Raw genomic sequence first — 56,757 nt, forward strand, 5'->3', positions numbered from 1 at the left:
TATTGTGAGCGACTCCCTTGTTTTATTACATGAAAAAAAGTAAAGAGTACTTAGGGGATTGTTTTTCATTTGAAAACAAAATAATACCAATATTGGATAACTATAGTATTAAAAAAAGACAATTAAATATCAAAAATAGATAATTTATAGAACAAAAATAGTGTAGAGATAAAATCTAAAAACCTTTAAAATACTGACAACTAAAATTGAAGGAATTCAAATGAGTAGAAAGATAACAAAAATCTTAATAGCCAATCGTGGTGAAATTGCACTACGTATTATCAGAGCATGTAAAGAGTTGGATATTACGAGTGTAGTGATACACTCTGATGCTGACAGTGAAGGCTCATGGGTACAGAAAGCAGATAAGAGTGTCCTGTTAGAGGGACATCCTGTGCAAGTCTATCTGGATTATGAGAATATTATCAAGGTGGCTAAAGAGTTAAAGTGTAGTGCTATCCATCCAGGGTATGGTTTTTTGTCTGAAAGTGCTGACTTTGCAAGAGCCTGTGATGAGAACGGTATTATTTTTATTGGACCCAAGGCTGAACACATTGAACTTTTTGGGGACAAGATCACTTCCAAAAATGCCATGAAAGAGATAGGTGTACCTGTACTTGAAGGTACTACTACTCCTATAACAGATAAAAAAGAAGCAGAAAAGATCTCTCAAGAGATAGGTTTCCCGGTTATCATTAAAGCGGCATTTGGTGGTGGTGGTCGAGGAATGCGTGTCGTGCATGAGGCCAAACAATTCGATTCACTCTTTGATGCAGCAACAAGTGAGGCCAAAAAGTTCTTTGGAAACGGTGATGTATTCATAGAAAAATTTGTAAGCAATCCTCGACATATTGAAGTTCAGGTCATTGCAGATAAGTATGGGAATGTGGTGCATTTGGGTGAACGAGACTGTTCCATTCAGAGACGTCACCAGAAAGTGATCGAGATCGCACCTTCTCCAAGCCTCAACGAAGCTACGAGAAAAGAGCTCTATCGTATCGCTATCAGAGCTATGAACCGTTTAGGCTATGAGAACGTAGGGACGATCGAATTTTTGCTAGACGAAAACGATAATATCTACTTTATCGAAATGAATACACGTCTTCAGGTTGAACACCCGGTCACAGAGATCATCACTGGTGTGGATATCGTACAACGAATGATCCAAATTGCAGAAGGGGACAAACTTCATTTTTTACAAGAAGAGATCGTCTTTAGAGGATATGCTATTGAGTTCAGGATCAATGCAGAAGACCCACTCAACAATTTCATGCCATCATTTGGAACGATCGAAAAGTACTTAACACCGGGTGGACCAGGAGTAAGGCTTGATACAAGTGTATACGGCGGATACTCTATACCTACTAATTATGATTCAATGATAGGAAAACTTATCGTATGGGCATTAGACTGGGAAGGTGTAGTGAAAAAAGCCAAAAGAGCGTTGGATGAATACTACATAGAAGGTCTTACAACCAACATTCCATTCCATAAAGAGATAGTGTGTGATGAGAGTTTCCAAAAAGGTATCTTTGATACAGGATTTTTAGACAAACGTGTAGAGCAATATGCACTGCTTAATGCCATCGCACCAACGGAAGATAAACGTATCAGTTCATTTTTCTCAAAATTGATGCAAAAAGGTTTAACCTCGAAAAAAGGTGATTTTATCTAGTTACATTTAGTTACAATTAATTTATATTATTTACTACGTGTTCTTCACCTAATAAATAAAAATGTCATACTTTGTATTGTTTTTACACAACTATAAAGTATGATGCATGTTGAACCTAGGGCATGATTGTAAGATAGCTTGGGCATATTAAGATACTTACTATATGATTATTTAAGAGTTTTTTGATCAGAAGATTCGTTGAATTATAAAGGGTATGTATGAAACTCAATGATATTGTTGTGAATTATGTAAAAAAAATCATTAAAGAAGATCGAAAAAATATTTTTCATTTAGTCTATTACTCTATCATAGATGCTATTCTTGTCTTATCTATTCCTCTCGCATCCGCAATTATCATCAACAGTGTATTGGCACATGCTTCACTCTCTGTAGTGATCTTGGGATCAGTAGTCCTTGTGTTATTTCTATTTATTACCATTTTACAATTGCTTAAAGGCTATATTGTCGAAAAGTTTCAACAGAAAGTTTTTCTTCAAGAAGGTATAGAAGTGGCGACAAAAGCATTACATCTGAAGCACGAAGATCATAATGACGAAATGAAACATAGAAAATTAATGAACTACTTTTTTGATATCACTTCGATCCAAAAGTTTTTTCCACTTCTTTTGCTTGATGGCTTGGGACTGATAATCAAGATCGTTGTGAGTCTTCTTTTGTTACTTGCATTTGATCCGGTACTATTTGCTGCAGGTGCACTCTTTTTCTCTATCTATATCATTCTGTTGTTTCTACTTGGTCATAATGCAGCTAAAAGAGCATTGGAGCGTTCAGATGCAAAACACAGTACCATCTATTTTTTGCAGTATATCAATGAAGAGAAGGGCAGTGAAAAAGAAACGCTGACAAAGTTCAACACCAGTTTAAGTCAGTATGTAGATGCCAGGAAAAAGTTATTTCAGATCATTATCAGACAATTGGGATTTACTTATTTTGCAGAAGGGTTCATTTTTAGTATGTTCTTGGTCATAGGAGGTTATCTTGTAATCAATGGAAGTTTGCCTTTGGGGGAATTTGTTGCCGCTGAAATTATTGTGACCTCTATTACGTATGCATTAAAAGGATTTGCAAAACAGCTTGATTATATTTACGATATGATCGAAGGACTCTATAAAGTCAATAAGTTATCAGTAGGTCTCGAGGATAAGAGCGATGGATAGATTTGAATTTGATGCATTGAAACTTACTGAGACTCATCCTTTTGTGAATCGTATTGGGCGTTTTACTTTTTTTCTGATACTTTTTTTCATAGCCATTCTTTTTCTACCCTGGAGACAAACTGTTCAGGGGGAAGGTACATTGATCGCGTATGACCCCACCCAGAGAATACAGTCTATCTCTGCACCTATCGATGGTTTTATTGATACTTTTTATGTTTCAGAGAACGAACATGTACGCAAGGGGATGAAACTCTTCAATATGATCGATCCTGATAAAGACTATAGAACACGTGTATATAAAATGAAAGAGGATTTCGAACAGCAGCATCAGAATATAGAAAATGAACTCATTGTACTCAAACAAAAAGATACCAGTCTTCTGAATCAGAAAAGAATACGCATGGAGCTCTATGATAAACGTTATATTCAGGCAGAGGAACAGTTGAAAAGTCTACAGCTCAAATATCAGGCAGAAAAGAAAAACTATGAAGTTTTATTCAACCATTTTACCAGGATTAAACAACTCTATCTTCAAAAAATAGAATCAAAAAAGAATTATGAGAAAAGTGAGAACCAATATATCAATGCGAAAACAAAATTAGAGAAGATTGAAATTGATATCGAGGTGCAAAAGCGTCATTTATCGATCATTCAACAGGAAAAACAACACTTTTTGGAAGAAATTGAAAATCAGATAAGAACACTTGAAAACAATATGTTAGGGGTGGAAACACGTTTAAATATTTTGAAAAGAGACTATGAAAAACATTTGACAGAGATCGCCAGATATGAAACATCATCAGTAGTTTCAAAAAAAGATGGTTTTGTCATGCGTATCTTGGAAAATGATAAGAATACCTATATTAAAAAAGGGCAACCGATCTTACGTTTTTCTCCCGATGTCAATACCAGTGCACTTTTGTTAAAGGTTTCGGATTTCAATATGCCTTTAATCAAAGAGGGACTTCCGGTAAGGATCAGATTTCATGGATGGCCTGTGTTGCATATTCCCGGATGGCCGGTGATAAGATTTGGTACCTTTGGAGGCATTATCAAGAAAGTAGATCCAATATTACATGAGAAAGGTGCTTACTATGCCTATGTGGTTGAAGATCCGAATGAACCATGGCCTTCTCATGAAAAACTTCGTGTGGGTACAGATGCAATGGCATGGGTTGCTTTGTCACGTGTACCGATCTGGTATGAACTTTGGCGCTTAATGAATGCATTTCCTGCAAATATGGTCACACCGGAGCAAAAATAATGAAAAAAACACTTTTAAGATACGCTGTGGGTGTGTGTATCTTTTCTCATGAAGCTTTTTCTCAAGAGATCTTTACCGTGGATCATATGAAACACTATCTCACAGAAGAAAACCCCTATATTTACACGGCAGTGGGGCGACAATATATTGATGCAGCCCGTATTCAATCAGCAGAGGGAGGCTTTGATACGAAACTCTCTGTAGCGTATGACCAAAAAGAGTATCCGATAAGTACAGGTGAATTTTCTGATATCTCTTTTAGCAAACCGACAGAAAACGGTACAGAATTTATTGTAGGGTATAGGAGAGCTGAAGGCATTCAAGAGTATAACAATATCAAAACAGGTAGTGAAGGGGAATTGCGTGTGGGAGTGAAAGTACCCGTATTTTCACTATTGAACGACATGAATGAACGAAAATATACACTTGAAGCTGCGAAAATAAATGCGACTAGATCGGCTTTTGAATCACAAAACAATTTAAGAAATCTCTATACGCATATCGTTACTTCGTATTATCAACTTCTCTACTATAGTGAAGTACTAAAGCTTGAGAAAAAACTGCTGCATAAAGCGACCAAAAGAAATCGTTTTATTGAGAAAAGAGTCAGCTCAGGAGATCTTGCTGATGTTGCAATACTCGAATCAAAACAGCAGATCATTAATCGTGAACAAAGAGTTCTCACAACAAAAAACAATTATAGTCAGGCCTTACAGCTCTTTTTAAATTATCTGAACCTCTCTAAAAAAGAGTTTGAACTGAGATATGTTCTCCCTTCATTAAAAATGCTGAAGAGTGAAAAAATACTTTTTCAAAATGCGATCACTCAAGCATTAACACATAGACCGGATATCAAAGCGTTGGACTCCCAACGCACTAAACTGGACCTGGATACAACCTATAACAGTGTATCCGCGTATCCCAAGTTAAATCTTTTTGCTTATGGTGTTCATGATATTCAATATGGAGAGGGTATCAAAGTTGGATTACAATTTGATATACCATTAGAAAGACGCTCTTATAAGGGAAAGATGATCGAGATACAAAAAGGTATGAGTCAAATTGAAGAAGAGAAACATAGATTACTGTTAGAATTGAAAACAAATCTCAGTAATCTCATGTATTCATTAGATATTATCAATCAAAATATAGAATTTGGGGAGAAAGAAACAAAGATCGTTGAGACACTTGAAGAAGCCGAAAATAAAAAATATGAAGTAGGTTCAAGTGACCTTTTTCAGATCAATCAACGTGAAATAAGAACATTGGAAGTAAAGAAAAAGCAATTGGAATACTACCTCAATGCCTTGGTGATACAACAGGAGATAAAAAAAGAGATGGGAGAGTCCATGACACTTTAAAAGTGTGATCTGTTGATATACATTCTAGATATTGGGCAGATCACTCTTCATCTCTTCTAAATATTAGTATACCTTTTCTTTTATATAATCTTAAGTTATTTATAATACAATATCAGGAAATATATCAAAGGAAACAGTATGGATATCAATAAATGGAGAGCCACATGTAGACCTGTGAGAATTGTGGTAGGATCGGCACTTATCGGTTATGGTGTATACTCAGGAAATGCTTGGTTCTATCTTGGTGTAATCCCACTTATTGCAGGACTTAGCAACTTTTGTCCGGCATGTATCGCCACTCAAAAGTGTGATATATCAGAAAAATAAAATAGATGGGGTGGATCCTCATCTCTTTTACACTTACTTTTAACGCTATTCCTTTAGCACTCTCTTCATAATTCAACCGTTCATATATTTAATAAAGTATAATTTCACAATACAACGCTTCAAAGGTACAGGCTATGGATACACTCACACAATATTTAAATGATCATCCTCATGATGAACTGCATCCTTCAGAGATAGCGAATATTCTTAAAGATCTCAATGAAAAAAGTTTTCGTGAAGCATTACAGGCCATACCTAGAGAGCTTATTGCAGATGTTGCATTGGAACTTCCGGATAGATATTTTGAAGATATTGTTGAGTCTTTTACCACAAAAGAAATTGCAGATTCGGTCGCTGAACTGGAAAGTGATGACCAGACAGACTTTATGCAAGAGCTTGAAGAGGTCGATTCAAGTATGGCTAAAGCAGTATTTAGCCAGTTGGATGAAGATGACCAGGCAGATATTTTAAAGCTTAAGCAGTATGATGATGATATCGCGGGTGCGTATATGCAAGTAGAGGTATATACGGCCAATTTGCATGATACGGTACATGATGTGATCAGACAATTTGCGAAACTAAGACGTAATGATGAACTTGAGAATGTGAATTATCTTTTTGTCACGGATGAAAAGCATCACTTGCGTTATGGTATAGGTTTGGACCATCTTCTGGTCTTTAATTTTGATCAGACACTAGAAGAGAATATTAACGAAAACCCTGAAAAATATAAACCTGTTATGGGATACGATTCTGACGATATCAGTGATATCGTACAGAAGTTTCAGGAGTATGACCTGTCATCGATGCCTATTATTGATGAGAATGGTATGCTTCTTGGGCGTATTACTTCAGATGATATCTATGACATTATCAATGAACAGGCGACAGATCAAATGTACCATTTGGCAGGGGTGAATGACGATGCAGAAGAAGATGAAGATATCTTTAAAGCAGGTAAATCACGTGCTGTATGGTTGGGGGTGAATCTGATCACAGCTATTACTGCTTCTTTGGTCATAGGCCTTTTTGAAGATACACTTCAGAGCATTGTCGCTTTGGCTATTTTGATGCCTATCGTAGCTTCTATGGGTGGCAATGCAGGGACGCAAAGTCTTACGGTTGTTGTACGTCAACTCGCGCTTGGTGACATTGCACAGCATGATGCATTTCGTACGATAAAGAAAGAAGTCATACTCTCTCTTGCAAATGGTTTCCTTTTTGCTATAATCATGGGTATAATAGCCTCAATATGGTTTGATAAAGGGATGCTTGGTATCGTGATCGCACTCTCTATGGTCATCAATCTATTGAGTGCAGGTTTCTTTGGTGCTATGGTGCCATTGTTACTCAAAAAAATGGAAGTTGATCCAGCCATTGGAAGTACTGTGGTACTTACAACGGTGACGGATGTTGTAGGCTTCTTTTCGTTCTTAGGTCTAGCGACCTTGATATTATTATAAAGGTATTTTTGTATACATGGATTTGTTAATTCTTTATTTCACTTTAGCAGTGATGATATCCTTCATCTGTTCAATTTTAGAATCTGTTTTACTCTCTGTCAACATGGCATACGTTTCAGTGCTTGAAAAAGATCGTCCTATCGCAGGAAGACTTTTAAGAGGACATAAAATTAATATCAACAAATCTTTATCTTCTATTTTAATTCTCAATACGATTGCCAATACTTTGGGTGCAGCTGCTGTGGGGGCACAGGCTGAAAGTATTTATGGAGTGGGTGCGGTATTTTATGTATCTATTGCCTTGACATTTGCTATTCTTTTTTTGTCTGAGATCATTCCCAAAACCATAGGTGCAGTGTACTGGAAAGCTTTATCACCTGTGGCAGCATATGTGATTCATTTTTTCATTTGGATAACGTACCCTATTATCATTTTAACACTCTTTGTAACCAATCGTATAAGTAGAGGTGTCGATACAACCAGTTTGACGAAAGAAGAACTTTTACAGAGTACTTTGCATAGTGAAGATGAGGGACTTCTTAAAGAGCAGGAATCGGATGTGATCGAAAATATTCTTCTTCTTGATAAGATAAAGATCAAAGATATATTAACGCCTAGAACAGTTGTTTTTGCTTTAGATGGAAATAGAAGTATTAAAGATATTGTTGAGAGTGAACCAGCGATATTTAAATTCTCAAGAGTACCTGTCTACGATGAGAGCATTGAAAATATTACCGGTATAGTAATGACTAAAAAGATCTTTAAACAAGGTCTAAAAGATGATACTGTAGCGTTAAGTACGATACAAAAAGACATTTTTAAGATCTCAGAAAACTTGCCTGTATCTAAGGCACTTGATCTGTTTATTAAGAAAAAAGAGCATATGTTTCTCGTCCTTGATAACTATGACCAGACTGAAGGAATTGTGACACTTGAAGATTGTGTTGAGACGATACTCGGGGTAGAAATCGTTGATGAGAGTGACAGTGATGCTGATATGAGAGAAGTTGCAAAACAGAAGATGCGTCTAAAGCGTAGGTTAGAGAGTATTTCTAACGAAGAAGAGTAAGGCTTGTTTTGTCATTAGCAACACTTGGATTATCTTCAGAGATATTAAAAGCACTGAATGAGAAAGGCTATGAGTCTGCTACGCCTATCCAAAAAGCACTGATCCCTGCTATGTTCACGGGTCGGGACATTATGGCCGGTGCACAGACGGGTACAGGAAAGACAGCAGGTTTTTCTCTACCTATACTCCAGGAACTCAGTAAACATTTTGTTGAAGGACAACACTACCCTAAAGCCGTTATTTTGGTACCTACACGTGAACTTGCCAAACAGGTACATGCAAGTATAGAAGCGTATGGAAAGTACCTTCCTTTAAAAAGTATAGTGCTCTATGGCGGAGCAAACTTAACTTCACAGGCGAATAGACTAAAAGCAGGGATAGATATTATCGTCGCTACAAGCGGACGTCTCTTGGAACATATAGGGCAAAAAAATATCAATCTTGAAAGTGTTGCATACTTAGTCTTAGATGAGGCAGATACGATTCTGGATATGGGCTTTGTGCATGAGGTGGGTAAGATACTTCAGCATCTCCCGGATAAACGGCAGAATGTACTTATCTCGGCAACACTTTCAGGATCTGTCAAAAGACTGGCAGAGCAGATACTCCAAAAACCCAAGCTGATAGAAGTGGACAGTATGGGAACTTCTGCACAGTCTGTAGAACAGATCGTCTACCCTGTCGAGAAAGAGAAAAAAACTGAGCTACTCTCCTACCTTATAGGTTCACGAAATTATAAGCAGGTACTTGTCTTCACCCGTAAAAAAGAAGTCGCAGATGAAGTAAGTAAAGAGTTGAATCTTTCAGGGCTTATAACAGCAGTGATCCACGGTGGTAAAACATCAGGTGAAAGATCCAGAGCATTAGAAGGCTTTAAAGAAGGAAAAGTACGGGTACTAGTTGCAACCGACATCGCAGCTCGAGGACTTGATATACCTGCCTTAGGTGTCGTCATGAATTATGATATTCCCCACGTTACAGGAGACTACATACACCGTATAGGACGTACGGGAAGGGCAGGGGCAAAAGGATTGGCCATTACGCTCATATCTCCTCTGGAAATGGTAGCTCTTAAAGATGTGGAGCGTCTTATGGGCAAGCGTATTCCTCAAGAAAAACTGGAAGGATATGCCCCCAAAGAGATAGCGAAACAAAAAGGTGCTCGTAAAAATCCCAATGAATATAAAAAGACAGATGGGGCTTTTGGAAAAAAGAAAACCAAGACAGCGACTGCACCTAAAAGTAAAAAACGTAAAACAACAAAGCGTGACGGGTATAAAACTTTTGATGCCGTGAAACCAAAGATGGATAAGAAGGATAAAAAACGCGGGAGAGGCAGGAAATAATTTCCTGTCAAGTGGGTTTTACCAGGTGGCAAACCACTATTTAAGCTCTCACATCATTTAAAAATGCCAAAGTTAGTGTATTTTTACCTTCGATGCGTTTTTTCTTGATAGTGAGTTTTACGCTGTGGAAAAGAAAAAGTTCACCTGCGTAATTGATGCCCAATATAAAAGTATATTCTCCAAAAATAAATTTTTTCAACCCTTTTGCTTCAGGTTTTTGGGTAGGATTCTTGATATAAAAACAGACTTCATTGGGAAAGTCGCTTGTACGTTTATCGTCATCGTTCAAAACTACTTCACCCAACTCAGACGTTACTTGAACAGAGAGCTTCGAATCGAGCTCATGTGCTCTTATCGTATAATCACCAAATGTAAATAGCATTCATATATCCTTGTTTATTAGATGAAATATTATATCTTTTATTAGATGATTTTATATATATTTTTGTATAAATAATGCGCAAATCAAGGATATGATGTAACCTTCTGAAATCTCTTTCCTTATTCTACGCAGTTCATATTTCCTTCAAGGAAAATTTCCCGATCTCTTCCAGAAATGTAGTAGCATAGGAGCCCTTAGGAAGATAAAACTCAATGGTAAGTTTTTGCGTATCACTGTCATACTGTGTTTCTACATCTTTAGGCCATATCCATGCGAAACGTCTGTCCCCTTTCAGACTGTTCAAGTCGGTATCATCATAGGCTTCTTCTAGATGGTAGGCATCACTTTTGGCCCTTGGTACATTGGCACCACACAACAGTCCAGTAGGGGAGATCTTCTTTTGTTCGAAGGCTTGAGCACTTTGTTGCAACTCTTTGACGTAGTCACTTTTTCCATAGGGATAAGGCATGATGATATCACCGATAAAGAGTTTGAAAAATTGAGGCTGTTTGGCCAAGACTTTGACCAGATCCAGTGGGTATTGGAGTTTTTTTGCCGCTTCTTCTACTTTATTGTCCCTAATGATGGCAGAGAGCTTTACTCTTGAAGCCAGCCATTTATTGTAAAGGTAGCTCTGGTAAGCGGAGACAAGCAGTTTTTCTTTACTACCTTTCAGACGTTTCCCTGAATGTGCTATCTCTTTGCCCTGTAGGTAGGAACGGCTGTCTTCACCGAAACGCTGGTACCCATAATAGTTGGGTATGCCATCCACTTGCATTTTTTTTGCCGTGGTATTGAAAAACTTTGCTTCATTTTCAGCGATATCATGCAAGACAATGGAAAAACGGTTGCCTTTAAGGTGTCCTATCTTGATAGGTGCTTTGTTGTAGGTACGTTCCAGTATCTCGATCTTCTCTGTGGTAAGGTTTTTGTTCAGTTCTTTTTCGTACTTTTTGGGAAGAGAAATGTATTGTATGGTGGTGGCATTTTTGTCTTTAAGCCCTGCATAACCGATATCACGCTCTTGAAGACCGGTTGCCTTAGCAAGGACTGTAACCAGTTTCCATGTGCTCATATCGGTTTTCTTGATCTTGAGTATGAGAAAATTTCCAGTACCGGTAAAAGTGTAAAGAGGTATCTCCTCAACAAAAAATCGTTCGACAGTCTGTTTAAAGTCAAACTTGAGAGGTGTATGGTTATAGGCGTAGGTTTTTATATGATTCATGACGAGATTATAGCGAAATAATGCACCGTTTTGGATTCTTTGTTCCTATATGTAAGTCATGGTTAGCCACATTTCCCCGGAGCACACTTCATACCGTTAAACTGTCCTGTCAATGTACCATCGGTACTTCCTTCATGCATTTTCTTCATTCTCTCTTTCATCATTTGTGGATGTGCAATGAAGTTGTAGCCTTTATAAAGGGTAATTCCTCCATAGAGAATGACTAGCAGAGCTGCAAGCTTCATCATGGTACCACGTAGGGATCCTTTTTGCAGGATCTTTGTGAGGAAGCCTAAAAAGAAAAGCGCGGGGATGGTAGCCAATCCAAAGGTTGCCATGACCAAAGCACCTGAAACAGGATCAGCAGTACTTGCCGCAAAAATAGCAAAAGAGTAGACAAGCCCACAAGGGATGATACCATTGAGCAACCCTAAAAGGTAAAAGCTTAGATACGATTTATCTGACATCAGTTTTCTGAAGCTGTTTTGATACCAGGTATATTTTGAAACGGACCATTCTGCGGAATTGAGAAATTTAAGGTTACCTATGAGAGAAAGGCCTGCAAGTATCATCAGTATACCGGTGATGAGAAAAAGTATCCCTTTGGTGGTAGGTGTAAAAGCGACCACTTGCCCCACATAACCAAATATAGCGCCTAAAATAGCATAGGTGGTTACACGTCCAAAGTTGTAAGCCAAGTGTGCAGAAGTCTGTTGCAGATAACTTGTTTTTTGATCTATTTTTGTAGAAGAATATGCAACTACGATCCCGCCACACATTCCAATACAATGTCCAACGCTTCCTAAAAAAGCGGTTGTTAAGATAATAATTAAATCTATATTGCCCATTGAGACAGCCTCTTTTGTAAATAGTAATAAAACTATAGTATTATTTTGTTAAAATAGTGTTAATAAATCATAAGGGCCGTATTGTGTTTAAATTTTTAAAACGTAATATCATGAAAATGTTCAGAGAATTACTTGTATACCATCATAGTTCTTTAGAATATAGAGCAAAGATCCTTACCCTTATGGTCTCGGCGAATGGTGAGATCTGTGAATGTGAAAAACAAAAACTCAAAGAGATAGCACATAGCATCTATAGTGATGATCATGAAAGAGCAGAACTTCTCATCGATACGGTCAATGAATACCATACAAAAATCGTAACCAACAACGGGCTGGATTTTGAGCATCTTATTATGTTGGTTGAAAATGAGACCAAAGAGGTACCCCGTTTTACATCAAAGATAGATATGGGACTTCTTATGCAACTGCATGAATGTATGGACAGTGAAGAGGATATACTGTTTCAACAACGTATTATAGAGTTTTTACAAGGTCTTAAGGACGAATATGGAATGGTATAGATTTATTATTTTTGGTAAAGTACAAGGTGTATTTTATCGCAAGTTTGTTTCTCAGGCTATGATGAAAAAACACTATAAGGGATACATACAGAACCTTGATGATGGTACAGTTGAGGTTGTCGCTGAAGTATTTGATGATGATTTCAATACGTTTATGGCTATTTTGAATGAAGGATCACCATCGAGTTTGGTAGAGGATATCCAATATGAGATCATTGATGATGCAGAATTCACCACCGATGGTTTTGAGATACGATATTAGGATGTGAACCCTCCTGTATAACTATAGATACTCATAATGAGTTTTGCAAAGGTGAGATTTTGTAAGAGATTTACGTAGTCCTAGTTAAAGCTACGTCAAGTAAATATCTTGTGAAAGATTACTTTTGCAAAGTTCACCCTATGGGCAATACTAGCTTTACCTTATGTGTCGTTACTCACTTTTGAATTAGCTTAGGCTAGTCCTGCAAGTGAGTGCCTAGCTTAAGAAAAAGCTAGTATAGTTAAGAATATCTATAGTTATACAGGAGGGTTCTTATTATGAGCAGTGGATGGACATGTCAATATATGGGAACAAAAGGGGAAGAGAAAGAGTGGTGTATCAAACTTTCTCATAAGTGTGATCCTGGATGTAAAGGATGCGTCATTTACAATCAAGTGACATTTTCTGAGCCTAATATCTCTGAAGAACAACAGCGCAAGGTTAAAAAGCGCAGTGATAACCCTTTAAAAAAATAGATATTCGAAAATAGATCATCTTATAATTTTAGATAGCATCAGAAACTATAGTACATTTTGTTAATACAGCTTCTGCACTTTTATATGCTTCCCGCAAGCTGAAGCTTGGGGATGAGTTTAAAGACCTCTGGAGACAATAATGGCGATGGCCATCTGTTGTACCGCGAGGACGGAGTTTCGCGTTGCGAAAAGGTTCGCACTTTGAAACTGCTGTGTTGTGATAAAGGTATCGGCCACCATTCCGATATTGTCTGCCATGGCCAGGATGGTATCGCCCATCTCTCCAATCCGGTCGGCCATGATACCTATATCGGCTGAAAGCTGAAGCATACTGTTGAGCGAGTCTTCGAGTGTCGCTGTCGATGTTGTCGGCTCTAGCCCCTCGATCGCAATGACATAGCCGTCAACTGCCGTTGCGACAAAGGTCAGCATAGTCGACATGTCATAAAGCTGCATCATCGACGTACCATCGATATAAAGTGTGCCGTTTACCGCATCGTTCTTGATCGCGTTGCTGAGTGCCGTGACCTGTTGAAGAAAGCTCTTGACGTCATCTTCGACACCTTGTAGCTGGTAGTTCATTGTCCACGGGTTGAGCATCACTGCGTGCATACGAGAGGAGAGTTCCATACCGTCAGCGACAAGCGCATTGTATTCAAGTTCACGCGTACTCGTCTCGACAACCGAGACCAGCGTCAATGCATTGGTCTGTGTCTGTAGCAGGGTATCTATACTGGTGGTCATGTTCGCGCTCTGAATCTCCTGAGTCGTAATAATACGGTCAGCCATGATGTCAATATTGTCGGCCATGACAAGAATCTTGTCTGCCATCTCACTAATCCTGTCTGCCATCGTACCGATATCATCGGAGAGCTGAAGCATAGAGGTAATGCCGTCTTTGATGGTCAGTACCGAGGCCGTATTCTCAAGTTTCTGCAGGTCAAGTGAGAGTCTCAGCGCTTCGTTTGCCATGCTCAGGTTTGTGACTGAAAGCAGTTCAATGGCATCGAGGATATCAGCATCGATCTGTAAAGGTGCAGAGAGGTTGTCATCGACAGCGCTGATGGCATTGACCATATCGCGTGCCTTTTGGTTGGCTTGTACCAGCGGTGCACAGACAGAAGAGGCATTGAGCTCAAGTGTACTCAAATCACTTCTGAATGTTTCAGACTGAACAGCAAGGTCTTGCAGATCTTCCTTCAAGGCTGCGGCTGCGGGCATCCCCATAAAAAGCATAAAAACAGCGGCAGCGCCAATAAAGTTGTTCCATAATTGTTTCATTCGATTCTCCTTTTTCTTACAGTCCATAGGACTCGATGATGCCGACAGTGATATTTTGCGCAGTGGTCAGGGAATCGACAGTATAAGCCATGTTCGATGCCTGGATCCCTTCAACCTCGACGATCCGCTGGCTCATCACACCGATATTGTCGGCCATGACGATGATCTTGTCACTCATCTCCATGATACGGTCACTCATCAGTTTGATATCCTGCACCAGCTTTAGCATGGAATTTGTGGCATCGGAAAGGACAGGCGTACTCGTTAGCGGAGCAAGCAGCTGCACGGTTTGTGCAAAATTTTCGGTACTCAAAGCCAGAGCCCTGTGAATCTCTGAGAGATCACTGAAATAGGTCAGCGTGTCACCATTGATATAGTGCGAAGCCACAGCACTGTTCATACTGACGAATGTGTAGAGGCTGACGACTTGTCCCATCAACTGTGCAGACTGTACTTGTAGCTGGCTCAGTTCATCTGCCATATTCAAATTGGTCAGTATAGTCATCTGCATATCAGAATTAAGCTCATCGCCGTCCGATTGAATCTGTCCAAGGGTAAGGTTGTAGACAATCGACGAAAGAGAGCTGTTGAGTGCAGCCAGATTCTCCTGCGTCGTCAGCAGGGAAGTCTGAATGAACTGCATATTTGTGCTTTGCAGCGTAATGGTAAAGACGATTTTGTCCGCCATCGAACCGATATTGTCTGCCATGACCAAAATACGGTTAGCCATCTCTAGAATACGGTCTGCCATCGTACCGATATCGTCCGAAAGACGTAGCATTGCGCTGAGCCCGGCCCGGTATTCGAAAAGGTCGGCAACAGATTCGATACTATTGAGCTCCAGCGCTAAACGGGCACTCTCTTGGGCCATGGATCTGCTGATGTTGCTTAGATCATCAAGTGATGTCATATCCTCCTGAGTCAAGCTCAGAGGCGAAGAGAGCTGCAGATAGATCGTCTCAATGCTTTCGATATATGTTTCAATAGAGGTGTTAAGTGTGCCTAGTTGGGAACAGTCATCTCCCTCATCAAAACTGAATGCAGAGAGGTTTGCATCGAGTGTATTTCCCTGGCTGACAAGACTCTGTAGACCAGTCGAAAATGACGCATGGGCATTAACCATAAACAATACAAGCAGCAAAAATGATGATGCCAAATATTTTTTCAACATAATGGGTTCCTTTAGTTTAAATAGAATTATTTACAATAAGTTATTTTTTTTATTATTTTTACTTATTATAAAAAAGTATGGGATTATACATACCATAAATTAAAGGAACATAAAATATATAGTTCTTGAGAGATCTAGATGAGTTTTTACCCTGATGGGGAGGTTACTTCACCTCTTTGCCAAACTTCGCTTTGAGTTTCTGTAGTTTTGGAGGGATGACTGCCATGCAGTAGCCCTGCATAGGATTTTGCTGGTAATAGTCCTGATGGTACGCTTCTGCTTTGTAGTAGTTCTCCAGAGGTTCGATCTTGGTGACGATGGGATCGTTCCAGTCTGCTTGTGCTGCTTTCATCGCTGCTTCGGCAGCCTCTTTAGTCGTTTCATCGGTATAGAGGATGGTTGATCGGTATTGTGTGCCTCTGTCCGCGCCTTGCCGGTTGAGTGTGGTAGGGTCGTGTATGACAAAAAAGATCTCCAGTAACGTGTCTACAGTAATGATGCTGTCATCATATGTGATCTTAATGACCTCTGCATACCCTGTATCACCTGTACAGATATCTCTGTAGGTTGGATTGGGTGTATGTCCATTTGCGTACCCACTTTCCACATCACTCACACCTTTGAGTAATTCAAATACTGCTTCCGTACACCAGAAACATCCACCACCGACTATGAGTTCTTTTGTCATTCACTATCCTTTCATTTCACCACAATTACGATAAGTATGTAGCCATGTGCTTATTTAATTTATTTGCTATAATACCTAAGAAAGTAAAAATTAATCTAAATAAGGGGTTTTTCTTATGAATGTTAATGTTGTATGTCCACATTGTCTCAAAGTGAACCGTATACCTAAGAAAGCATCATACAGTAAAGCGAACTGTGGCGGATGTAAGAACTCTTTGCTGAAGAGTGCACCTGTCTCTGTAGATGCAGACAAGCTAGGTACCTTTATAGCAAACTCGGATATTCCTGTAATCGTTGATTTTTGGGCTCCTTGGTGTGGCCCTTGTCTGCAGATGGCTCCTGCTTTTGAAGAAACTGCTTTGGCAATGCCGCTTCAGGCACAGTTCCTGAAGGTCAATACGGATGAGCAGCAGGTCCTAGGTGCCCAGTACGGTATACAGAGCATACCTACGCTCATCGTGTTTAAAAATGGTAAAGAGGTGGATAGAGTGAGTGGTGCGTTAGATGCCGGTAGACTACAAAGCTGGGTAAGGCAGTATCTGTAGATGAGTAAAATATTATTGCTGGAAGATGATGCCAATCTCAATGACACCGTCACAGAATTTCTGGAAGAGAAGGGTCATGAGGTGGTCAGTGTCTATGATGGATACGAAGCACAGGAAAAATTATATGAGAGTAAGTATGATTTGCTTCTTTTGGATGTCAACACCCCAGGTATGAATGGTTTTGATCTTTTAAAAGAGGCAAGAGAGAATGACGTGGTTGCACCGGCTATTTTCATCACATCTTTAGATTCAGTGGATGACCTAGAAAAAGGTTTTGAAAGCGGATGTGATGACTACATACGTAAACCTTTTGCTTTGAAAGAACTGCAGATACGTGTGGAAACACTGCTTAAACGTGCTTTTTATCATGAATCCAAAGAGTTGATAAAGATTGCAAAAGATATTGCCTATGACATTAAAAATAATGAACTGATCATCAATGGCAAAACGGTATCTTTGGGACATAAAGAGTCTATGCTTCTTAAACTTTTTATGAAAAATGAGGATGAGGTCATTGTCCATGAACGTATCTATAAACATTTATGGGATTTTGATGAGGAACCTAGTGATACGGCACTTCGTACTTACATTAAAAATCTTCGCAAAATCATAGGTAAGGAAAGAATTGTTAGCATTAAAAAACAAGGCTACAAATTCACTGTTGAGAAGTGAGAAAAAATCTCTATTAAGATTTTTAACACTTTATGTGGCCATGGTCATATTTTTGATCACACTGCTATCACTGTTTTATTATCAAAGTCAGGAAAAACTGATGCTTTCTGATCAGCGGGCGATGCTGACCAAATATGCGTATATCCAAACGAGAAGACTGAAAGTACTGCATCATTTTTTTCCTGAAAGAGTGGAATATCCTCGTGATCCCCGTTTCAAATCAGCGATCTATGATCTAGAACATATGAAAATATTTTCATTACTGGAAGATGAAAATGTACGTTTTGATGCGGAAGAGATCTATATTACGAATGGTCATATACATTTAGTAAAAATGCTGGATGAATTTTATTTAGGAACGAAATACCTTGTTATAGAAGTAAAAGACAGTGGTGCATGGCGAGGAGAGATATGGAAAAATATCATCACTTATGGTATGGTTGTCTTTATCTTTTTTATGCTGTTCGGACTCTATCTTGCTAAACTGTTTTTAAAGCCGATGCGGGATTCCATTGTACTGTTAGACAGGTTTATTAAGGATACGACACATGAACTTAATACACCGCTCTCTGCGATACTGGCAAATATAGAGATGATGGATACCGATGTAATGGTAGAGAAAAATAAGACCAAGCTGGCACGAATCAACATTGCAGCGAAAACAGTTTCTGTACTCTACAAAGACCTCACCTATCTTATGTTGGAAGAAGATAAAGAGAACCATGATGAAGAGATAGAGATCAAAGAGCTCATCTATAACAGAGTAGAGTATTTCTCTGTTCTAGCACAGTCAAAACATATAGCGTATGATCTTGACTTGGAAGAAACAACAATTACTATGGATAGACGCAAATTTACCAGAGTGATAGATAATCTGATATCTAATGCGATCAAATATAATAAACGTAACGGCACTATAGGCATACGATCAAGAGAAGGGTTGTTGGTGATATGGGATACAGGTATAGGTATACATGAAGAAAAAGTACCTTTCATTTTTGATCGTTATATGCGATTTAATAACAGTGAAGGTGGTTTTGGTATTGGTCTGAGCATTGTTAAAAAAATAGTAGATGAATACCATATCTCAATAGAGGTAGACTCAAAAGAAGGCGAGGGTACAAAAATGGTGTTACGATGGTAAAGCCTATCATTCTATGTTTTGTCTTGGTTTCAGGTGTGTTCGCCCAGAATGCGTATGAACGTCATTGTGTGGAGTGTCATAAAGAGTTACCCACATCACTGCAGCGTATGTTTATGCGTTATCTACTTGTCTATAGTGGTGAAGAAAATGTGAAAGCAGGGATGAAACACTATTTGAAATACCCTTTAAAAGAGATCTCTGTCATGTCTGACCTGTTTATAGACACATATGGTATTAAAGAGAAAACCAAGTTGAGTGACCGTGAAATTGATGAAGCCTTGGACATTTATTGGGATAAATATAAGGTATTTAATAAGTTGAAGTAGTTACTTATTGTCAAGCTTTAGATATATATTGGGATAAGTTTAAGGTTTTTAATAAGTTGAAGTAGTTACAATAACTTTGGATAAGGTTATATTATAAAAAAGGAAGAATGAAATGAAAAGAATAGTCACTGTACTTAGTCTTGTTGCATTTGCAATGGTTAGTACGCCTACAGTCGCATCTGCGAGTGTCAAAAAAGGTCAAAAAATATACAAGAAGAAGGTGAGAAAATATTGTGGATTCTCAGGTGTGAGATTTGCAAGACAGCATAATCAGGATGAATGGGAAGAGATATATGATGATGGTGAATTTCCAGCAGAAATGAAAAGAATTTGTCCCAAATTACCTCTAAATAAAATTAAAAAATCTTGGTGGAAACATTTGTATGAATTTACTTATGAATATGGTGAAGGTGGATCTCACGTTCCAAAGTGTTAACACAAATGTAACTTCTCGAAGCAGTTGTGAACCTTCTGCTTCTTCTTTCACACACTTCACAATATTTTCACAATTACGTGCTATTATACTTTTACCTAAAAATAAAAAGGATTATATATGAAGACTATGACTAAATTAGCAGTTGCTGCTTTACTTGGTATGACATTACTTTCATCAACTGCATCTGCAGATGTGAAAAAAGGTCAAAAAATTTATCTTAAGAAGCTAAAAGCTCCTTGTGGATTCAATGGTGTTAAGTTTGCACAATCACATACACAAGATGAGTGGGAAGCGATCCATGAAGCTGGTAAATTTGAGGCTGAAGTTAAAAAGCTTTGTCCAAAAGTAAAAAAATTCAAAGCAAAATATATTCCAGATGTATATGACTTTGCATATGAGTATGCAAGTGATTCAGGTAACGTACCATCTTGTTAAGGTATGTATCTTAAATTAAAATAGAGGTGGAACTTCTGCGTGTAGCAGAACTTCTTAATGTAATACAAATAAACTTAAAGGAATTAAAATGAAAAAAATTGCAATCGCAATGTTATTTGCTGGATCTACACTACTTATGGCTGATGGTGCTGCTGCTTACGCTAAATGTATCGGTTGTCACGGTGCAAACGGAGAAAAAGCTGCTCTAGGTAAATCTGCTATTATCACAGGTCAAGATGCAGCTAAAACAGTTGAACAACTTAACGGTTATAAAGCAGGTACACTTAACCAACACGGTATGGGTGGTCTTATGAAAGGTCAAGTAGCTTCTATGGATGATGCTACTATCAAAGCTGTTGCAGATTACATTGCAGCAATGAAATAAGTTTTTAATTTCAATTCAAAAGCCTTTTGGCTTTTGAATGTTTCTACACTCTTTTTAAAATTTCTCTCATCATTATTTAATTTACATATATTTTTTATTGTAATACAAACAAGTATTTACGTTTATATTACATACTACTTCCACATTTTCCTGTTTCACATTTCATTTGTTTCATGTATCTCTCTTCTTCTATATTAGGATCTTTAGCGTGATTCATACTATCACTTAAAAAATATAGACCGGTAAAAAACAGGACTAAGCTTGTCATTTGCAGTTTAGAGAATTGTTGTATCTTGTCTTTAGTTTTGACCACACAGACATTACCTGGACAATAGAGTGGTTTGTTCTTTTGTATCTTCTGATAGAGTATGCAACCTATACATATGCCAAATGCAGTCTCACTAAATAAAAATGTAATACAGAGTAGACAGATACCGATTTTAATTGTAGTCATGATCTCAAATATTACAATAATGAAGAACATAATCAATGAAAGTAAAAACCCGATTGACCACGCAAATCTTTTTTGTTTGGCACCCACATATTCCGGTGTTTGATTTTGTACGAAAAAACGACCTATAATGAGGCTAGGTGCATAGTTTGGGTTGATAAAGATACGTATAAAAAAGTCTATCATAAAGACCGTTACAAAAATTTTTGTAAAAATAAAATTATGTGTTATATATGAATTTACAAATGATGCAATAGCCGGCAAAAGTAATATTCCTGCACCTGCACGTGCTTCACGTTCATTTAGTACAGGTATGTCATACCCGTCTACCGATTCACCAAAATAGATATATTTCTTCATTTAAATAAAATTCCTTTTAAGCATTTATATAAGAGATTATATTGTCATTGTGTGTATAGAGTGTGTAGTATTATACCCTTTTTCTATAAAACCTATAGATTTACTTGACATTAAAAATAGATTTGGTTAAAATACAATTATAAGCACTTGTAAAAACCCTAGAGATTTACATAGACAAGGGCATTGTACATTTTTCTTGGTGATTTTAGTCTCCCCCTATACACAAGCTTAGGAAAAGGTCAATGTAGTAAATTACTCTAGGGTCTTTAGAGGTGCTAATGATACGGCGAATGGGCTTTACCCCAAAATGTTACTTCAGTGAAAGGAAAGAATATGTCTCCAAGTTGTCCGATATCTACAAGACGAGTTGACGCTAATATGGTAAGAATAATCTCTTTCCAGGTAGCTCTTTTTACGCTTTTATTTTTGATCACACAACAGAGTTTCTTTGTATGGGTTATCCTATTTGATTTCTTTATGAGAGCATTACGTCTCTTAAATTTCAGTTTATTTCAGATCATTGGTAAATTTGTACTCAAAGGATGGGGTGTTGCACCTAAACTTTGTGATGAATCACCCAAAAGATTCGCTCTGTATCTGGGACTCGTCACTTCGTTAATTATTGTAGTATTTTATTTTGCTGGTTTTATACTATTTGCTACAGTGGTAGCGGTTATTTTATTAATTTGTGCATTACTTGAGACAGTATTCGATTTTTGTATAGGATGTAAGCTATACTACGCAATACAAATCGGTAAAGGTCTTTTAGGAAATGATAGGAATATCCAGTAAAACAATTTATGCTATCGCTGCACTTCAGGAGTTAGATTCTATTCCGGATGATAAAGTTCTGAAGATAAAAGAGATAGCAGCCAATGCATCCATTCCACAAAACTTTTTGGAGCAAATACTTTTAGAACTTAAAAAGCAGGGTCTTCTTACCAGCATCAAAGGTGCACATGGCGGATACAAACTTGCAAAAAGCCTTAAAGATATCACGCTTAAAGATGTGGTACTTATCTTGGAGTCAGATATATTTGCTGATAACTATCAGACAGATAGTCAAGCTCTAAAACTCTTTTGGGATGATATTAAACAAAAAGTCTCAGCGGTTTTCGAGATCCCGTTGTCGGAACTGAAGAACTATCAACTTAAAGCCAACCAGATACTTAATTATTCAATATAGGAACAACGATGAACAATACCACTGATTTTGACTACTTCAATACCTTACTTGTACAAAATGTAGGTTCAAGAGTAGGCGCTATTGCACCTACGATCACCCCATCTGCAGCGTATGGCTATGAAAATGCCGAAGAGGCAGAAGGTATATTTGCTGCCCAGGTCAATAAACCGCTTTATGCTAGAGTAGGTAATCCGACCAATGCCAAATTGGAAGCTATCGTAGCGAAGATGGAGGGTGGATTTGGTGCCATTGCCACCTCTTCAGGTATGGGTGCTATCTCTATGGTCTGCAGTGCTTTTTTATCAGCCGGAGATGAATTGCTTTGTATTGGTGGTTTTTTTGGGGGTACCTATTCTCTGGTCAACGAAACTTTGGCACGTTTCGGTATCACCAACACTTTTTGTACCGTAGATGATTTTGAACATATTGAAGCAACACTTCAACGTGGTATCAAGATGGTTCTTTTTGAGTCTGTAGGTAATCCAAGCCTCACACTTCCTGATATACAGCGTATTATTGACCTTTGTAACCAGTATGAAACATTGGTCATGATCGACAATACTGCGACACCACTTCTGGTTAGACCGCTGGAGATGGGTGCGGACATCTCTGTGCACTCCTCAACCAAAAATATGTCTGGACACTCAGCTGCACTAGGTGGTATAGCTGTTTTCAGAGCTGTAAAAGAAGAGGGAGATAAACTGCTGAACCCGAAATATGCAGATGTACATAAAATAGTGAAAAAGATGGGGGAAAAAGCATTTATACCTATCTGTAAAAAGCGTGCTATTCGAGATTTTGGTATGACTGCCAATGCCTTTGGTTCATTTATGACCATGGTAGGATTGGAAACACTCTCACTCAGAGTAGAGAGGATCAATAAAAGTGTGGAAACTGTCGCAGCACTGCTTGATGAAAAACTGCCTGATGGGGTAAGCGTAAACCACCCGTCATTAGTGTCAAGCCCAGATCATGCACGATACAAATCAGACTTTGCACAGGGGTGCGGGCCACTACTCACTCTAGACTGTGGCACAAAAGAACGGGCATTTACCCTCCTTAACAAACTGAATCTTGTGATACAAACTGCGAACATAGGGGACAATAGAACACTTGCATTGCATATGACAAGTACCATTTACAGTGATTTTGATGAGGAGACCCGTAAATTTCTAGGTGTACATGAAGGATTGATCCGTGTTTCCATAGGCCTTGAAGATCCTAAGGCCATTGCAGAAGACTTTTTACAAGCAGCGAATGCACTGTAAGTAGCTAAGTGCGATATATGTTTCTGCGCTTTTCTCTGTTCCTCATGTTTTTGTTGGTTTCTCTTGAAGCCAAGAGTGAAGATGAAGGACTTATCTATCTCAATATGATGAGAGAAAAGAGTGGTCTTATTAAACTTAAAACCAATAAAGCTTTACACAATGCAGCTGCTTCTCACGCCCACTATCTTATACAGCATCAAAGAAATGGACATTACGAAACAAAAGGAACTTCAGCCTATACAGGTAGTACACCGTCGCAGCGTGTAGTGAAAGCAGGGTACCCTTCCACTTTTGTGATGGAAAATGTCTCTATTAATACCGTAGGTCAGAAAAAATCCATTGACAATCTTTTTTCCGCGATCTACCATCGTTTAGTATTTTTGAATTTTGATAAAGATGAGATAGGTTTGGGGGTTTTCTCCAGTAAGAAAAAAAGACAAGTGAAACATGCCTATGTCTATAATTTGGGTTCTTCAGGTATTGCAGAGCTTTGCAGAAGGCCCTTTACTTTGACACGTGGTGTCTACTATATGACAGAGATTTGCAAACAGAGTAGCAAGATGGTACCTCAGTCACTTTTTGAAGAAACAAAAAATAATGTAAGACGAAAAAACAGCGAGATCATAGTCTATCCATATGCTGAACAGACTGATATCTGGCCTGCATTTTACAATGAATCTCCAGACCCACTGCCTGGTTATGCCGTCAGTGGTTTTCCTCTTTCTGTGCAGTTCAATCCTGTCTATCATACGCATGTAAGGTTACAATCTTTTCGTTTATTTGATGAAAATGGACAAGAGATCAAAGAAACCAAGATCCTGCAGTACAACAATGATCCTAACCATATTTTGACCGAATGGGAATTCGTACTTATGCCATTGAAAAGATTGGAGTTTGATACAAAGTATACTGCAGTCTTTGAAGGTATTGCCAATGGGACTAAAGTCAAAAAACTTTGGAAATTCAGGACAGCAAAGCCTGAAGGAAAACTATACAGGGTGAGTAGGACTAAGACAACATTGGCTGTAAAGGCAGGTTCATCAGCCATACTTTACATGGTTCCGGATTCCAGAAAAGATATCTTACACAGTTACCGGTCCAGGGGAGGTATCAATGCCTCATTCCTGGATCAAAATACCTTAAAGGTGACGTTCCCGAAGAGACGTTCTTCAGGAAGGGTCAGTTTGGACTTTGGTAAGAAAAAAGTTTTCTTTGACGTACAGTAGTTAGAAGGAAGCTTTTAACCCGTAAAAATAGTTTTGTAACTGCATCATACCTTTGGTGGCAAACTGTTCCATAAAGCTTTCGAGCTTATCTTTTTCTTTCCATCTCGGATCTGTGACATTCGCAAGTTTTTCCACTTCTGCTTTGGCTTGGCTTTTTACTCCGACATGGTCTATGAGTCCTGCATCTTTGGCTCTTTTGGCCGAAAATATATGTGCATCTGCATACTCTTTTGAATGTTTTAGATCTAAGCCTCTCGCATTGGCTACATCATGTATAAACAGTTCATATGTATCTTTGGTAAGCCTTTCGAGTTCAGCACGTTCTTCTGTGGTCCATTCTCTTGTTGGTGTACCTGCTTCTTTGTAGGTACCTTGTTTGACTATTTGTGTTTTCACACCGATCGTATCCATCAATTCTTCTACATTCGCACTTTCCATGATCACCCCGATAGAGCCCACGATAGAACCTGGATTGGCAATAATGGTATTTGCATGGATAGAAGCATAGTAACTGCCACTTGTCATCATGCCAGAAGCATAGGCAACTACGGGTTTATGCTCCTTTAATGCTTTGATCGCATAGGCGATCTCAATAGAAGGGGGCACCGCTCCTCCGGGTGAATTGATGTTCAGCAGTACACCTTTGATCTTAGGGTCTTTTTGTACCTCTTCTATCTCTTTGAGTATCACATCCGCATCCATGATGGGACCTGAAAGCTGTATCTCTTGCAGATTGGCAGGTTTTAATTCAGTCGTTGAAGTGGGCATAAGCACAACAAAAGCAATGAGTAAAAAAAGCATTCCCAAAAAGTGTTGACCGATCCATTTGATCACTTTTCCTATAGCACTAAACATATTTTTCTCCTTCTATATAAACTTCGGAAACTTCTTTCGTATGCAAGATGGTCCACAGTGCCAACTCCTCTGTTCTCTTCGGTGCTTCGGGCAGTGTAACGACTGCAAAGTCCGCAAGTTTGTCAACTTCTATTTTACCACAGTTGAGGCCTAATATATCAGCGGCATCTGTAGTCACTGCACGTAGCAGTTTTTCCGAAAGTTCCTGGATCGGTATGTCATTGTGCAGCATGATCGCAGCTTTGAGTTCATCGAAGATATTGAGTGAATCGTTAGAACTTAATCCATCTGTAGCGATACTGAAAGGCAAGGATAGATCTTCAATGGCAAGCCTTCCGCATCCCAAATATCTGTTAGAGCGAGGACAATGGGCAATAGAGTGTCCTTTCTTGGTCAAATAGTCTAACTCATCCTCCGTTGCCTGCACACAGTGTGCAAAATGCGTCGGATAGGTATCAAAGGCATGCATGAACTCTTCGATATTGGTGACAGTTGTGGAGGTGTTAAAGTATTTCAGAAAAAATGCTTTGAGTGTACCGCTACTGGATTCGAGCCATTCTCTTTCGGCCTGTGATTCTAAAAAATGCGCACTAAGGGGCATCGTGTGTTTTTTGGCCAGGTTGACCGCTTTTTGCAGCAGTATCGGATGCACAGAATAGGGAGAGTGTATTGCTATGGCCGGAATGATACGAGAACGCTTCTCACATGATTGAGAGGCTCTGACACGCTCCTGAAAGTCACCATAGAGCATATCGGCGTACATGGCATTTGAGCCTATCAGTTCATTGAAAAAGACCACACGTTGAGGGGTTTTTTCACACACTTCAAGTTCATTCCCAAAACTTGAAATGGCACCAAATGTCGTGATGCCTGAACGCAGCATTTTTTGACACTCATGAAGCATCATTTCATTGTTACATGCACCCATGAGTTCTTCTCTATGTTCTATGACAGAATCAAGCCAGGGTTTGAAAGAACCATAGACCAAAGAGGTTTTATTCGCAGAAAACTCTAGATGTACATGCGTGTTGATAAATCCAGGGTAGAGTATGGAGTTTGGTTTGGTATGGATGACCTTAGCATCTGGATAACGTAGGATGAGTTCTTCTAATGGACCAATATCTTTAATGATTTCTGTAAATGCAACTGCTTGATTTTGTATGTAGCCATGGGGTGTATAGAGAAAGTCTGCATTTATTATCTTCATTTTGCCTCACATTTAATATATTTTGATAGAATAATACCTAAATTATATAAACAAGGTAGAAAATGAAAATAGTAGTGATCCAAGGTCCAAACCTCAATATGCTAGGAATCAGAGAGAAAAATATCTATGGTCCAATGAAATTAGAAGATATCCATTCGCAAATGAAGGCATTTGCTGATCAAAATAAAACAGAGATCGAATTTTTTCAAAGCAACTTAGAGGGTGAGATCGTAGATCGTATCCAGGAGTGTATCGGTGATGCTGATGGTATTATTATCAATCCAGCTGCATATACGCATACCTCTATCGCAATTCGTGATGCGATTGCTGCGGTACAGATACCTACACTTGAAGTACACCTTTCAAACATTTATCAAAGAGAAGAATTTAGACATAAGTCATTGATAGCACCTGTGTGTGCAGGTCAAATTTCAGGTATGGGGCCATTTAGTTACCACTTGGCAATGGTTGGTATGACACAAATGCTTTCAGAAGTGGCAGCAATGAGAGAACATCAAGCAAAAGCACAAGCAGCAGCACAACAAAAATAATTCTAACCCTTTCCTCTCCTCCGAGAGGAGGGCTATACCCCAATTTTAAACCAAATCAAAAGGTCACCTATGAACTACATGCTCAAAGATGAAAATGCTATTTACTATGAATGTGGCTACAGTTGTGATAATGCCCTTTATCTTTCTTTGGGAAATGAAGCATTTTTTATCACAGACAGTCGTTACACCATCGACGCCACACAAAATGTCAAAAATGCAACTGTGGTTATTGATCGTGACCTTTATGGTGCTGCCGTTTCCCTGCTCAAAAAGGCGCGGGTTAAAAAAGTGATCTTTGATCCCAAAGAGTGGAGTGTAGACGGTTTTGAGCGTGTGAGTTCCCAATGTAAAGTAAAGTTTGATCCACAGCCGGATTTTTCACATAAAAAACGTATCATTAAAAGTGATGAAGAACTGAAGATACTTGCTAAGGCAGCAAAACTTGGAGCAAAAGCGTTTAAAGCACTGGCAAAAGAGTTTTCTGCCAATGGTTTTGGTGAAAATGAATATACACTTACCTACAGAGCAAAAGGTGTTTTGAGTGACTTTGGCAAGTATGAACTGAGTTTTGATCCTATCGTGGCGGTGAATGCCAATGCTGCGAAACCTCATGCTATGCCGACATCTAAAAAATTAGCAAAGAATGATCTGCTCCTAGTGGATGCAGGATTGAAATATAAACGCTATTGTTCAGACCGTACACGTACGGTACAGGCAGATAAAGATTTTGTCTTTGAGACAAAACAGCGTTTTAAACGTAAAAAGATACAAAAAGCGTATGATACGGTGCTTAAAGCACATGATAATGCCATCGCTAAGGCACGTTCGGGAATGAAAGCGAAAAAGGTCGATGCCCTTACACGTGACATTGTGACAAAGGCAGGTTTTGGAGAGTATTATGTACACTCAACAGGACATGGGGTGGGATTAGACATCCATGAGATGCCTTATATCTCTACAAAATCAGATACGGTGATTGAGGATGGTATGGTCTACACGATAGAACCCGGGATATATATTCCCGGTGAGTTTGGTATCCGTATCGAAGATATGGTAGCGATGATAGACGGTAAAGCTGTTGTCTTGTAGGTTATGCTATGATAAGAAAGAAAATAGATGCAAGTAACACTCTAATCAGAACAAAAGAGTTTCCTTGTATTCTGTCAAGTCATAGTGGCTATAGGGCTTTATTGGGGATCGGTGGGAATATTGGTGATGTTGTACGTCGCTTTGAACATCTTTTTTACTACCTTCAAAGATCCTCACTGCTACGGATCATAGAGACGGCACCTATCTTAAAAAATCCTCCCTTTGGGTATACAGAGCAGGGAGATTTTTATAACTCTTTACTGCTTATTGAGACATTTCTAAGCCCTAAAGCGTTACTGCGGTACGTGTTGCGTGTGGAAAAGGTATTTGGGCGTAAACGACTTTTTAAAGACGGTCCTAGAACATTAGATATAGATATTATATTTTATGAAAATGTGAAAATGGAAACAAAAGATTTGACACTCCCACATCCGGGTTGGAAAGAACGAGCGTCAGTATTGATCCCATTATCAATGATGAAAGGGTATAACAATAATGGTTAATGAAACATTTGTAGCTTCTGATCCAAAAAGTGCATACGAGCAAGCCGTAGAGAAATACGGAGAGAGTGTTGAACTCATTTCAGCAAAACAGATCAAATATGAAGATGGCAAATTACGTTCTGAAGTATGTATTGCTGTACCTAAAGATCTCTTTATGGAAAAGTCTTTTGGCAAAATTTCTGTTGGGGATCATGCTTCTGAAAAAGATGAAGAGGAAACACTGTTAGCAGAACTGGGTGAACTGAAAAAGCAACTCTCTTTAATGAAAGAAGATATGCTAGATCCAGAAGATGAAAGTGTCGTACAAAAAGTAAAAAAACTTTTTATGAAAAAAGGCATTGCAAAAGTTTGGCTGGATGATATTTTAGCGTCCTTAATGGGAAGTACTATACTGGGTGATGCAACACTACTTGTTTCTTATTTGCTTGAAGAGATAGATGAAAGTCTGAAAGTACATGAAGAGACACTGGACGAGCCTAAGATCATGATGCTTGTAGGTCCAACGGGTGTAGGGAAAACAACAACTATCGCTAAACTGGCTGCTCGTTATGCCTATCTGATGGATAAACCTTATAAAGTAGCGCTTCTTAATCTTGACAGTTATAAAGTAGGTGCCTTTGAACAACTGGCACACTATGCGGATATTATGCAACTTGAGCATATTACTGTAGAGAGTGTAGAAGGTTTTGCTGCAGGGTTAGAAGCTTTGCATGATTATGATGTTATCTTGGTAGACACAGCGGGTATGTCGCCTTATGATACGAAAAAACTTATTAAAACGGTTGAGTTTGTTCAGACGGATATCCCTAGAAAACTAGAGGTCAGTCTTGTTTTCTCTGCGACGGTAAAATATGAAGATATGGATGATATTTATAATAACTTCTCATTCCTGGATATAGATTCTGTGATGATCAGTAAATTTGATGAGACAAAACATTTTGGAACGTTGTTGAATTTTATGTTATTATACAAATTACCTATGAGCTATTTCTCGACAGGTCAAGAGGTACCGGATGATCTTATAGTTGCTTCAAAAGAGTATCTTTTAGAGCAGTTTATCGGAGACTTGGATGAAGCATGAAACGCAGGCTCTTCGTTTAGCGAAGATGATGCAAAAACATATAACTTATCCGACATATGATCTGAACTTGCCACTTGTTATGGTACGAAGTAGCAAGTTAAAAAACCTCAGTCTGAATGATATACTGCTTACAGGCTTTGACAGATTAGAACTGTTATTAATGAATGGTGAAACTATCTGTGCTAAAATACGGCTCAAACCTATGCACAATACGTATGGGCCAGAAATTGTTCATATCGTTGAAGATACGATAAAACAGCCTGATAGTAAAAAATATAAAATGCTAAAGATCTCTTTTGGTACCGTCCAAAGCAAAGCGTTGGAAATAGGATCTACGATAGATATTACACATCTTGATCTAGAAAAAGTAACGCTTGTATCAGAGGGTAAAATGATCGCAGAGGGCTCTTTGGTCAATGTAGATGAAGAGATAGCAATACAAATAAAGAAAGTGAATTGATATGAAAAAGAAAGTATTAGTCGGTATGAGTGGAGGTGTAGACTCAACGGTGACATCGATACTCTTGCAAAAAGAGGGATATGAAGTTGAGGGTGTCTATATGAAACTCCATCAGAAACCTGGGTATCATGAAGAGAATTTTGCCAAAGCACAAAGAGTAGGTGAGTACCTGGGTGTAAAGGTACACTTCCTTGATCTGAGTGAAGAGTTTGATAAGCAAGTTTACAACTATTTTGTAGACAGTTATAAACAGGGACTGACTCCAAATCCCTGTGTCATGTGTAACCGTACCATCAAGTTTGGAAAGATGGTGGAGTTTGCGGACAGTATCGGTGCGGATCATGTCGCGACAGGGCACTACATCAAATGTGACGGTGAGTTTATCTATGCAGCAGATGATCCGAACAAAGACCAGAGTTATTTCCTTTGTGAAGTAAAAAAAGAGGTTCTGCCTAGATTGCTTTTCCCATTGGGTACATGGGTGAAAAAAGATGTTAAAGCCTATGCAGCCAACATAGAAGTGCTTAAAGACTTTGCCACACAAAGAGAGAGTTCTGAGATCTGTTTTGTGGAAAATACCTACGATGAAGTCTTGGCAAAGCATATGGATATCGATATGCCTGGTGAAACAGTAGATACTGAAGGAAACGTGGTCGGTACACACAAAGGATACATGCATTACACGATAGGAAAGCGTAGAGGTTTCTTTGTTGATGGTGCACATGATCCGCACTTTGTACTTGATATTAAACCTGAAACGAATCAGATCGTTGTAGGCACCAAAGAGAAACTTGAAGAGCATGAGTTTGAAGTCAAACAGATCAACCTTTTTAAAGATCTTACTGAGTTCGATTGTATGGTAAAAGTCCGTTATCGTACCACTGCAGTACCATGTCATGTGAGCATCAATGATGGAAAAGCTAGAGTAACGTTGGAAGAGCCTGTCTTTGGATTGGCAAAAGGACAGATCGCTGCATTTTATGAAGCAGACAAGTTGATCGGCGGCGGAGTCATCTGTTAAACATTAAGATGAAGTGATGTAGAATATTATTACCTTTATATTAAGGAATATTAATATAAAATCTTCTATATTTTCATTTAAACATTTTGGATATAATGGATTAATTCACTTTAAGTAGGATGCTTTATGCAACAATTTGACAGAAAAAAATCAGCTTCATGTAGTTCAAACTTTTTTATCATATTATTGATACCTTTTCTTTTTTTGTTAGGATTGATACTTGCATATTTGGGTATCTTCCCTGTGAATGTAGAGACGCATACCTTGGGTATCGTAGCATTTATATTTGTGGTATTTGTCACTTTTGTAAGACATAATGCAAATTACGCAGTGTGTCATATGAAAGGCTCTTTTGCTAATATGGAAGAGAACCTACAGGCAGCCTTACGTGAAAATGCATTAACAATCATGGGTAAGACTAAATCTACTTTACATATCAAAGAGTTTATCACTGAGTATTATGCGGATATCCGTAATGACAATTTTGCACGTGTAGCACCTTCAGTCTTTCCTATGTTGGGTATCTTGGGTACATTTGTCGCTATTGCCTTGTCGATGCCTGATTTTACAGTGAAAGATCTTAGTGCACTTGACCGTGAGATCTCTATCCTCCTTTCGGGTATCGGTACGGCATTTTATGCATCGATCTACGGTATTATGCTCTCACTTATCTGGACCTACTTTGAAAAAAGGGGTATTGCAAAAGTAGACAAGCAGATTTTTGATCTGGAAAAACTCTATGGACAGCGTGTGTGGAAAAGATCTGAATTGATCAAACATGAGCATATGCAGAGCGAGCTGAAGGACCAACAGATCGTTCAGACACTGAAAGAGACATTCAATATGGATTTTATTAAAGAGCTGAATGATCAGTATCTTAAAAATTTTACAACGATCGTACATGATACGACAAACAGTTTTACAAAGCTGACCGTACATATGCAGGAAGCTGCATCAGAATTGCGTGATACACTTGAGAATATTCAGCACAGACAAGCAAGTGTGGATGCTGTTACTACGATGGAAAAAAATATTGAAGGATTCAATGAAAATGCTCAAAACCTTCAAAAATCCATGGAACGTTTTGACGGTTCAGTAGACCATACGTTTGAAAAGATAGATGAAGAACTTGGACAGTCTGTTGAAAAGCTTTCAGAATTTGCACGTATCATCTCTGAACAGAATGAACAGATACTTGAAAACATGGCTCATTTAAAACAGCAAAAAAAGTAAAAAGATGTTTAGAAACGACAAGACAAATGCAGAAAGCAATTTCTGGATATCCTATGCAGACCTGATGGCAGGTTTGCTTTTTGTTTTCATTTTACTGATCGGTGCGATCGTATCAAAATCTGTCATATTGAAAGCAGATCTGCATACCAAAGAAGAGACTCTTTCAAAACTCTCTGAGACACTTGACGTGAAAGAGTATACATTGACCAAGTTGAATAAATCTTTGGCAGAAAGTCAAGCACTTTTAGCTGAAAAAGAGAGACTGTTGACTCTGAAAAATGCACGTATTGCCGAAGATACGATCAAATTAAGTGAAGCGGAAAAAGAACTGCAACTTCAAAATGCACGTATTGCAAAAGACCAACTACGATTGGCTGAAAATGAAAGAATCTTCAAGCTTCAGATATCTGAAATAGAAAAGCTGAATAAACAGTTACTTGAAGCGAATGCCAAACAGGATATGCTTAGCGATAAAATCATTATCGTTCAAAATCTGCTAGATGAAAACAAAAATGCATTAGATAAAACGAAAAAAAGTTTAGAAGAGTATGAAGGTAAAGTAGTGATTCTCTCTAACGAGTTGAATGAGATGAAGAACACAGTAAAAATAAAAGATGAAAAACTCTTAACGCTTCTGAATGCTATCGATGAAAGAAAAACAAAGTATGATGAACTGGTGGCAAAGCTTCAGGCACAAAAGGCAAAGATCAAATCACTGACAGGTATCAAGCTCAAAGTTGTGGCCGCACTAAAAGAGGCATTGGGTGACAAGATTGATATAGATAAAAAGACAGGGTCACTTAGACTGGCTTCCAATATACTTTTTGGAAGCGGAGAAGCAACTTTGAAGCCAGAAGCAAAAGTAGAGCTTAAAAGAGCATTTGAAGAGTACATCGGTACTCTGATCACGAATCCAAGTATCAAATCACATCTCGATAAGATCATTATTGAAGGGCATACGGACAGTGTGGGTTCATACATCTATAACTTGAACCTTTCGCAAAAACGTGCATTGGCTGTGATGGAGTATCTACTAACATTGGATTTCACGAAAAAACACAATATTCAACCACTTATGATCGCTTCGGGAAGAGCCTACCAGGATGTTATCGTTGTAGATGGTGTGGAAGATAAAGAAGCATCAAGACGTATTGAGATCAAATTTAGACTCAAAAACGAAGATGCCATGCATGAGATAGAAAAGGTTTTAGATGCGCAGTGATTTTGAACCTGTACATCTAAAACAGGCAAATGAGAAATTGGACAAGATCCTCTCATCTTTAAAATGGCCTCAAGAGCAGGAAGAAGAAATCGTAACAAAGTCTCTATGGAAAAAGTTTTTAGACTTATTCAAAAGAAACCCTTTTGAGTTACCTGAGGAGTTCAACAAATAAAACTAAAAATTTTTGTCATTGTCTCAAATTTCATATAGATTTCATACAAGTATCTTATAGTATGTTATACTATAAAAGCTCATATCAATATTTTGATTATAAAATAGAGGAATAATATAATGCGTTTAAAACATTTTTCAACATTATTAGTTGTTGTAGGAATAACGCTTACCGGTTGTGGTGGAGGTGGTTCAGCAGGTATAGATCCTAATATCCCACCAGCAGATATAGAGGTAAATATTACGATTACTGGTGACTATCAGGTTGAAAGTTTAGGCATTGCCAATACCATTAATGCGAATGTAGCTGTAGGAAATACAGCAAAAAGCCTTTACCTTGTTTTGAGTAATAATGGTACTACATCATATACTTCAACTATTACACATAATCCAAAAGCTATTGAAGTGTTACAAGCAAAAACTGTTTTACCAACTAATTTGGAAGAAAAACCGCGTATTCTTCATCACCCTCAATATGTAGAGGAGTTTAATCAACAACTAGGTACCTTGCTTTCTAAAGCAGAAGAAAATCAGTTTCAAGCAAAAACAATAGCTATACCTGAGAGAACGGAAGATGTTGCAGGTATCGATCCTAGTACAGGTACATTTTATCCTAGTTTAGACATGTCGGATCCTACTGAAGCGACTGCTAGATATGTTTCACCTATACCTATAAGTACTGATTTTGGAGATAAAACACTCAATATTTGGGTTTCAAATGACAGTTTTGATAGTGGTTCAGGATGTACCACAGACAAATGTGTGACACAAGATATGGTGAATGCACTGGCAGATACTTTTTTGAAAAGTGCTTCGGATAACGATATTTATGATTGGGTAACAAATATCTATGGGGAAGAGTGGGGAAATGATGCAGAAGCGAAATACAGTTATCTTATCTCAGACAATGATGAAATCACTATTTTATTGACAGATATAGATGATGATGGGCTACCAGCTTCTGGAGAAGGAAGGGTTGTAGGGTTCTTTTGGGCAAAAGACAACTTTGACAATAGTATATTTAGTGGATCCAATGAGAGAGTCATGTTTTATATAGATTCTGTTATGTTTGCTAATGGTGAATTGACATGGAGTATTGATGATACATGGCCTAAAGAAATAGTTTCCACACTTGCCCATGAATTTCAACATATGATTCACTATTACCAAAAAATATTTTACGTTATGCTAACATTAGTGATCAAACCGATACATGGATCAACGAAATGCTTTCTGAAAGTACGGAAGATATTATTGCTACAAAAATCGGACATAGTTTAGAGGGAAGATATCGAACTTTTAATGAAAATAATACACTCTCTTTAACTGCATGGAATAGCCAACTGGCAGATTATGCTAAAGTGAATGTATATGGAGCTTATCTTCTCAGAAACTATGGAGGGGCACAACTTCTTCATGACATTATGCATAATAGTTTTGATGATCAGCAAGCTGTAGTTGATGCTGTCAATAAATCACTTCAGGGATCAGGTAAAACATTTGCAGATCTTCTGAATGAATGGGGGGTTGCTATGATGCTTTCAGATCATGACAATTTAGTGGATACACCTGTATATAACATAGGTGCATTATTTGAAAGTGACAGTGTCTATGGGAATACACTATATTATATGAATTCTATAAACCTATTCACCTATACTCCACAGCCAATGATATACACAACATCTGGAACTGTTCAGCCACAGGGGAATTACTACTATAAAATTGGTGATAATGTAACAGGTGACATTAATATGAGTCTAGAGCTGAATGGTCAAACTGCAGTAACTTTAATTGCTAAATAGAAGAGAAAAGCAGATGAAAAAACTAATTATAATATTAACTTTCCTAGGATTTATAGGATGTGCACAGGATAATGTGATGGAGCTTGAGGGGAGGGTAGCTATGAAAGGATCTTCACCCCATACGTATTTGAGTATTAAAGACACGAAAACACAAACTAGTTATAAGATACAAAATCAAGCCAAGTTTGACCTGGAAAAAAAACAAAATCAAACTATTAAAGTCAAAGCAGTGCTTATCAAAGAATCGATAGGCCCTGGCTTTCCTGCAGTGATAGAGGTAGTAGAGGTCCAATAGAGCTTTTTTACTTACTCTCTTTCTTTCTCACGATATTTGCTCCCAGTGCAGCCAGTTTTCCTTCCAGGTTATCATATCCACGGTCTAGATGATAGATACGTCTCACATTGGTCGTACCCTCTGCAACAAGGGCAGCCAGAACAAGTGCAGAAGAGGCTCTGAGATCTGTTGCCATGACATCTGCACCATAGAGCTTATCCACACCTTTCACTGCTGCAGTACTCCCTTTGAGCCAGATATCTGCTCCCAGACGGTTCAGTTCACTGACATGCATAAAACGGTTTTCAAAGAGACGCTCTTCTATAAGGCTTTCACCTTCAGCCATGACTGCAAGTGCCATGAATTGCGCTTGCATGTCTGTAGGGAAGCCTGGATATTCAATCGTGATAAGATTGACAGGCTTGAGAGTAGAAGCAGGGTGGATAGTGATACTCTCATCACCCAGATCGAACGTACATCCCATATGTTCCAGTTTGTCTATAGATGCGCGTATATGTTTATGGTTGACGTTATGAAGGGTAATACTTGAATGTGTGATAGCTCCCGCACAAAGGTAGGTTCCTGCCTCTATACGGTCTGGAATGATCTCCACTGTGTTAAATGTAAGAGGCTGTCTGTCTGTACCTTCTATAATAAGTTCATCGGTACCAATACCTTCTATCTTTACGCCTGCATCACGTATCATTTCACAGAGTTGTACCACTTCTGGTTCTTTTGCCGCATTAATGATAGTGGTGGTTCCTCTAGCCAATGCAGCAGCCATCACGATATTTTCCGTACCACCTACTGTGATCTTGTCGAAGATGATCTTTGCCCCTTGAAGGCCATTGGGTGCTTCAGCACGAACATATCCACCTTTGATCTCTATATGTGCACCCATCTCTTCCAGTGCTTGAAGATGAAGGTCTATAGGACGCTGGCCGATTGCACAACCACCAGGTAGACTCACTTCACATTCACCAAATCTTGCAAGCAGAGGACCCAAAACCAAAATGGATGCTCTCATTTGAGAAACGATTTCATAGACTGCTTTGGTAGAGTTGATGCTGGCATTGTTGATATGTGCTACGGTATTATCATGTTCAACGTTACCTCCAAGCATCGTAAGAAGTTTAAGGAGCGTTCGGATATCTACTACATTAGGAAGGTTTGTTAATATGACCTCTTTGTCACTGAGTATAGTCGCAGCGATGATAGGAAGCGCAGCATTTTTAGCACCACTGATCGTCACATTTCCACTTAACTTTCTACCACCTACTATCTCTAAATAATCCATCCATCATATCCTCAAATTATATTTGAAAGATTTTACCTAAATCTCGATTAGAAGTGACCTATGGATAGAGGGGGTCAGCACTGTAATACTAGCCAATATTACACAATGTTTTTCTTTTTACATTAAAAAATAGAAAAATTAATATTATTCACTATTATTTAATCTAACTATAACGAGAAGTTCTGTACTATATTTAATAATATATACTCAAAAAGGGCTACAGGCCCACATTTTAAGGGAAAAGAATGTCGAGTAGTTTAGATAAATTAAAAGCGCTTACGAGTCGCTTGGAAGATAAAATCGAAGAAAAAGAAAAAAAGTCTTCGCTTGTATCGACTGAGCAAAAAGAAGTGCCAAAAACTCAAAAAAAACCACGGGTAAAAGCTGTTAGTAAAGCAGGTGAGAACTGTGACAATGTTCGTGAAGAGAATATTGTACGGGTCAAAGAGCTTTATGAAAAACTTAAAATATTTGAGAAGTCTCCAGACTTTGATAAGGTCTTTATGTATAAAGCGATGAACCTCTCTGGTATCGGTTTAAAAGAAGATGATTTTGGTGAAGTACGTGAGGGTAAATATATCCAGGTGATCGCTATTACTTATGAGCCGGATAAGTATGGAAAAAAGAAAGCGAAGAATATCTCTTTAGGATATTTCGGTAAAGCGGAGACCTTAGAGAATAAACGGAAAAATGAGATCATTGAGTTTGTTTTGCGATGGCGTTATGAAAAAGCCTTTCAAAATGTGGAGCATTATAAAGATCTCATATCACGTGTTGAAGTACCATCTGATACGCTCTTCTAAAATTTAGGGGAATTTACATTTCCCTAACGCTTCGCTAATCAAAAATTTGCTACAATCAACTTATAATTTTACTACATAGGATTGTTATGCATCTCGATCTTACACCTGAAGCACTATTGGCACAACTTGGTTATACAAAAACGGAACAAACACTCAAACAGATCAATGATATTATCAGTAATACAAAGAACTTTGATAAGTTTTCACAGCATATTCCTTCATTTAATGATGCTTTGGCTGTTGAAAAAGGTTTTATAGCTATGTCCAACTCGGAAGATCATTTAAAGATCAAATGTGATGAAGACAGTAGTGCAGATAACCTTTCTGCATTTACAGAACTGGTAAAACATTGGGCAGATAAATACAAACTGGAACTCAAACAGGTAGACAATAAAAATACGTACTACATCATCGGTCAGAAATAATTGCCTTTATCCTCTCTTAATAACGAGCAGCTTAGTGCTGCTACGGCACCTCTAGGACACAATCTTATCATTGCCAGTGCTGGTACAGGAAAAACCTCTACCATCGTTGGACGTATCGCACATATTTTACATCAGGGTACTGAACCTTCCAAGATATTGCTTTTAACCTTTACCAATAAAGCTGCAGGAGAGATGATCGCACGTCTTGAACGCTATTTTCCTAAAAAAATAGTCTCTAAGATCGAATCCGGAACTTTCCATGCCGTCTCGTACCGTTGGCTCAAAGAGATCTATCCGAATTTGGCACTGAAACAGCCTTCCGAGCTTAAAACACTTTTTAGAAGTATCTATGAAAAACGTAATTTTGAGCGCATGAACCTAAGTATGCAGCCATTTTCAGCCACCTACCTCTATGAGATGTACTCTTTGTATCAAAATGCATCTCTAGACGGCTTTGATACATGGTTTTTGGAGAAATACCCTGAACATGAAGCTGTCATGGATATCTATATGGATATCACTCAGGAGTTTGAAAAAGAGAAGATAGACTACGGGTTTGCTTCTTTTAATGACCTGCTGTTACGTATGAAGAGCCATTTGGAAGAGCACACGATAGCTTTTGAAGAGGTACTGGTGGATGAGTATCAGGATACCAATACACTTCAAAGTGCTCTTATCGATGTACTGAAACCCAAATCTCTTTTTTGTGTTGGGGATTATGATCAGAGTATCTATGCATTCAATGGGGCGAATATTGAGAATATTGCAACCTATTCAGAACGTTATAAAGATGCCAAGGTCTTTACATTGAAAACAAACTATCGTTCGACTGCACCTATACTCTCTTTGGCAAATCGTGTGATAGAACGTAATGAACGGATCTATCCTAAAACACTGGAAGTAGGACGTGATGTGAAGAGTTATCCACCTAAACTCTTGATGTATAATGATCTTTTTGAACAGTACCAGTCTATAGCAGAGGGTATTAAACGTACCCATGTACCTAATGACCAGATAGCTGTTATTTTCAGGAACAACTCTTCAGCCGATGGAGTGGAAGCAAGTCTGCGTGAATATGGTATCCCGTGTAAGCGTAAAGGCGGGACAAGTTTTTTTGATACCAAAGAGATAAAGTTTTTACTGGACCTTTTGGCACTGCTGGTCAATCCGAAAGATATGATGGCATTTATTCATGTGTTTGAGTATGCAAGAGGTGTGGGATCGGCACTCTCCAAAGAGTTTTTCCAGTCTTTTTTACATTTTGGGCAGGGAAATTTCATGCAGGGAGTACTCTATCCAAAGGTGCATGATCTGCCGAAGCTGAACCCCAACAAAAATGTTCAGCTGGGACTTTTCGATGATGACCAAGAGATAGGATCTGCTGCAAGGTTTAAACATATGGATCTAGATAGTGCGCTTTATAACCATCCGTTGCTTAAACATGCAAAACTCACGAATGACGGTATGGCATTTTTCAAAGATTTTTATATGCTGATGAAGTCTATACATCAGCTAGAGAAACCCTCTGATATTTTAAAGAACATTGTCGCTTCGAAACTTTATGCAGGGATCACAGAGCTCCTGTCAACACAAAGAGGACGACTCAAATCTGGTGAAGTCGATGAAGAAAAAAAGAAACAGGCGAAAGAACGTATACAGAGAAAAGCACATCTTCTGCTGGACCTTTCACGACAATACAATGAGTTGGCACGTTTTGTGAATGCCATGGTACTGGGTGGAAATGAACTCAGCGAAGGGGAGGGGATCAATCTACTGACCGTCCATGCAAGTAAAGGACTGGAGTTTCCGGAAGTCTATGTCATTGACCTGGTAGATGGAAGATTCCCGAACAGGAAGATGATGTCAAGTATCGAAGAGGAACGCCGGTTGTTTTATGTTGCGGTAACACGTGCTAAAGACAGACTGTATCTCTCTTTGGCAAAATTTGACAGAGTGAAAAAAATAGACTACAAACCTTCACAGTTTTTACATGAAGCAGGGCTTGTTAAAGGGGAATTTGTAGAACCTGAAACCAAAGATAAAAAAGAGAAGAAAGAGACGAAAGAACCTACGGTTTAGTGGTACCTTTTATCTCTGATACTCATTTGTTTAGTACCTTCATCGACATAGATATCAAACAGGTCGATCTCATCTATCAGATTACTTAGTTTTTTGTATCCGAAGTTGATAGGTGAAAAGGAAGTAGAATTATTAATATATTGGCCTATATCAGCAAGATTTGCCCATCCATCCTCATCCATGGTCTGTTCAACTGCTGTTCTTAGTACATTGACCAGCCAGGTATCTTGCCTCATCTCTTTACCAGATTGACGTACAGGTGCCTGTATAGTATCAACACTCTCGGTACTATGGGTTATGTTTGTCATAAGCTTTTCAGTAAAGATAAATTGTGAACATGCTGCCATGAAGGGTTTAGGGGTTTTCTTCTCCCCAAATCCATAGACCCTGATACCTTCAGCTTGTACACGCATGACCACAGGTGTAAAGTCAGAGTCACTCGTAGCAAATGCAAAAGCATCAATGTCTTTGGTGTGAAGCAGATCTATGGCATCTATCGTCATAAGAATATCTGTGGCATTTTTGTTTTTAGAGTAATCAAACTGTTGTATAGGTTTAATGGCGAACTCTAAGAGTTTGTCTTCCCAGTTCTTAAGATTGTCTTTTGTCCAGTTACCATAGGCTTGACGAATGTTTACGACCCCGTATTTACTCAGCTCATTGATAATACCTTCTATGGAACGGTGTGAGATATTATCACAGTCTATAAACAATGCGATGTGGTCTTCAGTTTTACTTTTTGCCATGTCACTCCTTTGGTTTGTAATAGGTCATAGTGCTTCTGCCAAACTTTTTACGTTTCATCAACTCCAATGCACCTATCTTCTCTGGCATATCCAGGCTTGTCATATGCTCTACAATGACCATTTCAGCCACTTCAGGTTCAATACCTTCTATGAGTGCAATCGTTTTATCATAGATGTCATCCATGCCATCACGGGTAGAGAAGGGAGGATCAAAGTAAAAATAGGTCTTTTCTTTGCTTTGTTTGACGATATCATAGACAGTGGAGAACTTTTCAAAACTGTCACCGTAGAAAAGATGACACTTAGATGGATCGACACGTTTTACATTGCCTTCCAGACACCGAAAAGCTGTTCTGTTGTACTCCATAAAATAACATTGTCCTGCACCACGGCTTAATGCTTCCAGCCCTATGGAGCCTGAACCTGCAAAGACTTCAACAAAGTTCTTGTCAATAATATCAAATTGTAAGGTATTAAAAAGGGATTCTTTTAAGATACCTTTTGAGCTTCGCGTTGTAAAGATATCTGGTATCTCTATTTTTTTGCCTTTATGTGTACCGGCAGTGATGGTGGTGGTAAATATTTTGATTTTCTCTTTTGATCTCATGGTATGAGTGTATCCAAATATGCGTTAAAAATTGACTATAGTTTGAAGCGTATTGATCAACTTACTCTCTTCTTTGATATCGGCACGCTCTTTCCCCGGTTCAGTACTGGTAATGATAGTACGGGCAGTGATGAGTTTAGTCAAGTCCTTCTTACGTATACCCCAGTAGGTATGCATAATAACAGGCTCGCCTTTATATTCACCCAGATAGAGTACGACATGTCCAGGGACATAGAGCAGGGATCTAAAAGGCTCAGCATCTTTGATGATCTTCTGCTTTTTTGTCATTTTTGCAAGACCTTTGATGGAGATACTCTCTCCATCTTCCGCCTGTTTACTGGAGTTTCGACGTAAGAAGATACCAAATGCACCTAAAAAGTCTCTGGTTGTTGCAGAACAGTCACGACACTCATAACTTCCACCCCACCCATACGGTTCGCCATAAAACTCTTTGGCCAGCATTCCTACATTTTTAGCCGTAAAAGGCAGCGGCTTCTTTGCGATGAGAGACGGATTATTTACGTTGACCTTTTCAATATGAGCTCTGCCTTTAGAATCACGTGAAGCTACCATATAGGTTTGGTCTTCTGAGATGGGGAAGAGGGCACCCAGTTTCACGATAGAGATATCTTTATTCCCGTCGTAAAGACGGAGATTGTCTTTGATGACCATGGCATACCTATCATTTTTAAACGTTTTGATGAAATCAGCACTTACCAGTGCCAGGTCAGATGTTTTGACCCAACCAAAGGCGTAGGATGCCCTTACAAAAGCCCAACGTTTATCCTTGGAAAAATGGGAGATGTAAAGGGGAACATTAATGTGCAGTGCAGAATTTTGATTATAGTCAAAAGGAAATCCTTCACCGGTTTTTTTAGGGTCTCTAAAAAAAGAAGATGTTGTAGGAAGCGCTTTGACATTAGTGCGACGTATAGTAATGGCTTTATATTTTTTAGTATTAATATGTTCATAATCAGCATTTTCTATCCATTTGTTATACACTCTAGCCGGTATAATGGCCCCTTTGGCTTTATAGATGGGCTTTTTTGTGATAAATCTGATCTCCCAGCCAAAGTCTTTTTCAGGGATATCCAATGCACTTAAACTCCATGGTTCGAAGTATTTTTCGTTAAATTTGTCATCGAACTCTTTTTGTTTACTTTTGGAAAAAGGTTTGATCTGATCCGCATAATATGCAGGATCCTGAGGGATCTGCTTCATATCTGCCACTCTGTTTTTAGGCATACGGTCTATTTTGCTTTTTATCCGTTTACTCTCTTTGAGTACATACTCAGCATGTAAGCTCGAAAAAGAACCAAGAAGAAGGAAGAGGAGGGTTAGTTTTCGATACATTTTTTCTTTCTTTTTTGTTTAATCATATGATAGTTTGGTTAATGGTTGGTTTATATCTGTGTTCAAAAGTTAGTCTTCTGGAGGATGAGATTTTTTACTGTTTCTTTTACGTCTTTTTTGTTTTCGCTCTTTGTTTTCCGTATGTACGGACTTCACCCAGAGCCTGTTAAGTACCACATAGATAATACCTGTAACAATGACGGAGTAGAATGCGGTCCCCACATAAAGTGGCACCAGTATATCATCAAAATGTTCACTGAACCATGACATGGTCAATTCTATATCTTCAAGACCTTCACGCCCCAGGATAAAGTTCCCCGTCAGGTACTCCATATAATACATAGGAGGCATGGTAAAAGGATTGCTTAGCCAAACCATGGAGATCGCTATGGGCACATTAAATCGGATAAAAGGTGTGGTAGCCATGACAGCAAGCATTTGCATCGGCATAGGGATAAAGCCCCAAAAAAGTCCTACAGCTACACCTCTGGTCACCATCCGTCTGTTTACAGCAAAATAAGCTTTGGGTAAATTGTATTTTTCTAAGAATGCATCTATTTTATTGCTGCCAGAAGGCTTTTTTTTAAAAACTTTTCGTATCATTTATATCTATAGTTCCAATTAGTATCTGGCTTAGTGTAATACCCGGGAGCTTTAAATCACCTTTTTATCAACTTTTGTGTAAAATACGCGTAATAAAATAGTCACAAAGGTACAATTATGAGTGGATATATGATTTTTTCCGGAACATCAAACCCTGAACTCGCTGAAGAGATAGCAGCTTACCTGGAAATGCCTCTTTCCAAGGCAAATATTAACCGTTTTTCTGATGGTGAGATATCTGTACAGATCGCAGAAAGTGTCCGTGGTAAAGATGTATTTATCATCCAGCCTACCTCTGCTCCTGCGAACAGTAATTTGATGGAACTTCTTATCATGACAGATGCACTGAAGCGTTCTTCTGCAAAGTCTATTACGGCTGTTGTACCTTATTACGGTTATGCAAGACAAGACAGAAAAGCTGCACCAAGAGTACCTATCTCTGCAAAGCTTGTAGCAAACCTTATGGAGACTTCGGGTATCACTCGTATGGTTACTGTGGACCTTCATGCTTCTCAGATACAAGGATTTTTTGATATCCCTGTAGACAATTTGTACGGTGCTATTTTATTTATGGATTACATTAGAGCGAAGAATTTTGAAAACCCTGTCATCGCTTCTCCTGATATAGGTGGTGTGGCAAGAGCAAGATACTTTGCCAATAAACTAGGTCTGGATATGGTGATCGTTGATAAGAGACGTGAAAAAGCCAATGAGAGTGAAGTGATGAATATCATCGGTAATGTTGAAGGTAAAGATGTGATCCTCATTGATGATATGGTCGATACTGCCGGAACAATGGTGAAAGCCGCATCTGCACTTAAAAAACTCGGTGCGACTTCGGTCATGGCATGTTGTACACACCCTGTACTTTCAGGACCTGCCTATGAGCGTATCGAAGAGGGAGAGCTTGATGAACTTGTGGTTGCCAATACGATCCCTATGGCAAAACCGTCCAAGAAGATCAAAATGCTTTCAACAGCCTCTATGCTGGGTGAAGTGATCCGTAGAGTACATAATAACGAGAGTGTAAACTCTCTGTTCGAAACGAACTAGTAAGTAAAAATACAAGGAATGTAATGGCCAAACCAGTACCACAGAAGAATATCCGTAATTTTTCTATTATCGCACATATTGACCATGGAAAGTCGACACTTGCAGACAGGATCATACAAGAGTGTGGGGCGGTTTCAGACAGAAAGATGTCTGCACAAGTGATGGATACGATGGACATAGAAAAAGAACGTGGTATTACCATTAAAGCGCAATCTGTACGTCTTGACTATGTAAAAGATGGTGAACATTACATCCTCAACCTTATTGACACTCCGGGCCATGTGGATTTCTCTTATGAAGTGAGCCGATCTCTGGCATCATGTGAAGGTGCACTGTTGATAGTGGATGCTGCACAGGGGGTTGAAGCACAGACGATCGCCAATGTCTATATCGCTATAGAGAATGATCTTGAACTTTTACCGGTCGTCAACAAGATCGACCTTCCTGCAGCCGATCCGGACAGGGTATTGAATGAACTGGAAGAGGCGATAGGTATCGATGCGACTGAGCATAATCTTGTGTCAGCCAAGACGGGTGTTGGAGTCAAAGACCTTATAGATGCTATCGTAGATCGTGTCCCTGCACCACAAGGTGATGAGAATGCACCAGCTAAAGCACTTATTTACGATAGCTGGTTTGACAATTATCTAGGAGCCTTGGCATTGGTACGTGTCTTTGAAGGAAGTATCAAAAAGAGACAAAATATTAAGATCATGGGAACAAAAGAGGAACATCAGGTACTTGATCTGATGTATCCTAACCCTATCGCACCGATAAAAACAGATGAGATCCGTACGGGTGAAGTGGGTATTGTTGTCACCGGACTTAAAACCGTTGAAGGCCTACAGGTTGGTGATACTATTACTGATGCCAAAAATCCTACTGCTAAAGCAATTGGAGGTTTTGAACCCGCTAAACCGTTTGTTTTCGCAGGTATCTATCCTATAGAGACCGATAAGTTTGAAGACCTGCGTGATGCACTGAACAAACTCAAACTCAACGACTCCTCATTGAGCTTTGAACCGGAGAGTTCTATGGCACTGGGCTCCGGGTTTAGAACAGGTTTCCTTGGAATGTTGCACATGGAAGTGGTGAAAGAGCGTTTGGAACGCGAATTTAACCTTGAACTTATCGCGACTGCACCTACGGTTGTCTATAAGGTCAAACAAACCAACGGTACTGAAATTGAGATACAAAATCCAAGCGAGCTTCCTGAACCGCAGAAGATAGATACGATCTATGAGCCATATGTAAAAGCGACGATACTTACACCTCAAGAGTACGTAGGTAATCTTATCAAACTACTGAATGACCGTCGTGGTCTTCAGGTAAAGATGGATTACCTGAATGAAACACGTGTGCTTATGGAGTATGATATCCCTATGAATGAGATCGTGATGGACTTTTATGACAAACTGAAGTCTATTACCAAAGGGTATGCAAGTTTTGACTATGAACCTATCGGATTTAGACCAGGTAATCTTGTAAAGCTTGATATACGTGTTGCGGGAGATATAGTGGATTCACTCTCTATCATCGTTCCTGAAGAGAAAGCTCGAACAAGAGGACTTGCCTTTGTTGCACAGCTCAAAGAGCTTATTCCAAGACAGCTTTTTGAAGTCGCTATCCAGGCGAGTATCGGAAACAATATAATTGCCCGCTCCAATGTCAAATCTATGGGTAAAAACGTGACGGCAAAATGTTATGGTGGAGATATCACACGTAAAAGAAAGCTTTTAGAGAAACAGAAAGCAGGAAAAAAACGTATGAAATCCATCGGTTCTGTGGAAGTACCGCAAGAGGCATTTATGGCTGTATTGAAGTTAGACAGCTAATGACACTTATCCCTGTAGAAGAAGATCAAAAGACCATCTCCGGACGTTTCAGAAAAGCAAACTCCTTTGCTTTTCTTGATGAGGGACAGATCTTTGTACAGGAAAACCCCCATAAAACGTCAAAATCACCAGAATTTTTTGAATATTTTAACACATTGAACATAGATAGGATCTATATCAAAGAGTTGGGGTACAAAACGTTCCTGAAACTTCTAGAACTGGGTGTAGAAGTTTATCTGGTACAAGAGGCAGACAGATGGAACCGTATCAAGCCTGACAGTTTGCTTTTATTAACTATGGATAATGCAAAAGAATATTGTTCGTTAGGCCATCATAACAAAGAGGCTAGAAAGTAGTGGGCTGGGCATTACACCTACACCTTGTGGCAGCTATTGCATGGATAGGTGGTGCATTTTTCATGTTCATGCTGGGTGTGAGTCTAAGAAAAAAAGAGGACCAGGATGCTGTATATCCGCGTATAGGTCCTATCTATGGGTATTTTGAGACTGCAGCACTGATCATTCTGCTTACTACAGGGTATCTGATGATCTCCAGCAATGGTTTGTTAGATATACTTTTTTCAAACCTCTCCAATGAAGTGATCGATGCATTGCGTATGAAGCTCTATATAGTAGCCGTCATTGTATTACTTACCGTGATACATATGGCTATTTCTTTGAAGACCCTGCACAGAGAAAAAACACCTTTACAGCGTCTTTTCTCAAAAGGTTCATCGATGGGAATTTTTCTTTTGAACCTTATTGTTCTGCACTATGCGATGGTACTTCGAGACATACTTTGATCTCCAAACTCCCCTAATTTTTTCATTTATTTCATTGAACTGACATTTTTACACTACTAAAAGTATCCTACGTTTTATATACTCCTAAATATAAATCAAGGAGTGAATATGAAAGTAGTATTGAGTATTGCCGGTTCTGACAGTAGTGGCGGTGCAGGTATTCAAGCGGACTTAAAGACATTTGAAGCTTTTAATGTGTTCGGTACCACAGCGATCACAGCTCTGACAGCACAAAATACCACAGGTGTTGAACAGATCGTGGGTATGGATGCAGCATTTGTCAAGAAACAGATTGAAATGGTATTGAACGATTTTGATGTAGCTGCGATCAAGATCGGTATGCTTTTCAATAAAAAGATCATAGATGCTGTGTGTGAGATGATACAGGACCTTAGTATCCCCATCGTGCTTGATCCTGTCTCTATCTCTAAAGCAGGTTCCCCATTGATTGAAGATGATGCTTTAAGTGCTATGAGATCTCTTTTTGATCATGTGACACTGATCACACCCAATCATCATGAGGCCTATGAATTCTTTGGATATATAGATGGAGATACAAAATCCCTTGAAATGATCCAGAGTCTTAATACACCGGTACTGATCAAACATCATGTGGTTGAATCTACTGAAGGAAGCTTCAGTGTGGACCAACTCTATTTTCAGCGTCAAAAACGTCTGTTTCAGTCACCGCTCATAGAAACCTCAAATTTACACGGTACAGGATGCTCTTTTTCAAGTGCGATCACAGCAAATCTTGCATTAGGGCATTCTCTTGAGAAATCGATCTCCATTGCAAAAAGTTTTATTGCACATGGTCTAAGAGAGGCTCCTGGCATTGGAAATGGACCGGGCCCTATACATCATAAAAAAGGAGGAGAATATGCAGCGATCGCTTAATGGTCTCTATGTGATCACAGATGAGTACCTTACACCAGATGAAACTGTACATAGTTATGTTGAAGATGCCCTTATCGCAGGAGCTTCTATCGTACAATATAGAAACAAAACAAAATCAGATGAAGAGGTAGAAGAAGTATGTCGAATACTTCAATCACTTTGCAGCAGTCATAACGTGTCTTTCATTATAGATGATCGTCCACATTTAGCAGCGAAGATAAATGCTGATGGTCTGCATATCGGTAAAGATGATATGCCTATTGAAGAGGCGAGGAAAATTTTCCCCAAAGGTATCATAGGGGTATCATGTTACGGAAGTATTCGTAAAGCCAGAGAGGCTCAGCAGGAGGGTGCGGACTATGTAGCATTTGGATCATTTTTTGCATCGCCCACAAAACCTCACTCAGGTATTATTTCCCTAAATGTATTGCACAAAGCAAAAGAAGCAATTGATATACCTATCTGTGCCATTGGTGGGATTTCCCAAACAAATATAGGACAAATTGCAGCCACACAGACAGACATGATCTCTGTTGTAAGTGCAGCATTTAAAGGTAATACAAAAGAAAACGTATCGAATTTAATAAAAGGAATGAAAATATGAAACTGAAACTCGCTTTTGAATGGTTTTTAAACCCAGATCACTTACCCTTTTTGGTAGGGTTACACAAAGGTTATTTTGAAAATTATGGTCTAGACCTTGAACTCATTGTACCAGATGAGCATTATGATGGACTGGATGAACTCATTGAAGGGAATATCCAGTTCGCAACCAACGAACCACTGCATCTTATAGAACAGTTTGATGAGAAATTCCTTTCATTAGGTACCTATTTTGAAACCAAAGGTGGTGTTTTACTTAAAAAAGAGACGTATGAAAAAGTGAAGAATGGTGAAATGATCACCATAACCACGCCTGTATCAAACGATGTGACCAATACTATAGGATATGAGATCATCCGTCGCTACTTTGAGAAAGAAGGTATTGATGTATCTAGAGGACAGGTACACTTTGAACCTAATGGATTTGAACATATCAAGTATATGAAAGAAGGTGCAGATGGTGGATGGCTCTACTTCTATAATTTTGAAGGGATAGAGGCACAGCATGAAGGAATGGATCTGCTCTATCTCGACGCTCAAACTTCAGGTTTTGCAAATTTCAGTGCACTGGATTTGTTTGTCAATAAAGACTTTTACCATGCCAACGAAAAAGTATGTAAAGATTTTGATGCAGCAGTCAAAGAATCCATCAGGTTTATGAACGCAAACCCAAAAGAGGCAATGGATATCTACTATGATCATACCAAAGAAGCTAAATCAGCACTTATGGATGATATACTAAGAGCAACATTAGAATGTTTTGATGAAAATTATAGTTCAAATTATGCACAGTCTTTACCTATTTTGGAATTTTTTAGAGAGATAGGCATCACAGCATTAGATGATGAGCGATTCAAAACAGCTTTTTTACACTAAAGGGTGACTTATGAAAATAGCCGTATCAGGATGTTTACTAGGGGAAGAAATACGTTATAGCGGCGGACACAGTCTTGATCGTTTTGTGACCCAAAGTTTAGGAAAGTATGCCCAGTTCGTTTCATTTTGTCCCGAACATTTAGCATTCGGTACGCCTAGATCAACGATAAGACTGGTAGAAGATGAGAATGAAGGCTATTATGTGCAAAGCAGTGATGAAGAGGTCGATGTTACTGAGAAGCTTTTAGATACCAATAACTTGGAACTTCAAAAAATTCAGAATGAACCAATACGGGGTATCATATTCAAGTCCAAATCTCCTTCTTGCGGGCTCGGAAGTGCCATGGTTTACAGGTCGAACGGCTACTCCAAAGAGAAAGATGACGGTCTTTTTGTAAAGATGTGTAAAGAGCATTTCCCTTTACTGCCCATGGAAGAGGAAGGAAGACTGAATGACCCATGGTTACGCGAGAATTTCATCATGCAACTTTTTGCTTACGATGATTTCGAAAATTTTAAGGCTTCAAACCCCACTATGAAAACATTGGTATCTTTTCATCAGAGCTATAAATTCATGCTACAAGCAAAAAATGAAATGATGTATCGTGAACTGGGACAAATTGTAGGTAATCATGAGGGGTTACCATTTGATGAAATATTTAGACAGTATGAGATCCTATTTAAAACAGCTATCGCGCAAAAAAGTTCTATAGGTAAGAACAGAAATGTCCTGGAGCATATGGCCGGCTTCGTGAAGGACAAAGTAAATCAAGTAGAAAAAGAGATGCTTCATGAACAAATACATGATTATGCAAACAAAATAGTACCTCTGATCGCACCACTAAGCAGACTTCATATGTTTGCAAAAGCCTATAATGTAGAGTATCTTTTGGATCAAAAATTTCTTCATCCCTATCCTAAAGAGTTGGCACTACGTTCAGATATAAGGAGTGGAAAATGAAAGGTCTTACCTTTCTCGCACTAGTTTGTAGTTCATTATTGATCGCTGAAGAGCAAAAACTGTCACTGCTTGAAAAAATTGCACAACCAAAAATAACTTTTCAAAGTGATTTTCTTTCGGATGCCAAATTTGAAGGGTATGAGGGCAGTGTGAAGACATATAAACAAATGATCCAGATCAATAATGAGATTGTGGGCTTTAGTTATAGCCGTTGGGATTTTGACTGGAGCAACGAGAATGATCTCCCTTTTTACAAAGGTAAAACACCTATAGATGCTATGAATCGTTTCAAGCTTTATACAAATTTCCCTTTACATATCAATGATAAATGGTTCATGCTTAATTCAGTCAATGTCAATTCAACCTATGAAAAAGAGATGAGTCATTCTTTGGGTGCAGGTATTACAAGTTTTTTTTCCTATAAAGTGGATGATAAACATACGATCCAGCTTGGTGCTTTTGCAAATTATCACTCTGTGAAAACACTTGTGTTACCAGTGCTTGGGTATTCTTATCGAGCGAGAGCAACAGATGGTTTAAAAATGGTCATTGGATTTCCAAGAGCCTATGTAGGCTATCAGATCACTCCAGAAGTTTTAATTAATGCGGGTATGGTCTACTCTCAGGCAGTGATACGTCTTGCAGATGACAGCGGTATTGAGCCAGGGGGCTATAGCGAAGCAAAAGATTTTCAGGCAAACCTAGGATTTCGGTACGAGATCAATCAACACTTTGAATTAAGTACAGATCTTCTCTATGCATTTAAACGTGATTTTACCATCTACAACCATAATGCTGATGAAGTAGACAGTTATAGTATCGAACCCTCTTTGGGTGGTATCATCAAGTTAAAATATCTTTTTTAAAGAAGTTATGAGGAGAGTAGGTAATATAGATGAAAAGGATTCTCTGGTTCAGGCGTGATCTAAGAGTAGAAGACAACCCTATACTCTCATTAGGTGGTGAGGTACTGCCTATTTTTATCTTCGATACACAAATACTCAATGCACTTCCTAAAGATGATAAACGTGTCAGCTTTATTTTTGACAGGGTGATCAAGCTCAAAGAGTCACTAGAAGACAAAGGTTTAGACCTCAAAATATTTTGGGGTGATCCTGTAGAGATATTTAGAGTATTAGAGGCACAAGGTTTTGATGAGGTGGTTGCCAGTGGAGATTATGACGCCTATGCCAAAGAGCGTGATATAAGGGTTTCTCATCTTCTTCACTTCCGCTATATGGATGATACCTATATCTTTAAACCTGAAGAGATACTCAAAGATGATGGTACACCTTATCTGGTCTTTACTCCCTTTTATAACAAGGCTAAAGCACTTTTTTCTAAAGAACATCTTCGAGAGTATACGTTTGGAGAACATACGCTCTATAAGACTTCGTATGAAGGTATCACCAAAATTGATGATAAAGAGGAGATCCTGCCTTTAGATATTGATTCGATAGGATTTAGAGAAAATCTTCCCCGCATCGATCAGCTCGAAACGAAACTAAAAGCCCTGAAAGATAATCTTTCCATCTATGCCAAGGAGAGAGATTATCTTGATAAAGAGGTGACTTCACATCTCAGTATCGACCTTCGTTTTGGTACGATCTCTATACGAAGTCTGTTACGCTTTTTGGTCGAGCAGAAAAACAGAGGTGTGGATACGGAACCTTTTTTCAGACAACTCATTTTTCGTGATTTTTATGCTTATTTGCTCTTTCATTTTCCTGATCTAGCGTGGGAAAACTATAAATACAGATTTAACGGCATAGAAGATGAAGAAAAATACAGTGCATTTTGTGAAGCCAGAACAGGAGTACCCGTAGTGGATGCAGGGGTAAGAGAATTGTTGCAAACAGGTTTGATGCATAATCGTGTACGTATGATCTGCGCTTCATTCTTTACCAAGGATCTGCTCTTGCCATGGCAGTGGGGAGAAAGTTTTTTTGCGAAGTATCTGTTGGATTATGACGCTGCATCCAACATACTCTCTTGGCAATGGAGTGCAGGTACAGGTATAGACCCTCAACCGTATTTCCGTATATTCAATCCCTATCTGCAGAGTAAAAAATTTGACAAAGAGGCACGCTATATCAAAAAGTGGATACCCGAACTCAGAGACGTAGATGCAAAAAAGCTTCATGATGAGAGCTATCTGCTAAACTATAGTATTAAAAAGTATCCCAAACCGATAGTCGTACATAAAGAGGCTTCACAACATGCTTTGGCATATTTTAAACAGAGACTTTAGGAGGTAGCATGTTAGATTTGCAAGAGATGCGTACAGAATATATACAAGCGACACTCGATGAAAGTACGGTACCTGAAGATCCTTTTATTCTTTTTGAAACGTGGTTCGCACAAGCAGTCGAGACAGAGGTGAAAGATCCAAACAGTATGATATTGGCTACAAGCTCGAAAGAGAATATTCCAAATATACGTACCGTACTTTTAAAGATATTTGATGAAAAGGGGTTTGTGTTTTTTACGAACTATAACAGTGTCAAAGCCAAGGAGATAGAAGAAAATCCTCATGTCGCACTGGAATTCTTATGGTTGGATCTCGAACGCCAGGTACGTGTGATAGGTACCTGTGAAAAGATCAGTACGTCTGAGTCTATGTCATACTTCATGAAGCGTTCTCGAGGTAGTCAAATAGGTGCATGGGTGAGTAAACAAAGTTCGGTCATCTCTTCACGGAAGATGCTTCAAATGCAAATAGAAAAAATGAAACAAAAGTTTGCTAATGGTTCCATCCCACTACCTGATTTTTGGGGAGGCTACAGGGTCATACCCTCACAGATAGAATTTTGGCAGGGCAGAGCGAACAGACTGCATGACCGTATCCTCTATACGAGAGAAAACGGTGGATGGAAGATAGAAAGACTTGCTCCTTAGAATACTGTTTTTTAATAGGTTATTATCCAGTAAAAACAGGAAAGAAAAATATTTTTAATTTCTCAAAAAAATTGTTGAAAATTTGATGCAAATCCGAAAAAAAGGAGTAAAATTCGAAAAAATACTTCGGAGAAAAATGTGTCAACTTTGACCGTGAGCAACTATACCCTAAAACACTTTGACCTGAGAGCAAAAGAGCACATGGATAGATACCTTAAAGTGGTCAATGCAGATATCAGTGACTATACCTTTGCAGGTAATTACATCTGGCTCTCTACTGCCACAGGATTTTATGCCATTGTGAATGATACCTTTTGTCTGTTTATCCTAAATTCAGGTGAACTTTCCATGCTCCTTCCGCCTTTGGGAAAACAGGAAAATACCTATGAAGCGATGCTGCAATGTTTTGAGATCATGAATGCACATAACAGCAATAGGCAGTACTCTAAAATAGAATATATCCATGAGAATATGCTTGAAGGATTTGTGGATTACCTTGAAGAGGGCACAGTGATCTTTGATATGCTCAAAGACTTTATCATCGAAAAGAAGCTGGTGGACTATATCTATAAAGTGGATAATCTTATTGAACTCAAAGGGGATCAGTACAAATCAAAAAGAAATGAGATCAACAAATTTCAGAAGGTCTACACCAATCACAGGGTTGAGATCATAGATATCGATAAACATCGGGAAGGGATAACACATCTTTTTAACAAATGGGTCAAAGACAGGACAACCTATATGCCAAAAGAAGAGGTCGAAACTTTTTTAGACGGTATTTATTTTGAGAGATTTGCCATCAAACGGCTATTGAATGATTATAAAAATCTCGATGTGGTAGGCATGGTGCTTTATATAGATGATGAGATCAAAGGCTTTACCGTTGGTGAGAGGATCAATGAACAGACATCCAGTGTGATCATTGAAAAGACTGATTTTGAGGTACTGGGATGTGCCCAGTTTATCTTTAGAGAGTTTACCAAATATCTCAAAGAGATCTATCAAAGTGAATATATCAATGTAGGCGATGACATGGGGTTTGAAAATTTGAAAAAAGTGAAAATGTCCTATCGTCCTGATAAGCTGATCCCTAAATATACGATTTATCAGAAACAATGATCATTCGCGCTACTCAAGAGCATCTCAATGCATTGGTTGCATTGGAAAACAGCCTCTTTCCCAAAGATGATTTTCCTTTGAGCAGGGGTTCGTTCTCCTATCATATCAAAAAGAACGATTTGTTCGTTTTTATGCACGAAGGGGAAGTAGCAGGGTATATCCTTTGGCTCAAAAGAAAAACCTATTACCGTCTTTATTCACTGGGTGTCTCTGCGCAGTGCAGGGGGAGAGGTGTCGCACAAATGCTCCTTGCATATTCTTTTGGACTTTTAAAATCTCCTAGTTATACGCTGGAGGTCAAAATGACCAATCAAAGGGCCATATCACTTTACGAGAAGTTCGGTTTTAGAAAGCAAAAAATACTAAAGAATTATTATCCAAACAACCGTGACGGATATCTTATGAGAAAGCAGGAGAATGATGAAATTAAGAAATTATAAGTTTATACTTTATGAGATCAATCAAAGTACATTTTTGTATCTGCAATCTTTGGCGATATTGCTGATCACCTATATTGATTGGACACTCATGCCCTATGTGACAAAGCTCGAAGGTACCTATCTTCCTGTGTATATGATTAGTTTTTTTATGCTGATAGGTGCCCTTGACGGTATCATACAACCTCTGTTCAAGCATATCAGGATATACAAGATCTATCTTTTTTCCATCGTGCTTGATGTGATACAGATAGCAAGCTATTCTTTATACCTTGTTTCCATTGAACTCTTTACCTATGTGATCTTGGCCATTTTTACGATTCAGGGGATTACCTTTGAAGTGGCCAGGGTGCATACGGTTGATTTCATGAAGGATGAATCTATTGATCTGAAAGAGTATTTGATGATACGGTCATTTATCATTTCTCTGGCCATCATATTGGGTGGGGTGAGCGCTATGCTGTTTGACTCTCTTGATGTGCCTTTACTCTATATCCTTAGTTATTTAACACTGTTAGCTCTGTACGGTATCTATCTACAGTATAAATTGTACCAGATCTTTAAAAAAAGAATTTTTTTGTCGGATATAGAACTGGAGCAGGATAAAAAAGAACTTTTTGAAAAATTCAGATAATCCGGGTTTGGCTAATGCTTTCCTAGTATCTTCTTTGCCTGTTTGACAAAGAGTTGCTTTTTTTCCAGCATATTCTCTATCTCTTGTTTGCCGACATCACCAAATCTCTTTACAATGTACTCTGCAACCTCGGTGGAGACAAGGTCGAAGTCTGTAAAAAGTGCGTCTATGTGCATACGCAGATTACTGATCGTATGTTCATCTTGTGGCAGATCAATATGGGCAAGCTTCAACTCTTTGATACTGTATTCAGAATCTCTGGGATCCATTGTCTCCTGATAGGT

The 56,757-nt window shown here is 38.6% G+C and carries 66 protein-coding genes (1 of these 66 only partly in view); 51 read left to right on the plus strand and 15 right to left on the minus strand.

Annotated elements, in window-relative coordinates:
• Positions 1-220: 220 nt before the first annotated feature.
• From SULAR_RS01555 to SULAR_RS01590, 8 genes are all read left to right on the plus strand, one after another.
• Entirely contained in the window at positions 221-1,675 is a 1,455-nt protein-coding gene (locus tag SULAR_RS01555; RefSeq protein ID WP_008242279.1) for an acetyl/propionyl/methylcrotonyl-CoA carboxylase subunit alpha, read from the plus strand.
• 218 nt (positions 1,676-1,893) lie between these two features.
• Positions 1,894-2,853, plus strand: a complete 960-nt coding sequence (locus SULAR_RS01560; RefSeq protein ID WP_008242280.1) for an ABC transporter ATP-binding protein — start codon at positions 1,894-1,896, stop codon at positions 2,851-2,853.
• On the plus strand, positions 2,846-4,117 hold the full coding sequence (locus tag SULAR_RS01565) for an HlyD family secretion protein (protein WP_008242283.1): 1,272 nt from the start codon (positions 2,846-2,848) through the stop codon (positions 4,115-4,117). Before SULAR_RS01560 ends, SULAR_RS01565 begins: the two co-directional genes overlap by 8 nt.
• A complete protein-coding gene (locus SULAR_RS01570) occupies positions 4,117-5,478 on the plus strand; it encodes a TolC family protein (RefSeq protein ID WP_008242285.1) in 1,362 nt (453 codons plus the stop codon). The genes SULAR_RS01565 and SULAR_RS01570 overlap by 1 nt, the downstream gene beginning before the upstream one ends.
• A 138-nt stretch (positions 5,479-5,616) precedes the next feature.
• Entirely contained in the window at positions 5,617-5,805 is a 189-nt protein-coding gene (locus SULAR_RS01575; protein ID WP_008242287.1) for a DUF2892 domain-containing protein, read from the plus strand.
• Between the two features lie 134 nt (positions 5,806-5,939).
• Complete coding sequence (gene mgtE, locus SULAR_RS01580; protein WP_008242289.1) at positions 5,940-7,268, plus strand: magnesium transporter; 1,329 nt, start codon at positions 5,940-5,942, stop codon at positions 7,266-7,268.
• Between the two features lie 16 nt (positions 7,269-7,284).
• Complete coding sequence (locus tag SULAR_RS01585; protein WP_008242291.1) at positions 7,285-8,337, plus strand: CNNM domain-containing protein; 1,053 nt, start codon at positions 7,285-7,287, stop codon at positions 8,335-8,337.
• An 8-nt stretch (positions 8,338-8,345) separates the two neighbouring features.
• Entirely contained in the window at positions 8,346-9,683 is a 1,338-nt protein-coding gene (locus SULAR_RS01590) for a DEAD/DEAH box helicase (protein WP_008242292.1), read from the plus strand.
• 40 nt (positions 9,684-9,723) lie between these two features.
• Here SULAR_RS01590 and SULAR_RS01595 read toward each other — a convergent pair whose 3' ends face one another.
• The 3 genes from SULAR_RS01595 to SULAR_RS01605 form a co-directional block, all read right to left on the minus strand.
• A complete protein-coding gene (locus tag SULAR_RS01595; protein ID WP_008242294.1) occupies positions 9,724-10,065 on the minus strand; it encodes a hypothetical protein in 342 nt (113 codons plus the stop codon).
• A 133-nt stretch (positions 10,066-10,198) separates the two neighbouring features.
• Positions 10,199-11,290, minus strand: a complete 1,092-nt coding sequence (truD, locus tag SULAR_RS01600) for a tRNA pseudouridine(13) synthase TruD (protein WP_008242295.1) — start codon at positions 11,288-11,290, stop codon at positions 10,199-10,201.
• Between the two features lie 62 nt (positions 11,291-11,352).
• A complete protein-coding gene (locus tag SULAR_RS01605; protein WP_037999861.1) occupies positions 11,353-12,138 on the minus strand; it encodes a sulfite exporter TauE/SafE family protein in 786 nt (261 codons plus the stop codon).
• Positions 12,139-12,221: 83 nt separating this feature from the next.
• On the opposite strand from SULAR_RS01605, the gene SULAR_RS01610 reads away from it, so the two are divergent.
• From SULAR_RS01610 to SULAR_RS01620, 3 genes are all read left to right on the plus strand, one after another.
• Positions 12,222-12,659: a hypothetical protein gene (locus tag SULAR_RS01610; RefSeq protein WP_008242299.1), complete on the plus strand. Its 438-nt coding sequence runs from the start codon at positions 12,222-12,224 to the stop codon at positions 12,657-12,659.
• The gene (locus SULAR_RS01615) at positions 12,646-12,921 is read left to right on the plus strand and encodes an acylphosphatase (RefSeq protein ID WP_008242301.1); all 276 of its coding nucleotides are present in this window, start codon (positions 12,646-12,648) and stop codon (positions 12,919-12,921) included. Before SULAR_RS01610 ends, SULAR_RS01615 begins: the two co-directional genes overlap by 14 nt.
• 278 nt (positions 12,922-13,199) lie before the next feature.
• Positions 13,200-13,397, plus strand: a complete 198-nt coding sequence (locus tag SULAR_RS01620; protein WP_008242303.1) for a hypothetical protein — start codon at positions 13,200-13,202, stop codon at positions 13,395-13,397.
• Between the two features lie 117 nt (positions 13,398-13,514).
• On the opposite strand, the gene SULAR_RS01625 is transcribed toward SULAR_RS01620, so the two are convergent.
• The 3 genes from SULAR_RS01625 to msrA all read right to left on the minus strand — a co-directional run bounded on the left by SULAR_RS01625 (position 13,515) and on the right by msrA (position 16,537).
• Positions 13,515-14,678 (minus strand): hypothetical protein, encoded by a 1,164-nt coding sequence (locus SULAR_RS01625; protein WP_008242304.1) that lies wholly within the window; start codon positions 14,676-14,678, stop codon positions 13,515-13,517.
• Between the two features lie 16 nt (positions 14,679-14,694).
• The gene (locus SULAR_RS01630) at positions 14,695-15,849 is read right to left on the minus strand and encodes a hypothetical protein (protein ID WP_008242306.1); all 1,155 of its coding nucleotides are present in this window, start codon (positions 15,847-15,849) and stop codon (positions 14,695-14,697) included.
• A gap of 163 nt (positions 15,850-16,012) precedes the next feature.
• Positions 16,013-16,537, minus strand: a complete 525-nt coding sequence (gene msrA / locus SULAR_RS01635) for a peptide-methionine (S)-S-oxide reductase MsrA (RefSeq protein ID WP_008242310.1) — start codon at positions 16,535-16,537, stop codon at positions 16,013-16,015.
• A 115-nt stretch (positions 16,538-16,652) separates the two neighbouring features.
• Here msrA and trxC point away from each other — a divergent pair, with 115 nt between their 5' ends.
• The 7 genes from trxC to SULAR_RS01670 all read left to right on the plus strand — a co-directional run bounded on the left by trxC (position 16,653) and on the right by SULAR_RS01670 (position 20,479).
• Positions 16,653-17,081, plus strand: a complete 429-nt coding sequence (gene trxC / locus SULAR_RS01640) for a thioredoxin TrxC (RefSeq protein WP_008242311.1) — start codon at positions 16,653-16,655, stop codon at positions 17,079-17,081.
• Entirely contained in the window at positions 17,082-17,753 is a 672-nt protein-coding gene (locus tag SULAR_RS01645) for a response regulator transcription factor (RefSeq protein WP_008242313.1), read from the plus strand.
• A complete protein-coding gene (locus tag SULAR_RS01650) occupies positions 17,707-18,897 on the plus strand; it encodes a HAMP domain-containing sensor histidine kinase (protein WP_008242314.1) in 1,191 nt (396 codons plus the stop codon). Before SULAR_RS01645 ends, SULAR_RS01650 begins: the two co-directional genes overlap by 47 nt.
• On the plus strand, positions 18,891-19,223 hold the full coding sequence (locus tag SULAR_RS01655) for a hypothetical protein (protein ID WP_008242315.1): 333 nt from the start codon (positions 18,891-18,893) through the stop codon (positions 19,221-19,223). The genes SULAR_RS01650 and SULAR_RS01655 overlap by 7 nt, the downstream gene beginning before the upstream one ends.
• A gap of 112 nt (positions 19,224-19,335) precedes the next feature.
• On the plus strand, positions 19,336-19,659 hold the full coding sequence (locus SULAR_RS01660; protein WP_008242316.1) for a hypothetical protein: 324 nt from the start codon (positions 19,336-19,338) through the stop codon (positions 19,657-19,659).
• Positions 19,660-19,776: 117 nt separating this feature from the next.
• Positions 19,777-20,094 carry a hypothetical protein gene (locus SULAR_RS01665; protein WP_008242317.1) on the plus strand — a complete coding sequence of 106 codons (318 nt, stop codon included), beginning with the start codon at positions 19,777-19,779 and terminating at the stop codon, positions 20,092-20,094.
• A gap of 88 nt (positions 20,095-20,182) precedes the next feature.
• On the plus strand, positions 20,183-20,479 hold the full coding sequence (locus tag SULAR_RS01670; RefSeq protein ID WP_008242318.1) for a c-type cytochrome: 297 nt from the start codon (positions 20,183-20,185) through the stop codon (positions 20,477-20,479).
• A gap of 127 nt (positions 20,480-20,606) precedes the next feature.
• On the opposite strand, the gene SULAR_RS01675 is transcribed toward SULAR_RS01670, so the two are convergent.
• On the minus strand, positions 20,607-21,290 hold the full coding sequence (locus SULAR_RS01675; RefSeq protein ID WP_008242319.1) for a DUF4395 domain-containing protein: 684 nt from the start codon (positions 21,288-21,290) through the stop codon (positions 20,607-20,609).
• A 333-nt stretch (positions 21,291-21,623) separates the two neighbouring features.
• Here SULAR_RS01675 and SULAR_RS10815 point away from each other — a divergent pair, with 333 nt between their 5' ends.
• The 4 genes from SULAR_RS10815 to SULAR_RS01695 are packed head-to-tail and all read left to right on the plus strand — an operon-like array spanning position 21,624 to position 24,970.
• Complete coding sequence (locus tag SULAR_RS10815) at positions 21,624-22,082, plus strand: DUF4395 domain-containing protein (RefSeq protein WP_008242325.1); 459 nt, start codon at positions 21,624-21,626, stop codon at positions 22,080-22,082.
• Complete coding sequence (locus SULAR_RS01685; RefSeq protein ID WP_008242326.1) at positions 22,063-22,476, plus strand: Rrf2 family transcriptional regulator; 414 nt, start codon at positions 22,063-22,065, stop codon at positions 22,474-22,476. Before SULAR_RS10815 ends, SULAR_RS01685 begins: the two co-directional genes overlap by 20 nt.
• An 8-nt stretch (positions 22,477-22,484) precedes the next feature.
• Positions 22,485-23,744, plus strand: coding sequence for a PLP-dependent aspartate aminotransferase family protein (locus tag SULAR_RS01690; protein ID WP_008242327.1), 1,260 nt, complete (start codon positions 22,485-22,487; stop codon positions 23,742-23,744).
• Between the two features lie 17 nt (positions 23,745-23,761).
• The gene (locus SULAR_RS01695; RefSeq protein ID WP_008242328.1) at positions 23,762-24,970 is read left to right on the plus strand and encodes a CAP domain-containing protein; all 1,209 of its coding nucleotides are present in this window, start codon (positions 23,762-23,764) and stop codon (positions 24,968-24,970) included.
• Here SULAR_RS01695 and sppA read toward each other — a convergent pair whose 3' ends face one another.
• Positions 24,971-25,825: a signal peptide peptidase SppA gene (gene sppA / locus SULAR_RS01700; protein WP_008242329.1), complete on the minus strand. Its 855-nt coding sequence runs from the start codon at positions 25,823-25,825 to the stop codon at positions 24,971-24,973. It abuts the gene before it with no gap.
• Entirely contained in the window at positions 25,818-27,032 is a 1,215-nt protein-coding gene (locus SULAR_RS01705; RefSeq protein ID WP_008242330.1) for a metal-dependent hydrolase, read from the minus strand. The genes sppA and SULAR_RS01705 overlap by 8 nt, the downstream gene beginning before the upstream one ends.
• 62 nt (positions 27,033-27,094) lie before the next feature.
• Here SULAR_RS01705 and aroQ point away from each other — a divergent pair, with 62 nt between their 5' ends.
• From aroQ to SULAR_RS01765, 12 genes are all read left to right on the plus strand, one after another.
• Positions 27,095-27,583, plus strand: coding sequence for a type II 3-dehydroquinate dehydratase (aroQ, locus tag SULAR_RS01710; RefSeq protein WP_008242331.1), 489 nt, complete (start codon positions 27,095-27,097; stop codon positions 27,581-27,583).
• A gap of 69 nt (positions 27,584-27,652) precedes the next feature.
• Entirely contained in the window at positions 27,653-28,672 is a 1,020-nt protein-coding gene (locus tag SULAR_RS01715; protein WP_008242332.1) for a M24 family metallopeptidase, read from the plus strand.
• 8 nt (positions 28,673-28,680) lie between these two features.
• Positions 28,681-29,175 carry a 2-amino-4-hydroxy-6-hydroxymethyldihydropteridine diphosphokinase gene (folK, locus tag SULAR_RS01720; protein ID WP_008242339.1) on the plus strand — a complete coding sequence of 165 codons (495 nt, stop codon included), beginning with the start codon at positions 28,681-28,683 and terminating at the stop codon, positions 29,173-29,175.
• On the plus strand, positions 29,168-30,256 hold the full coding sequence (locus SULAR_RS01725) for a flagellar biosynthesis protein FlhF (protein ID WP_008242341.1): 1,089 nt from the start codon (positions 29,168-29,170) through the stop codon (positions 30,254-30,256). Before folK ends, SULAR_RS01725 begins: the two co-directional genes overlap by 8 nt.
• Positions 30,246-30,716, plus strand: a complete 471-nt coding sequence (locus SULAR_RS01730) for a FliM/FliN family flagellar motor switch protein (protein ID WP_008242342.1) — start codon at positions 30,246-30,248, stop codon at positions 30,714-30,716. Before SULAR_RS01725 ends, SULAR_RS01730 begins: the two co-directional genes overlap by 11 nt.
• A gap of 1 nt (position 30,717) precedes the next feature.
• Entirely contained in the window at positions 30,718-31,737 is a 1,020-nt protein-coding gene (gene mnmA, locus SULAR_RS01735) for a tRNA 2-thiouridine(34) synthase MnmA (RefSeq protein WP_008242343.1), read from the plus strand.
• A 126-nt stretch (positions 31,738-31,863) separates the two neighbouring features.
• Complete coding sequence (locus SULAR_RS01740) at positions 31,864-32,970, plus strand: MotA/TolQ/ExbB proton channel family protein (RefSeq protein WP_008242349.1); 1,107 nt, start codon at positions 31,864-31,866, stop codon at positions 32,968-32,970.
• 4 nt (positions 32,971-32,974) lie between these two features.
• Positions 32,975-34,192: an OmpA family protein gene (locus tag SULAR_RS01745; protein ID WP_008242357.1), complete on the plus strand. Its 1,218-nt coding sequence runs from the start codon at positions 32,975-32,977 to the stop codon at positions 34,190-34,192.
• Positions 34,182-34,364 (plus strand): hypothetical protein, encoded by a 183-nt coding sequence (locus SULAR_RS01750; RefSeq protein ID WP_008242358.1) that lies wholly within the window; start codon positions 34,182-34,184, stop codon positions 34,362-34,364. Before SULAR_RS01745 ends, SULAR_RS01750 begins: the two co-directional genes overlap by 11 nt.
• Before the next feature lie 119 nt (positions 34,365-34,483).
• Positions 34,484-35,644, plus strand: a complete 1,161-nt coding sequence (locus tag SULAR_RS01755) for a hypothetical protein (protein ID WP_008242360.1) — start codon at positions 34,484-34,486, stop codon at positions 35,642-35,644.
• Complete coding sequence (locus tag SULAR_RS01760; RefSeq protein ID WP_008242361.1) at positions 35,590-36,168, plus strand: hypothetical protein; 579 nt, start codon at positions 35,590-35,592, stop codon at positions 36,166-36,168. The genes SULAR_RS01755 and SULAR_RS01760 overlap by 55 nt, the downstream gene beginning before the upstream one ends.
• A gap of 13 nt (positions 36,169-36,181) precedes the next feature.
• Entirely contained in the window at positions 36,182-36,463 is a 282-nt protein-coding gene (locus tag SULAR_RS01765; RefSeq protein ID WP_008242362.1) for a hypothetical protein, read from the plus strand.
• Between the two features lie 7 nt (positions 36,464-36,470).
• On the opposite strand, the gene murA is transcribed toward SULAR_RS01765, so the two are convergent.
• Positions 36,471-37,739: a UDP-N-acetylglucosamine 1-carboxyvinyltransferase gene (gene murA, locus SULAR_RS01770; RefSeq protein ID WP_008242363.1), complete on the minus strand. Its 1,269-nt coding sequence runs from the start codon at positions 37,737-37,739 to the stop codon at positions 36,471-36,473.
• A gap of 245 nt (positions 37,740-37,984) precedes the next feature.
• On the opposite strand from murA, the gene SULAR_RS01775 reads away from it, so the two are divergent.
• The 3 genes from SULAR_RS01775 to SULAR_RS01785 all read left to right on the plus strand — a co-directional run bounded on the left by SULAR_RS01775 (position 37,985) and on the right by SULAR_RS01785 (position 41,046).
• A complete protein-coding gene (locus SULAR_RS01775) occupies positions 37,985-38,542 on the plus strand; it encodes a hypothetical protein (RefSeq protein WP_008242364.1) in 558 nt (185 codons plus the stop codon).
• An 86-nt stretch (positions 38,543-38,628) separates the two neighbouring features.
• Positions 38,629-38,967 carry a hypothetical protein gene (locus tag SULAR_RS01780; RefSeq protein WP_008242367.1) on the plus strand — a complete coding sequence of 113 codons (339 nt, stop codon included), beginning with the start codon at positions 38,629-38,631 and terminating at the stop codon, positions 38,965-38,967.
• The gene (locus SULAR_RS01785) at positions 38,968-41,046 is read left to right on the plus strand and encodes an ATP-dependent helicase (protein ID WP_008242369.1); all 2,079 of its coding nucleotides are present in this window, start codon (positions 38,968-38,970) and stop codon (positions 41,044-41,046) included.
• Here SULAR_RS01785 and SULAR_RS01790 read toward each other — a convergent pair.
• The 4 genes from SULAR_RS01790 to SULAR_RS01805 all read right to left on the minus strand — a co-directional run bounded on the left by SULAR_RS01790 (position 41,043) and on the right by SULAR_RS01805 (position 44,355).
• Positions 41,043-41,792 carry an NYN domain-containing protein gene (locus SULAR_RS01790; protein WP_008242373.1) on the minus strand — a complete coding sequence of 250 codons (750 nt, stop codon included), beginning with the start codon at positions 41,790-41,792 and terminating at the stop codon, positions 41,043-41,045. The genes SULAR_RS01785 and SULAR_RS01790 overlap by 4 nt on opposite strands.
• Position 41,793: 1 nt before the next feature.
• On the minus strand, positions 41,794-42,399 hold the full coding sequence (rsmD, locus tag SULAR_RS01795; protein WP_008242375.1) for a 16S rRNA (guanine(966)-N(2))-methyltransferase RsmD: 606 nt from the start codon (positions 42,397-42,399) through the stop codon (positions 41,794-41,796).
• Between the two features lie 24 nt (positions 42,400-42,423).
• Positions 42,424-43,752, minus strand: a complete 1,329-nt coding sequence (locus tag SULAR_RS01800; RefSeq protein ID WP_008242378.1) for an SH3 domain-containing C40 family peptidase — start codon at positions 43,750-43,752, stop codon at positions 42,424-42,426.
• Positions 43,753-43,821: 69 nt separating this feature from the next.
• The gene (locus SULAR_RS01805; protein ID WP_008242379.1) at positions 43,822-44,355 is read right to left on the minus strand and encodes a DUF2062 domain-containing protein; all 534 of its coding nucleotides are present in this window, start codon (positions 44,353-44,355) and stop codon (positions 43,822-43,824) included.
• A gap of 117 nt (positions 44,356-44,472) precedes the next feature.
• Between SULAR_RS01805 and SULAR_RS01810 the strand changes: the two genes are divergently transcribed.
• The 14 genes from SULAR_RS01810 to SULAR_RS01875 all read left to right on the plus strand — a co-directional run bounded on the left by SULAR_RS01810 (position 44,473) and on the right by SULAR_RS01875 (position 56,473).
• Positions 44,473-45,408 (plus strand): ribose-phosphate pyrophosphokinase, encoded by a 936-nt coding sequence (locus tag SULAR_RS01810; protein WP_008242383.1) that lies wholly within the window; start codon positions 44,473-44,475, stop codon positions 45,406-45,408.
• A 23-nt stretch (positions 45,409-45,431) separates the two neighbouring features.
• Positions 45,432-47,243, plus strand: a complete 1,812-nt coding sequence (gene lepA, locus SULAR_RS01815; protein WP_008242384.1) for a translation elongation factor 4 — start codon at positions 45,432-45,434, stop codon at positions 47,241-47,243.
• Positions 47,243-47,599 (plus strand): hypothetical protein, encoded by a 357-nt coding sequence (locus SULAR_RS01820; protein WP_008242385.1) that lies wholly within the window; start codon positions 47,243-47,245, stop codon positions 47,597-47,599. The genes lepA and SULAR_RS01820 overlap by 1 nt, the downstream gene beginning before the upstream one ends.
• Complete coding sequence (locus tag SULAR_RS01825) at positions 47,599-48,045, plus strand: hypothetical protein (protein ID WP_008242387.1); 447 nt, start codon at positions 47,599-47,601, stop codon at positions 48,043-48,045. The genes SULAR_RS01820 and SULAR_RS01825 overlap by 1 nt, the downstream gene beginning before the upstream one ends.
• Before the next feature lie 108 nt (positions 48,046-48,153).
• Entirely contained in the window at positions 48,154-48,942 is a 789-nt protein-coding gene (gene thiD, locus SULAR_RS01830; protein WP_008242392.1) for a bifunctional hydroxymethylpyrimidine kinase/phosphomethylpyrimidine kinase, read from the plus strand.
• On the plus strand, positions 48,926-49,546 hold the full coding sequence (thiE, locus tag SULAR_RS01835) for a thiamine phosphate synthase (protein ID WP_008242393.1): 621 nt from the start codon (positions 48,926-48,928) through the stop codon (positions 49,544-49,546). Before thiD ends, thiE begins: the two co-directional genes overlap by 17 nt.
• Positions 49,543-50,421 carry an ABC transporter substrate-binding protein gene (locus SULAR_RS01840; protein ID WP_008242400.1) on the plus strand — a complete coding sequence of 293 codons (879 nt, stop codon included), beginning with the start codon at positions 49,543-49,545 and terminating at the stop codon, positions 50,419-50,421. Before thiE ends, SULAR_RS01840 begins: the two co-directional genes overlap by 4 nt.
• A 10-nt stretch (positions 50,422-50,431) precedes the next feature.
• Entirely contained in the window at positions 50,432-51,382 is a 951-nt protein-coding gene (locus SULAR_RS01845; RefSeq protein WP_008242402.1) for a DUF523 and DUF1722 domain-containing protein, read from the plus strand.
• Positions 51,379-52,248: a hypothetical protein gene (locus SULAR_RS01850; protein ID WP_008242403.1), complete on the plus strand. Its 870-nt coding sequence runs from the start codon at positions 51,379-51,381 to the stop codon at positions 52,246-52,248. The genes SULAR_RS01845 and SULAR_RS01850 overlap by 4 nt, the downstream gene beginning before the upstream one ends.
• Before the next feature lie 29 nt (positions 52,249-52,277).
• Positions 52,278-53,633: a deoxyribodipyrimidine photo-lyase gene (locus SULAR_RS01855; protein ID WP_008242404.1), complete on the plus strand. Its 1,356-nt coding sequence runs from the start codon at positions 52,278-52,280 to the stop codon at positions 53,631-53,633.
• An 8-nt stretch (positions 53,634-53,641) separates the two neighbouring features.
• Positions 53,642-54,280, plus strand: coding sequence for a pyridoxamine 5'-phosphate oxidase (gene pdxH, locus SULAR_RS01860; protein WP_008242405.1), 639 nt, complete (start codon positions 53,642-53,644; stop codon positions 54,278-54,280).
• 138 nt (positions 54,281-54,418) lie between these two features.
• On the plus strand, positions 54,419-55,402 hold the full coding sequence (locus SULAR_RS01865; RefSeq protein ID WP_037999865.1) for a DUF2156 domain-containing protein: 984 nt from the start codon (positions 54,419-54,421) through the stop codon (positions 55,400-55,402).
• The gene (locus SULAR_RS01870; RefSeq protein ID WP_008242408.1) at positions 55,399-55,842 is read left to right on the plus strand and encodes a GNAT family N-acetyltransferase; all 444 of its coding nucleotides are present in this window, start codon (positions 55,399-55,401) and stop codon (positions 55,840-55,842) included. The genes SULAR_RS01865 and SULAR_RS01870 overlap by 4 nt, the downstream gene beginning before the upstream one ends.
• On the plus strand, positions 55,823-56,473 hold the full coding sequence (locus tag SULAR_RS01875; protein ID WP_008242410.1) for a hypothetical protein: 651 nt from the start codon (positions 55,823-55,825) through the stop codon (positions 56,471-56,473). The genes SULAR_RS01870 and SULAR_RS01875 overlap by 20 nt, the downstream gene beginning before the upstream one ends.
• Positions 56,474-56,484: 11 nt before the next feature.
• Here SULAR_RS01875 and SULAR_RS01880 read toward each other — a convergent pair whose 3' ends face one another.
• Positions 56,485-56,757: the final stretch of a metallophosphoesterase gene (locus SULAR_RS01880; RefSeq protein ID WP_008242411.1), read on the minus strand. 621 nt of this gene lie beyond the right edge of the window; 273 of the gene's 894 nt are visible here — the last part of the coding sequence; its start codon lies off the right edge, out of view; the stop codon is at positions 56,485-56,487.

The organism is Sulfurovum sp. AR (genome assembly GCF_000296775.1).
Lineage (GTDB): Bacteria > Campylobacterota > Campylobacteria > Campylobacterales > Sulfurovaceae > Sulfurovum > Sulfurovum xiamenensis.

Excerpts from the sequence above, each read along its gene's own strand:
- SULAR_RS01555 (WP_008242279.1), top strand. The coding sequence starts at position 221 with ATGAGTAGAAAGATAACAAAAATCTTAATAGCCAATCGTGGTGAAATT.
- SULAR_RS01560 (WP_008242280.1), top strand. The coding sequence starts at position 1,894 with ATGAAACTCAATGATATTGTTGTGAATTATGTAAAAAAAATCATTAAA.
- SULAR_RS01565 (WP_008242283.1), top strand. The coding sequence starts at position 2,846 with ATGGATAGATTTGAATTTGATGCATTGAAACTTACTGAGACTCATCCT.
- SULAR_RS01570 (WP_008242285.1), top strand. The coding sequence starts at position 4,117 with ATGAAAAAAACACTTTTAAGATACGCTGTGGGTGTGTGTATCTTTTCT.
- SULAR_RS01575 (WP_008242287.1), top strand. The coding sequence starts at position 5,617 with ATGGATATCAATAAATGGAGAGCCACATGTAGACCTGTGAGAATTGTG.
- mgtE (WP_008242289.1), top strand. The coding sequence starts at position 5,940 with ATGGATACACTCACACAATATTTAAATGATCATCCTCATGATGAACTG.
- SULAR_RS01585 (WP_008242291.1), top strand. The coding sequence starts at position 7,285 with ATGGATTTGTTAATTCTTTATTTCACTTTAGCAGTGATGATATCCTTC.
- SULAR_RS01595 (WP_008242294.1), bottom strand. The coding sequence starts at position 10,065 with ATGCTATTTACATTTGGTGATTATACGATAAGAGCACATGAGCTCGAT.
- truD (WP_008242295.1), bottom strand. The coding sequence starts at position 11,290 with ATGAATCATATAAAAACCTACGCCTATAACCATACACCTCTCAAGTTT.
- SULAR_RS01605 (WP_037999861.1), bottom strand. The coding sequence starts at position 12,138 with ATGGGCAATATAGATTTAATTATTATCTTAACAACCGCTTTTTTAGGA.
- SULAR_RS01615 (WP_008242301.1), top strand. The coding sequence starts at position 12,646 with ATGGAATGGTATAGATTTATTATTTTTGGTAAAGTACAAGGTGTATTT.
- SULAR_RS01620 (WP_008242303.1), top strand. The coding sequence starts at position 13,200 with ATGAGCAGTGGATGGACATGTCAATATATGGGAACAAAAGGGGAAGAG.
- SULAR_RS01625 (WP_008242304.1), bottom strand. The coding sequence starts at position 14,678 with ATGAAACAATTATGGAACAACTTTATTGGCGCTGCCGCTGTTTTTATG.
- SULAR_RS01630 (WP_008242306.1), bottom strand. The coding sequence starts at position 15,849 with ATGTTGAAAAAATATTTGGCATCATCATTTTTGCTGCTTGTATTGTTT.
- msrA (WP_008242310.1), bottom strand. The coding sequence starts at position 16,537 with ATGACAAAAGAACTCATAGTCGGTGGTGGATGTTTCTGGTGTACGGAA.
- trxC (WP_008242311.1), top strand. The coding sequence starts at position 16,653 with ATGAATGTTAATGTTGTATGTCCACATTGTCTCAAAGTGAACCGTATA.
- SULAR_RS01645 (WP_008242313.1), top strand. The coding sequence starts at position 17,082 with ATGAGTAAAATATTATTGCTGGAAGATGATGCCAATCTCAATGACACC.
- SULAR_RS01655 (WP_008242315.1), top strand. The coding sequence starts at position 18,891 with ATGGTAAAGCCTATCATTCTATGTTTTGTCTTGGTTTCAGGTGTGTTC.
- SULAR_RS01660 (WP_008242316.1), top strand. The coding sequence starts at position 19,336 with ATGAAAAGAATAGTCACTGTACTTAGTCTTGTTGCATTTGCAATGGTT.
- SULAR_RS01665 (WP_008242317.1), top strand. The coding sequence starts at position 19,777 with ATGAAGACTATGACTAAATTAGCAGTTGCTGCTTTACTTGGTATGACA.
- SULAR_RS01670 (WP_008242318.1), top strand. The coding sequence starts at position 20,183 with ATGAAAAAAATTGCAATCGCAATGTTATTTGCTGGATCTACACTACTT.
- SULAR_RS01675 (WP_008242319.1), bottom strand. The coding sequence starts at position 21,290 with ATGAAGAAATATATCTATTTTGGTGAATCGGTAGACGGGTATGACATA.
- SULAR_RS10815 (WP_008242325.1), top strand. The coding sequence starts at position 21,624 with ATGTCTCCAAGTTGTCCGATATCTACAAGACGAGTTGACGCTAATATG.
- SULAR_RS01685 (WP_008242326.1), top strand. The coding sequence starts at position 22,063 with ATGATAGGAATATCCAGTAAAACAATTTATGCTATCGCTGCACTTCAG.
- SULAR_RS01690 (WP_008242327.1), top strand. The coding sequence starts at position 22,485 with ATGAACAATACCACTGATTTTGACTACTTCAATACCTTACTTGTACAA.
- SULAR_RS01695 (WP_008242328.1), top strand. The coding sequence starts at position 23,762 with ATGTTTCTGCGCTTTTCTCTGTTCCTCATGTTTTTGTTGGTTTCTCTT.
- sppA (WP_008242329.1), bottom strand. The coding sequence starts at position 25,825 with ATGTTTAGTGCTATAGGAAAAGTGATCAAATGGATCGGTCAACACTTT.
- SULAR_RS01705 (WP_008242330.1), bottom strand. The coding sequence starts at position 27,032 with ATGAAGATAATAAATGCAGACTTTCTCTATACACCCCATGGCTACATA.
- aroQ (WP_008242331.1), top strand. The coding sequence starts at position 27,095 with ATGAAAATAGTAGTGATCCAAGGTCCAAACCTCAATATGCTAGGAATC.
- SULAR_RS01715 (WP_008242332.1), top strand. The coding sequence starts at position 27,653 with ATGAACTACATGCTCAAAGATGAAAATGCTATTTACTATGAATGTGGC.
- folK (WP_008242339.1), top strand. The coding sequence starts at position 28,681 with ATGATAAGAAAGAAAATAGATGCAAGTAACACTCTAATCAGAACAAAA.
- SULAR_RS01725 (WP_008242341.1), top strand. The coding sequence starts at position 29,168 with ATGGTTAATGAAACATTTGTAGCTTCTGATCCAAAAAGTGCATACGAG.
- SULAR_RS01730 (WP_008242342.1), top strand. The coding sequence starts at position 30,246 with ATGAAGCATGAAACGCAGGCTCTTCGTTTAGCGAAGATGATGCAAAAA.
- mnmA (WP_008242343.1), top strand. The coding sequence starts at position 30,718 with ATGAAAAAGAAAGTATTAGTCGGTATGAGTGGAGGTGTAGACTCAACG.
- SULAR_RS01740 (WP_008242349.1), top strand. The coding sequence starts at position 31,864 with ATGCAACAATTTGACAGAAAAAAATCAGCTTCATGTAGTTCAAACTTT.
- SULAR_RS01745 (WP_008242357.1), top strand. The coding sequence starts at position 32,975 with ATGTTTAGAAACGACAAGACAAATGCAGAAAGCAATTTCTGGATATCC.
- SULAR_RS01750 (WP_008242358.1), top strand. The coding sequence starts at position 34,182 with ATGCGCAGTGATTTTGAACCTGTACATCTAAAACAGGCAAATGAGAAA.
- SULAR_RS01755 (WP_008242360.1), top strand. The coding sequence starts at position 34,484 with ATGCGTTTAAAACATTTTTCAACATTATTAGTTGTTGTAGGAATAACG.
- SULAR_RS01760 (WP_008242361.1), top strand. The coding sequence starts at position 35,590 with ATGCTTTCTGAAAGTACGGAAGATATTATTGCTACAAAAATCGGACAT.
- SULAR_RS01765 (WP_008242362.1), top strand. The coding sequence starts at position 36,182 with ATGAAAAAACTAATTATAATATTAACTTTCCTAGGATTTATAGGATGT.
- murA (WP_008242363.1), bottom strand. The coding sequence starts at position 37,739 with ATGGATTATTTAGAGATAGTAGGTGGTAGAAAGTTAAGTGGAAATGTG.
- SULAR_RS01775 (WP_008242364.1), top strand. The coding sequence starts at position 37,985 with ATGTCGAGTAGTTTAGATAAATTAAAAGCGCTTACGAGTCGCTTGGAA.
- SULAR_RS01780 (WP_008242367.1), top strand. The coding sequence starts at position 38,629 with ATGCATCTCGATCTTACACCTGAAGCACTATTGGCACAACTTGGTTAT.
- SULAR_RS01790 (WP_008242373.1), bottom strand. The coding sequence starts at position 41,792 with ATGGCAAAAAGTAAAACTGAAGACCACATCGCATTGTTTATAGACTGT.
- rsmD (WP_008242375.1), bottom strand. The coding sequence starts at position 42,399 with ATGAGATCAAAAGAGAAAATCAAAATATTTACCACCACCATCACTGCC.
- SULAR_RS01800 (WP_008242378.1), bottom strand. The coding sequence starts at position 43,752 with ATGTATCGAAAACTAACCCTCCTCTTCCTTCTTCTTGGTTCTTTTTCG.
- SULAR_RS01805 (WP_008242379.1), bottom strand. The coding sequence starts at position 44,355 with ATGATACGAAAAGTTTTTAAAAAAAAGCCTTCTGGCAGCAATAAAATA.
- SULAR_RS01810 (WP_008242383.1), top strand. The coding sequence starts at position 44,473 with ATGAGTGGATATATGATTTTTTCCGGAACATCAAACCCTGAACTCGCT.
- lepA (WP_008242384.1), top strand. The coding sequence starts at position 45,432 with ATGGCCAAACCAGTACCACAGAAGAATATCCGTAATTTTTCTATTATC.
- SULAR_RS01820 (WP_008242385.1), top strand. The coding sequence starts at position 47,243 with ATGACACTTATCCCTGTAGAAGAAGATCAAAAGACCATCTCCGGACGT.
- thiD (WP_008242392.1), top strand. The coding sequence starts at position 48,154 with ATGAAAGTAGTATTGAGTATTGCCGGTTCTGACAGTAGTGGCGGTGCA.
- thiE (WP_008242393.1), top strand. The coding sequence starts at position 48,926 with ATGCAGCGATCGCTTAATGGTCTCTATGTGATCACAGATGAGTACCTT.
- SULAR_RS01840 (WP_008242400.1), top strand. The coding sequence starts at position 49,543 with ATGAAACTGAAACTCGCTTTTGAATGGTTTTTAAACCCAGATCACTTA.
- SULAR_RS01845 (WP_008242402.1), top strand. The coding sequence starts at position 50,432 with ATGAAAATAGCCGTATCAGGATGTTTACTAGGGGAAGAAATACGTTAT.
- SULAR_RS01850 (WP_008242403.1), top strand. The coding sequence starts at position 51,379 with ATGAAAGGTCTTACCTTTCTCGCACTAGTTTGTAGTTCATTATTGATC.
- SULAR_RS01855 (WP_008242404.1), top strand. The coding sequence starts at position 52,278 with ATGAAAAGGATTCTCTGGTTCAGGCGTGATCTAAGAGTAGAAGACAAC.
- pdxH (WP_008242405.1), top strand. The coding sequence starts at position 53,642 with ATGTTAGATTTGCAAGAGATGCGTACAGAATATATACAAGCGACACTC.
- SULAR_RS01870 (WP_008242408.1), top strand. The coding sequence starts at position 55,399 with ATGATCATTCGCGCTACTCAAGAGCATCTCAATGCATTGGTTGCATTG.
- SULAR_RS01875 (WP_008242410.1), top strand. The coding sequence starts at position 55,823 with ATGAAATTAAGAAATTATAAGTTTATACTTTATGAGATCAATCAAAGT.